This window comes from Cupriavidus basilensis (assembly GCF_029335485.1).
Classification (GTDB): Bacteria; Pseudomonadota; Gammaproteobacteria; order Burkholderiales; family Burkholderiaceae; genus Cupriavidus; species Cupriavidus basilensis_E.
In genome coordinates this window covers 1-41,511 of sequence record NZ_JARJLM010000699.1, presented here as the reverse complement: position 1 = coordinate 41,511, position 41,511 = coordinate 1, and the positions used below count along the sequence as shown (strand labels likewise).

Below are 41,511 nucleotides of genomic sequence, written 5' to 3'. Positions count from 1 at the left end.
CATTGCGCAGCACGTCCTGGATATCCTTCTCGTGGACCGCCAGCGACATGCCGGGGCACAGGCCCTGCATCATCAGCCCGTACTGGGCCATGGCCAGCACCGTCATATTGTGCGCCACCACGTCGCTGAACGCCCACTGCGCCTGATGCTCCCGCACCTGCGCGGCGAAGCCGCCGCCCGGCACCACGACGATGCGGCCGCCGCCGAGTTCGCTCAACTCCCGCAGCCACTCGCCCAACAGCGGATCGCGGCCAAGGCTGCCGCCGAGTTTCACTACCCACATACCGGCTCCAGGGCTGATGAATCCGCCTTGGCACATTCACGTTCCGTGCCAGCACGGCGTGGCCGACGGCGCGGCGCGTGGCAACCCGGCCACGGTGACAGTCTGTGCCGGGCGTGGCACACCAGCCGTCTCGCGCGGCGGATCGATCGGCGCAAAAGGACGCGACGCCAGCCCCGCACCCGCGCGTCATCACGCGGAACACGGGGCTGGCGCATGGCCTGGCACGCCGGACGGATCCCCTTCGCCTGGTCTCTAGCGGTAGCGCGGCACCAGCCTTTCCAGCGGCACCGGCTTGATCTTCGAAGCCTGTCCGGCACAGCCGAACGCCTCGAAGCGCAGGCGCACCACGCTCTTCGCGCCTTTCTTGGCCGCCAGCAATGCCTTGCGCGGGTCGAACTCGCTGCGGTCTTCGGCGAGGGACCTGCGGATGGCGCCGGTCATGGCCAGGCGGATATCGGTGTCGATGTTCACCTTGCGCACGCCGGTCTTGATGCCGCGCAGGATCTCCTCGACCGGCACGCCGTAGGTTTCCTTGATCTCGCCGCCGTACTGGCGGATTATCTCCAGCCACTCCTGCGGCACGGAGCTGGAACCGTGCATCACCAGGTGGGTATCGGGAATTTTCCGGTGGATGTCGCGGATACGGTCCATCGCCAGGATGTCGCCCGTCGGCTTGCGCGAGAACTTGTAGGCCCCGTGGCTGGTGCCGATGGCGATGGCCAGGGCATCCACGCCGGTGCGGGCGACGAAGTCGCGCGCCTGGTCGGGGTCGGTCAGCATCATGTCGTGCGACAAGGTGCCGGCGGCGCCCACGCCGTCCTCCTCTCCGGCCTGGCCGGTTTCGAGCGAGCCCAGGCAGCCCAGTTCGCCCTCCACCGACACCCCTACCGCGTGCGCCATCTCGCAGACGCGGCGGGTGACCTCGACGTTGTAGCCGTAGTCCGAGGGCGTCTTCATGTCTTCACGCAGCGAACCGTCCATCATCACGCTGGTGAAGCCCGAGCGGATCGATGCCTGGCATACGGCCGGGCTGGAACCATGGTCCTGGTGCAGCACGATGGGCAGGTCCGGATGGGTCTCCGCCGCAGCCAGCACCATATGGCGCAGGTAGGCTTCGCCGGCATACTTGCGCGCGCCGGCGGAGGCCTGCAGGATGACCGGGCTGTCGGTCTCCTCGGCGGCCTCCATGATGGCCTGGATCTGTTCCAGGTTATTGACATTGAAAGCCGGCACGCCGTAGCCGAATTCTCCGGCGTGGTCCAGCAACTGGCGCAGCGATACGAGGGACATGGCGAAGCTCCTTGGGTTGACGCGGATTCGGTGATGTCGGGAATGGGGGATCGGGCCTCACGCGGCTGCGCGCTGCGCCAGCACGTCGACGGCCGGCAATTTGCCGCCTTCCAGGAATTCGAGGAAGGCACCGCCGCCGGTCGAGATATAGCCAAGCTGCCCGGCAATGCCGTACCTGGCGATGGCGGCCAGCGTATCGCCGCCACCGGCGATCGAGAACGCCGGCGAGGCGGCGATGGCCTCGGCCAGCACCCGGGTGCCATTGCCGAACTGGTCGAACTCGAACACGCCGACCGGCCCGTTCCATACGATGGTGCCGGCGGTCTTGATCTGCCCGGCCAGTTGCGCCGCCGTGCGCGGCCCGAGGTCCAGGATCATGTCGTCGTCCGCCACGTCTTCCGCCCGCTTTACCGCGGCGCCGGCGGTGGCGCTGCATTCCCTGGCGCACACCACGTCCACCGGAATGGCCACCGAGGCGCCGCGCGCGGCCATCATGTCGATGATGGCGCGGGCTTCCTCCACCAGCGCCGCCTCGGCCAGGGACTTGCCGATCTTCAGGCCGGACGCCAGCATGAAGGTATTGGCGATGCCGCCGCCCACGATGAGCTGATCGACCTTGCCGGCCAGCGACTTCAGGATGGTGAGCTTGGTCGAGACCTTGGCGCCCCCCACGATCGCCGCCAGCGGACGCGCCGGCTGGCCCAGCGCGCGGCCCAGCGCCTCGATCTCGGCGGCCAGCAGCGGGCCGGCGCATGCTATCGGGGCATACCTGGCGATGCCGTGGGTGGTCGCCTCGGCACGGTGGGCCGTGCCGAAGGCGTCGTTGACGTAGATGTCGCACAGCCTCGCCATCTTCTGCGCCAGTTCATCGCAATTGCCCTTCTCGCCCTTGTTGACGCGGCAGTTCTCCAGCAGCACCACCTGGCCGGGCGGCACCTGGAAGCCGCCATCGACCCAACTGCTCAGCAAAGGGACTTCGCGCCGCAACAGCGCCGAGAGGCGGCGGCGCACCGGCGCCAGGCTATGGCGCGGGTCCGGCTCGCCCTCCACCGGCCGTCCCAGGTGCGAGGTCACCATGACCGCCGCGCCCGCCTGCAGGCAGGCTTCGATGGCCGGCAGGGAAGCGCGGATACGCGTATCGTCGGTGATTTCGCCGGCGGCATCCCGCGGCACGTTGAGGTCGGCGCGGATAAAGACGCGCTGGCCGGCGACATCGCCCCCGGCCAGCAGGGCCGATAGCGTGTGGACTGTGCCTGTGGTTGGCATGATTCTCTCCTGGCGGGGACGGCCGTCTTGATGGTCATCCCCGCCTGTCTCCGTATGGTTGTTCTGAGGTGGCTCGCGTGTGGTCCGATTGGCTTTCCGCTTCCGCATGACACCATCGGGCGCATCAGACGGCGTTGGCGCATCCTGTCAGCTTCGCGCGTCGCGTTGATCGCCTCGCTCCGGCCCGCGGCGCGCCAGCGCCAGCAGTCCGGGCAAGTCCTCCAGCGAGTCGATCACGCCGTCGCTGTCCAGCGCTGCGGCACCGCCGGCGCCCGCATAGCCGTAGCGCACCAGGTAGACCGGCATGCGGGCGGCCCGCGCCGCTGCCACATCGACCGCCGAATCCCCGATCAGCACGCTCCGCCCTGCCTCGGCCCCCAGCAGGCGGCAGGCATGCCGCAAGGGTTCCGGGTCCGGCTTCATCCGCGCGATCGTGTCGCCGCCGACCAGGGCCTCCAGGTACCTGGCCAGGCCTGTCTTGGCCAGCAGCGGCGCCGCCAGCGCCCTGGGCTTGTTGGTCACGCAGGCGAGCCGGTAGCCCTGGCGCTGCAAGGCCGCCAGCCCGGCCTGCACGCCGGGGAAGACCTGGCCCAGATGCCCATTGACGTCGGCATAGTGGTGGTGGAACACCGCCTCCGCGAATTCCGCCCCGCTCTGGCCGATGCCCGCGGTCTCGAGCACGCGCCGCACCAGGTTGGGCACGCCCTTGCCGATAAAGCCGCTGACCGTGTCGAAGGGCAACGGCGCGCTCCCAAGCTCGTCCAGCATGCGGTTGGCCGCCTCCACGATGTCATGCGCCGTATCGACCAGGGTGCCGTCGAGGTCGATCAATACCGCGGCCCTGTTCCTGTCCGCCGCGATGCCCATCACGGCTTGCCCAGCAGCGCGCGCACCGCATCCGCGACATGGGCCGGGGTCAGGCCAAAGTGCTGGTAAAGCGCGTCGGCCGGCGCCGATTCGCCGAAGGTGTCGATGCCGATGGTGGCACCGCCCTCGCCCACCACCGCGCGCCAGAACCAGGTGACGCCCGCCTCGACGCTGACGCGCGGCACACCGGCCGGCAGCACGGCTTCGCGATAGGCCGCGTCCTGCGCGTGGAACAGCTCCACGCAGGGCATCGACACCACGCGCGCGCCGATCCCCTCCTCGGCCAGGAAGGCTGCGGCACGCATGGCGATCTCCACCTCGGAACCCGTGGCGATCAACACCGCCTGGGGCGTCCGCGCATCCTGCAGCACGTAGCCGCCGCGCCGGATGCCGGCGAGCTGCCCGCTATCGCGTGCAAACGGGGTCAGCGCCTGGCGCGACAGCAACAGGCAGCTCGGCCCGTTGTCGCGCCGCACCGCCGCCAGCCAGGCCAGCGCGGTCTCCACGCCATCGCAGGGGCGCCAGACCTGGTTGTTCGGGATCAGCCGCAGGCTGGCCGCATGCTCGACCGGCTGGTGGGTGGGCCCGTCCTCGCCAAGCCCGATCGAATCGTGGGTCAGCACATGGATCACGCGTTGCCGCATCAGGGCAGCCATGCGGATGGCGTTCCGGGAGTAATCGGAGAATGTCATGAAGGTGCCGCCGTAGGGGATGAGCCCCCCATGCAGGGCCATGCCGTTCATCGCGGCCGCCATGCCGAACTCGCGCACGCCGTAGCTCACGTAGTTGCCCTGCCCCGCATGGTTGACCCACACCGACGCCTTCACGTCGGTCAGGTTGGAGCCGGTCAGGTCGGCCGAGCCGCCCAGCAGTTCCGGCAAGGCCGCCGTCAGCGCTTCCAGCGTGAGCTGCGACGCCTTGCGCGTGGCGATCTTGCCGTGCAAGGCCGAGGGTGCCTCCAGCAGCGCGGTCAGCCCGGCCTCGAATGCCGTCGGCAACCTGCCTTCGACGCGGCGCAGGAACTCCGCGGCCAGCTCGGGGTAGGCCGCGCTGTAGCAGGCGAAGCGCGCGTTCCAGCCGGCCTCGCGTTCGGCGCCCTGCGCGCGGGCATCCCAGGCGGCGGCCACGTCGGGCGGCACCGCGAACGGTTCCGCCTCCCAGCCGAGCGCTGCGCGCATGGCGGCGATCTCCTGCGGGCCCAGCGGCGCACCGTGTACATCGTGCCCGCCGGCCTTGGCCGGCGCGCCCTTGCCGATCACCGTCTTGCAGCAGATCAGCGTGGGCCGCTCCCCTTGCGCCCTGGCCTGGACGATGGCGGCGTCGATGGCCTGCGCGTCGTGGCCGTCCACGTCCGGGATGACATGCCAGCCATAGGCGGCAAAGCGCCGCGGCGTATCGTCGGCGAACCAGCCGGACACCTCGCCGTCGATGGAGATGCCGTTGTCGTCGTACAGGCAGATCAGCTTGCCGAGCCCGAGCGTGCCCGCCAGCGAACCGGCTTCGTGGCTGATCCCCTCCATCAGGCAGCCGTCGCCGAGGAACACATAGGTGTGGTGATCCACGATGGCATGGCCGGGGCGGTTGAAGGTGGCGGCCAGCAGTTTTTCCGCCAGCGCCATGCCGACCGCGTTGGCCAGGCCCTGCCCGAGCGGGCCGGTGGTGGTCTCGATGCCCGGGGTCACGCCCACCTCGGGATGGCCCGGGGTCATCGCATGCAGCTGGCGGAACTGGCGCAGCTGCGCCACCGGCAACGCGTAGCCGCTCAGGTGCAGGACCGCGTAGAGCAGCATGGAAGCGTGGCCGTTGGACAGCACGAAGCGGTCGCGGTCGGGCCACGCCGGGTTGGCCGGATTGTGGCGCAGGTGGCGCCGCCACACCACCTCGGCCATCTCCGCCATGCCCATCGGCGCGCCGGGATGGCCGGACCTGGCCTGCTCCACCGCGTCGGCGGCGAGAAAGCGCAGCGCGTTGGCGCAGCGCGCCGCCGGATCGATACGTTCGGGTGCATTCATCTCTCGGGTCCTCACAGGGCCGCGCGCTTGCGGCGCTCCATCATGCGTTGCACGAAGGGGGTGAAAATCAGCTGCATGGCCAGCTCCATCTTGCCGCCGGGCACCACGATGGTATTGGCGCGCGACATGAAGGAGTCATGCACCATGCTCAGCAGGTACTGGAAGTCGATGCCCTTGGGGTTGGCGAAGCGGATCACCACCATGCTTTCGTCCGGCGCCGGGATCTCGCGGGCGATAAACGGGTTGGAGGTATCCACGCAGGGCACGCGCTGGAAATTGACATGGGTGCGCGAGAACTGCGGGCAGATGTAGTTGACGTAGTCCGGCATGCGCCGCAGGATGGTGTCGGTCACCGCCTCGCTGGAGTAGCCGCGCTGCTTCTGGTCGCGCCACAGCTTCTGGATCCACTCCAGGTTGATCACCGGCACCACGCCGATCAGCAGGTCGGGATACCGCGCCACATTGACCTCATCGGTCACCACGCCGCCGTGCAGCCCCTCGTAGAACAGCAGTTCGGCGTCCTCGGGCAGTGGCTCCCACCCGGTGAAGGTACCCGGCTCCTGCTGGAAGGCCGCGGCCTCCTCGACGCTGTGCAGATAGCGCCGGCGCATGCCCGTGCCCGACTCGGCATAGGTACGGAACAGGTTCTCCAGCTCGCCAAAGAGATTGGTGCCGGGACCGAAGTGGCTGAAGTTCATATTGCCGCTCTGCTCGGCCTCGGTCATCCTGACCTTCATCTCGGCGCGGTTGTAGCGGTGGAAGCTGTCGCCCTCGATCACGACCGATTTCACGCCGTCGCGGCGAAAGATGCTCTCGAAGGTGCGGGTGACGGAGGTGGTGCCGGCGCCGGAGGAGCCGGTGATGGCGATGATGGGATAGCGTTCGGACATGCGCATGCACCTCAGGCGGGAACGCGGAACAGGCTGCGTTCGTTGAACAGGGGATTGGGAAGTTCGGCACCGGGCGGATCGGCGTGATAGCGCTCGATCCGCTCCACCTCGTTGCGCGAGCCGAAGATGACACCGATGCGCTGGTGCAGCGCGCCCGGCTGCACCGACATCAGGGGCTGCCGGCCGGTGCTGGCGCGGCCGCCGGCCTGCTCCATCAGGAAGGCGATCGGATTGGCCTCGTACAGCAGGCGCAGGCGCCCGGCCCTGGCCGGGTCCTTGCTGTCGCGCGGGTACATGAAGACGCCGCCGCGCATCAGGATGCGGTGCGCTTCGGCCACCATCGAGGCAATCCAGCGCATGTTGAAATCCTTGCCGCGCGGCCCGCTCCGGCCGGCCACGCATTCGGAGACGTACTGCCGCACCGGCGCCTCCCAGAAGCGGCTGTTGGAAGTGTTGATGGCGAACTCATGCGTGTCCGCCGGCACCTCGAGGCTGGCGTGCGTGAGAAAGAACTCGCCCAGGTTGGGGTCCAGCGTAAAGCCGTTGACGCCATTGCCAACCGTGAGCACCAGCATGGTGGTGGGCCCGTAGATGGCGTAGCCCGCCGCCACCTGTGCGGTGCCGGGCTGCAGGAAATCCTGCTCGGCCACCGCATCGGCACCCTCCGGCGCGCGCAGCACGGAGAAGATGCTGCCCACCGAGACGTTGACGTCGATATTGGAAGATCCGTCGAGCGGGTCGAACACCAGCAGGTATTTGCCGCGCGGATACTGCGGCGGAATCTGGTAGGGGACCTCCATTTCCTCCGACGCCATGCCGGCCAGGTAGCCGCCCCATTCGTTGACGCGCAGGAAGGCCGCGTTGCTGAGCACATCGAGCTTCTGCTGCGTCTCGCCCTGTACGTTGACGGCGCCGTCCGCGCTGCCGTGCAGGCCGCCCAGCGCGCCGAGCGCGACCGCGCGCGCGATCTCCTTGCACGCCATGGCGACGTTGAGTATCAGGCCGTTGAAGCCGCCGCTGGCCTGCGGGTAGCGGCGGCGCTCCTCGATCAGGAACTGGGTCAGGGTCTTTCTGTGCGGCTGATGCGGCTGATGCGGCTGGGGTCGTTGTGGCATGGCTGGTCTCCTCTTTTTGAATTCGCGGGATAGCTGTGTCGATGCACTTTGCGTGTCTCATTCCAAAAGCAGTTCATCTCAGGCCGCCTCGGACCGGGTGCCGCGATGCCAGCGGCGCAGCGCGGCCAGATCGGCCCAGCGGTGGTCCGCGCCCGGCAGGTGCTGCGGCATGGGCTGGTCCGGATCGCCCAGGTGCGGCAGCACCAGCAGCGCGCCATCGAAGCGCTCCGCGGCGGTGTAGGCAGTCGGCGTGATCACGGTGGGAACGCCGGCCGCCTGCGCGGCGCGCAGGCCGTTGCCGGAGTCCTCGAACGCCAGGCAGTCAGCGCCATCCACGCCAAGCCGCGCCAGCACCTCGAGATAGACATCGGGCGCGGGCTTTTTCACCGCGGTAGTGCCGGCGTCGCAGATGGCGGCGAAGCGAGCGCGCCAGTCCGGCCCCAGCGGCGAGCGCAGCAGCGCATCAAGGTTGGCCGGGGTGGTGGTGGTGGCGATCGCGATCGGCGTGCCCGCCTGGCCGGCCTCGCCGATCAGCCGGGCGATGCCGGGGCGCAGCGGCAACCCGCCACCGCTGACGCGCTCGGTGTAGTGGCGGGTCTTGACGGCGTGCACCGCCTCGATGGCTTCGGCCACGCTGGCGCCGCGGGCCTCATCCGGATCGACCATGCGCCAGTAGTGCAGCAGGCGCTCCTTGCCGCCGGCCACCTTCAGCAGGCGCGTGTACAGCGCCACATCCCAGCACCAGTCGAGGCCGACCTCGGCAAAGGCCGCATTGAAGGCCTGCAGATGGGCTGACTCCGTATCGGCAAGCGTGCCGTCCACGTCGAAGATCAGGGCTTGCATGGCGCACACTCCTGGCCCTGAGGCTGCGCGAACACGCGGCTGGCGAGCAGGTCGGGGGCGGTGATGGTGGTCAGGGCCAAGTCGTCGGCAATGGCGCCCGGGTCATTGAGCAGGCGCGACGCGTGGCGCAGCCGCGCGCGGTCGAGCGCATTGCGCACGCTGCGGGCATTGGCGAAATGCGGCTGCGTCATGCGCCGCGCCAGGTAGTCGGCAAAGACCGTTCGGCTCTCGTCGTCGAAGCGGTATTGCATCGCGTCGAGCATCAGGTCGGCGATCCGGCCCAGTTCCTCGGCCTTGTAATCGGGAAAATCGATATGGTGGGCAATGCGCGAGGACATGCCCGGGTTGGATTCGAAGAATCGGTCCATGCGATCCTTGTAGCCGGCCAGGATCACCACCAGGTCGTCGCGGTTGTTCTCCATCACCTGCAGCAGGATCTCGATGGCTTCCTGGCCGTAGTCGCGCTCGTTCTCGGGCCGGTAGAGATAGTAGGCCTCGTCGATGAACAGCACGCCGCCCATCGCCTTCTTCAGGATCTCCCTGGTCTTGGGCGCGGTGTGGCCGATGTACTGGCCGACCAGGTCATCGCGCGTGACCGCCACCAGGTGCCCGCGGCGCACGTAGCCGAGCTGGTGGAGTATCTGCGCCATGCGCAGGGCCACGGTGGTCTTGCCGGTGCCGGGATTGCCGCTGAAACACATGTGCAGGCTGGGCGCGCCGGCGGAAAAGCCGCGCGCCGCGCGCAGCTTGTCCACCAGCAGCAGCGCCGCGATATCGCGGATGCGCGACTTGACCGGCGCCAGCCCGATCAGCTCGCGATCCAGCTGGGCCAGCAATTCCTTGATGCCCGAACTGGCGAGCGTAGCCGCCAGGGTGCCGGGCGGCTGCAGATGTGCGGGAGACTCGGGCGCGGACATGGCTTGCTCCGAAGTTGGCGGATGGACTGCGAATGAACAGCCGTTGCCGGCTCAGTAGCGGCTGCCTTCCGGGCGGGCCTGCACCGCGTAGCTCTCGATCGCGTAGCGCACCGTGCGGCCCGGCTCCTCCTGCCGCACCAGGCGAAAGCCCGGTTCGTCGGCGGGACGGTTGACGATGAAGGACATCACCACGGACTCCACGGTATGCGTCGCGTCGAACGCCATCACGCGGATATAGTGGCTGGGGAAGGCCTTGCGCGCCTGGTTGACCTCCTGCAGGATGCCGGCGGCATCGCGCAGGTCGAACATCGGCAGGCCGAACATTTCCCAGTACGTGTTGCGCGGATGCGGGTCGTCGGTGTATTCGATGCCGACCGCCCAGCCCTTGGCGAGGCAGTACTCGACCTGGCTGGTGATCTGCGCGTCGGTGAGGTCGGGCAGGAAGGAAAAAGTGCCTTGCGTAATGCGCATGATGTCCTCTTCTCTTGTACGTTGATGTCGGGTGTCGGACCGGGTACGGCGCGCGCTCAGGCCACCGATGCGGTGGGCACGAAATCCGAGGTGTCCGTCGGCGTGTAGTTGAAGCTGATATCGCCCCAGGTATCGAGCGCGGCCCGCAGCGGCGAACACCATTTGGCCGCATCGCGCAGGATGTCCGGGCCCTCGTTGGCGATATCGCGCCCTTCGTTGCGGGCCAGCACCATCGCCTCCAGGGCCACGCGATTGGCGGTGGCGCCGGCCTGGATGCCTTGCGGGTGGCCGATGGTGCCGCCGCCGAACTGCAGCACCACGTCATCGCCGAAGAGGTCGAGCAGCTGGTGCATCTGGCCGGCATGGATGCCGCCCGAAGCCACCGGCATCACCTTGCGCAGCGAGGCCCAGTCCTGGTCGAAGAACAGCCCGCGCGTCAGGTCGGTCCTGGTATAGGCGTCGCGGCAGACGTTGTAGTAGCCCTGCACGGTGAGCGGATCGCCTTCGAGCTTGCCCACCGCGGTGCCCGTATGCATATGGTCGACCCCGGCCAGGCGCAGCCACTTGGCGATCACCCGGAACGACACGCCGTGGTTCTTCTGCCGTGTATAGGTGCCGTGGCCGGCCCGGTGCAGGTGCAGCACCATGTCGTTCTGGCGGCACCAGTTGCTCATCGACTGGATACAGGTCCAGCCCACGATCAGGTCGATCATGATGATCACCGAGCCAAGCGATCTGGCGAACTCGGCGCGCCGGTACATCTCCTCCATGGTGCCGGCGGTCACGTTGAGATAGCTGCCCTTGACCTCGCCGGTGGCCGCGGACGCCTTGTTGACCGCATCCATCACGAACAGGAAGCGGTCGCGCCAGTGCATGAAGGGCTGCGAGTTGATGTTCTCGTCGTCCTTCATGAAATCCAGCCCGCCCTTGAGGCCCTCGTAGACCACGCGGCCGTAGTTGCGGCCCGACAGGCCCAGCTTGGGCTTGGTGGTGGCCCCCAGCAGCGGGCGGCCGAACTTGTCCAGGCGTTCGCGCTCGACGATGATGCCGGTGGACGGCCCGGCGAAGGTCTTCACATAGGCTACGGGGAAGCGCATGTCTTCCAGGCGGGCCGCCTTGATCGGCTTGAAGCTGAACACATTGCCGATGATGGAAGCGGTCAGGTTGGCGATCGAGCCTTCCTCGAACAAGGACAGGTCGTAGGCCACATAGCAGAAGAACTGCTCGGGATTGTTGGGCACCGGGTCCACGCGGTAGGCCTTGGCCCGGTACATGTCGCACGCGGTCAGCCGGTCGGTCCACACCACCGTCCAGGTCGCGGTGGACGATTCGCCGGCCACCGCGGCCGCGGCCTCGACCGGATCCACGCCGGACTGCGGCGTGATACGGAACAACGCCAGCAAGTCGGTGTCCTTGGGCTCGTAGCCGGCGTCCCAATAGCCCATTTCCTTGTACTTCATGACGCCAGCGTCGTAGCGCTTGCGCGGCTTGGCGGTGGCTTGGATCGTCTCAGGTGCGTTCATGATGTTTCCTTCCCGTGGGTTGGCTGCGTGGCTGCTGCGCTGCTTGGCTTCGTCTTGGGGGAAACGATATCCAGCTATCCCCATAAGGTAAATTCAGATATTCTTAGCCCGTATATAAGGGATCCCTTAAGGTGATGCGTTCCAGCCCATGTCCTTCCTCCGCTCCCTCACCCTTCGCCAACTGCAGATCTTCGTCACCGTCGCCCGGCACGCCAGCTTCGTGCGCGCGGCGGAAGCGCTGCACCTGACCCAGCCGGCGGTCTCGATGCAGATCAAGCAGCTGGAGTCCGTGGTCGGGCTGCCGCTGTTCGAGCGCGTCAGCCGCCAGCTCACCCTGACCGAGGCCGGCGACCGCCTGCTGCATCACGCCTCGCGCATCCTCGGCGAAGTCAAGGACGCGGAAGACGGCCTGCAGGCAGTCAAGGGAATCGACCAGGGCACGATCTCGATCGGGCTGATCAGCACGGCGAAGTATTTCGCGCCCAAGTTGCTGGCCAGCTATTCGGAACGCTATCCCGGCGTGGACGTGCGCATTGCCGAGGGCAATCGCGAAACGCTGCTGCGCCTGCTGCAGGACAACGCGATCGACCTGGCGCTGATGGGCCGTCCGCCGCGCGAGCTGGACGCCGTGTCCGAGCCCATCGCCGCGCATCCGCACGTGATAGTGGCCTCGCCGCGGCACCCGCTGCGCAACGCCGAACGCTTCGATCTGCAAGAACTGCGCCACGAGACCTTCCTGCTGCGCGAGCCCGGCTCCGGCACCCGCACGGTGGCCGAGGCAATGTTCAAGCACCACCTGTTCTCGCCGGCCAGGGTCATCACCCTGGGCAGCAACGAAACGATCAAGCAGGCCGTGATGGCAGGCATGGGCATCAGCCTGTTGTCACTGCACACTCTGTCACTGGAACTGCGCACCCGGGAGATTGCGCTGCTCGATGTCGTCGGCACGCCGATCGAACGCGTCTGGCATATCGCGCACATGGCGAGCAAGCGGCTGATGCCCGCAGGCGAGGTCTGCCGCGCCTTCCTGCTGGAACACGCGGCGGAATACCTGGCGCGGGAATACGCCGGGCTGCTGCCGGGCCGGCGCGTGGCCTAGGCACGACAAGGCGTAGCATTACGCACTCCCCAAGCCCAGGCTCAAGCCCCATGCGTTCCACGCGATCCCTGCCGCCCCTCGTGTCCCTGCGCGCTTTCGAAGCGGCAGCCCGGCGCCTGAGTTTCAGCCAGGCGGCGCAAGAGCTGTTCGTGACGCAAGGCGCCGTCAGCCACCATATCCAGCGGCTCGAAAGCGATCTGGGCGTGGCCTTGTTCGAGAGGCGCACGCGCGCCGTGGCGCTGACCGAAGCCGGGCAAGCCTATTACACGCAGGTGCATGCGGCCTTCGAGCTGCTGCGCCAGGGCACCGAGCAGCTTCGCGCACCCGCCGCCGCGCGCACGACGCTGACGGTCGGCATACTGGCTTCCTTTGCCACCCGCTGGCTGGCGCCGCGCCTGCCGGCCTTCTCCGCCGCCCATCCCGGCATCGACCTGCAGTTGCGGCCCGATATCGCCCTGGCGGACGTCGCCGGCGGCGAGGTGGACGTGGCGATCCGCTACGGCCGCGGCGCCTGGCCGGGCGTGCGCGCGCGACAGCTGATGCCGGAACGCCTTTCCGTGGTGTGCGCCCCGGCCCTGATCGCCGGCCGCAAGCGCCCGCGCCAGCCGCAGGACCTGCTGCGCCATGCGCTCCTGGCCTCGCATGCCAGGCAGCCGTTCGAATGGGACGCCTGGGCCCGCCGCTTCGGGCTGGACCTGGGCCGGGCGCAAACCGTGCACCTGTACGACTACAACATCGTGGTGGAAGCGGCGCTGGCCGGGCAAGGCATGGCCATGGGCCGGCACCGCCTGATCGCCCCGCAACTGGCCAGCGGCGCCCTGGTGCAGGCGTTGCCCGACGCCGTACTCGAAGATCCGCGCATCGGATGGTGGCTCGTCATGCCCCGCGGCGCGCCGGGCGAGGCCGCGCTGGCGTTCCGGAACTGGCTCGCCGAGACGGTCGCCCACGAGTCGCCGGAAGGCACGTATTAGTCTTGCTCATGCATGCAGGGCAAAAACTGGTTTGTCACCCGGCGGGCAGGTCCATAGGATGGGGCTTTCCCGACCCATACCAGACGCAACCGACATGACCCTGGCAACCACCCTCTCCGCCCGCGTGGCCGAACTCGGCCTCGCCCTGGAAGCGCCGGCCGCGCCCGCCGCCAACTACGTGCCCTTCGTGCAGGAAGGCAATCTTCTCTATATTTCCGGCCAGATCTCGCGCAAGGATGGCCAGTCCGCCTACCTCGGCCGCCTGGGCGACAACATCGCGGACGATGACGGCGTGCAGGCCGCGCGCCTGGCGGCGCTGGGCGTCCTGGCGCAGATTGCCGCCGCCACGGGCGACCGGCTGGACCGCGTGGCCCGCGTGGTACGCCTGGGCGTGTTCGTGGCCAGCACGCCGGAATTCCATCGCCAGAGCGCCATCGCCAACGGCGCGTCGGACCTGATGGTGCAGGTGTTCGGCGATGCCGGCCGCCATGCGCGCAGCGCCGTCGGCGTGGCGTCGCTGCCCACCGGCGTTGCCGTGGAAGTCGAAGCGGTGATCGCGCTGAAGGTACCCCTCACCCAGCCCTGAAGCCGGCGCACGCTACTTTACGGGAGACCGCCATGCCTGTTCCGCTAACCCCTGCAGCCGTGGATGCGCTGCGCGCCCGCACGCCGGGCACGCAAACCACCACACATTTCAATCACGCCGGCGCATCACTGCCGTCCATCGACACGCTGGCGGCGATCCACGCGCATCTGCAGCGGGAGGCCACCCAGGGGCCGATGGAAGCAGGCGTGGCGGCGCGCGAACAAACGGAGCGCGCGCGCATCCTTGCCGCGCGCCTGCTGAATGCGCAGCCGGATGAGATCGCGCTGACCACCGGCAATTCGCCAGGATGGGGCGCCGCGTTCGCGGCCTTGGGAGCCTGGCGCGCCGGCGACCGCATCCTGGCCGGACGCCACGAATGGGGCGGCAACCTGGCCGCCATGCGCCTGATCGCACAGCGCGCGGGCGCGTCGATCGAGGCCATCCCCTGCGACAGCAGCGGCGCGGTGGATCCGCAGGCGCTGGAAGCCATGCTCGATGAACGCGTCCGCCTGATTGCGCTGACCTGGCTGCCGGCCAACGGCGGACTCATCAATCCGGCGGCGGCTATCGGACAAGTAGCGCGGCGCCGCGGCATTGCGTACTTCGTCGATGCCGCGCAGGCCGTGGGCCAGTTGCCCGTCGACGTGGCCGAGGTGGGCTGCGATGTGCTGACCGGCGCGGGCCGCAAGGCGCTGCGCGGGCCGAGAGGCACGGGCCTGCTGTATGTGCGGCAGGATTTCCTGGCGCGGCTGGCGCCCGCCTTCGTCGACACCTATTCGGCGCCGCTGGACGTGTACGGCGAGCCGGTGCTGCGCGCCGGCGCGGCACGCTTCGAGTCGGCGGAAGCGGCGATGGCGCTGCGCTGCGGGCTGGCCAATGCCTTGCAGGAAGCGCTGGAGATCGGCCTGGAGAACATCCGTGCGCGCATCGACCAGACCGCGCAGGCGCTGCGTGCGCAACTGTCGGAGATCCCAGGCGTGACGGTACTGGACCAGGGCCGCGAACGCTCCGGGCTGGTGGCGTTCAACCTGGCCGGACAGGACGCGGTATCCGTGCAACGCAGCCTGGCGGCGCAGGGCGTGGCGATCGGCAGCAACGGCGCCGGCTACACGCCGCTCGACATGAACGCCCGGGGGCTGAGCCAGGTCGCCCGCGCCTCGGTCAGCTACCTGACCACCGAGGCGGAGACCGCAAAGCTGCTGGACGGGTTGCGCGCGCTGGCCCGATAGCCGGCTGGCCAAGGCCACTGCCGGGGCCGGCCCGCCTGCGCAAAGTGCCCCGGCAGCGCTGCGGCATGGGCAGGTCCCGGGGCACAAGCGCCGCCCTGCCGCGGCGATGTCGTCAAAGCGGCTGCGCTTGCCGGTAGAGCACCACTTCGCAGCCGGCCGGGACGTCATTGAACCGTATCGACATGCCATGCATGCCGGCAACCGCATGCACGAGGCTCAGGCCGAGTCCGCTGCCGGGCGTGTGCCGGCTCGCCTCCCCCCGGTAGAATCGCCGCAGCACGGCCTGGCGCTCCCCGGGCGCGATGCCGGGACCGTCATCCTTGATCGTGACGCCGAAACCATTCGCGTCGCGGAACAGCGCGACCGAGACATGTCCATGTTCGGGGGCAAACTTGATCGCGTTCTCGACCAGGTTGGCGAGCGCCTCGAAGAGCAGGCTCGGATCGCCCTGCATCTCGTAAGGCCCCGGCGCGGCGTGCCGCTGCTCGAGCGCGATGCCCTTCTCTTCCGCCGGCGGATCGTAGAATTCGACCACATCGGCAACCACCGACGCCAGGTCGACCTTGACGAAGGTATCCCGCCGCATGCCGCTCTCCACCTCGGAGATGCGCAGGAGCGCGTTGAAAGCGCGCAGGATGCCGCCGGCCTCCTGGATCGCGTCCTCGATTGCGCGCCGGTAGTCGGCATCCGACTTCGCGCGGCGTTCCGCACGCTCCAGCCCCGCCATGAGTCGTGTGAGCGGCGTGCGCAGGTCGTGCGCAATGGCGTCGCATACGCCCTTGACTTCGTGCATCAGCCGCTCGATTTCATCGAGCATGCCGTTCACGACGCGCACCAGCCGGTCAATGTCGTCCCCCTTCGCATGCAGGGGCAGGCGCTGGCTCAGGTTGCCACCGACGATCTCCCGGATGGACGCGGTGACCGCGTCCAGCCGCCGCACGGATCCCGCGCCGACCAGCCAGGCCCCGATCAGGCCGAGAACCAGCGTGAGCGCGGCGGCGGTGATCAGGACATGCAGCAACTCCTCGTCGAAGTGATCGAGTTCATGCGTTTCCTGGCATTGCAGGGCAACGCGGCCATCCTGGAGCCTCGCGGCGATACACCGCCCCGGGGGATCGCCGGGCAGCCCCTCGAGGCGCACGGAGAACGGCTTGTCAAAGAATGGAATCGCGGGACGATTGCCGGGATAGCCGCCCGCCACATGCCTGCCGTCTGCGTCGAAGAGGCCAAACGGGCGCTGGTGGCGCGGATCGTATCGATTCTGGTTTTCGAAGCGGGCGGCGAGATCGTCGGGCGCCACGCGCGCAATGGAGGCGCGTTCGCGCATCAGCCAGTCGTCGATACGCTCGGTTTCGAAGCCGGTGATCTCGACATAGAGATAGCTGAACAGTACGGCGGCCACCACGCCGAACATCGCGAGGAACAGCGTCGCGAGGCGAAAGCTGGTCGTGCGGTAGAAATCAGGCAGGCGCACGGAGCAGGTATCCCGAACCGCGTACGGTATGGATCATCGGCATCGAGCCCGCAGGATCGATCTTCTTCCTGAGGCGGCTGATATGCACATCGATGACGTTGGTGCGCTCGTCGAGGCGGTAATCCCATACGGCTTCGAACAGCATCGTGCGGCTCACCACCTGTCCTTCGTGCTGCATCAGGTACTCGAGCAGACTGTACTCGCGCGGCAGCAGGGGCACGGCGCGCCCCGCGCACGTCACTTCCCGCGTGAGCAGGTCGAGCCTGAGCGGCCCGACCTGATACGCCTGCACGCTCTGCGGCGCTTCGCGCCGGCGCATCAGCGCATCGAGGCGCGCGGTCAGCTCGATGAACTCGAAGGGCTTGGTCAGATAGTCGTCGCCGCCGGCGCGAAGGCCACGCACGCGTTCGTCCACCGCCGAGAGCGCACTCAGGATCAGCACGGGCGTCACCACGCCGGCGCTGCGCAGCGCGGCCAGCATGCCTAGCCCCTCCAGTCCGCCTGGCAGCATGCGGTCGAGCACGATCGCGTCGTAGCTTTTTGCGATCGCCAGCATCAGGCCGTCACGGCCGGTCCGTGCCGTCTCGACCGAGCAACCGTGATCAGTCAGCGCCTCGACGATTTCCTCGAGTGTCTGCGAGTCGTCCTCGACGACCAATACGTTCGACATGTAGGTTTCCAGAAATGGACAGCCCGCGCGGGCGCGGCCTGCCCGCTCGCTTTACACTATGCAAAGCGCATGGCGGCATGCCTTGCCACGCCGGGCAGCCGTTGCGCGCAAACATGAAACAATATTAAGGTATCGGATGGAAAACCGCCCTCCATGCGCATTCTGATAGTCGAAGACGACGCACGCGGCCGGCACTTCCTCTCGCGTGGCCTGGGCGAGAGCGGCCATATCGTCGATACGGCCGAGGATGGCGCCACCGGCCTCGCGATGGCCAGCGAGGGCATCTACGACGTCGTCGTCACCGACCGCCTGCTGCCCGCGCTCGACGGCGTGGAACTGGTGCGCCGCCTGCGCGCCGGCGGCAACGCCACGCCGGTACTGATGCTCTCCGCCATCGGCGGGCTTGCCCAGCGTGTCGAGGGGATCCAGGCCGGCTGCGACGACTACCTCGTCAAGCCCTATGCCTTCACGGAACTGCTCGCACGCGTCGAGGCGCTTGCCCGCCGCATCGATCGCACCCGCATGAACAACGTGCTGCAATGCGCCGACCTGTCGCTCGATACCCGCGCACGCACCGCCAGCCGGGCCGGGCAGGACCTGCGCCTGCAACGCCGCGAGTATCTGCTGCTCGAATGCCTGATGCGCCGCGCGGGGCAGGTCGTCACCCGCAGCATGCTGCTCGAGGCGGCGTGGAGCTACGACTTCGAGCCGCGCGGCAACATCATCGACATGCATATGCACCGCCTGCGCGCCAAAGTGGATCGCGACTTCGCCACACCCCTGATCCATACCGTCGTCGGCGCGGGCTACATATTGCGCCCGGGCGACTAGATATCCGTTCTCCTGGAAGCCTGCCGCATCAGGCGCTCGCGCTTTCACCACGCACCTCGCGCCCGTTGTCGTTCGCGGCAGCCAGGCTGGCGGGCCGCCGCCGGCTCGCCTCGATGCGCCTGGCCAGCCGGTCGAAGAAAAGATGCACCACCGGCGTGGTGAACAGCGTCAGCATCTGCGACAGGATCAGGCCACCGACGATCGCGATGCCCAGCGGCACCCGCAGCTCCGCGCCGGCACCATGGCCCAGCGCCAGCGGCAAGGCACCGAAGAGCGCGGCGAGCGTGGTCATCATGATCGGCCGGAAGCGCAGCAGGCAGGCCTGCCGGATCGCCTCGACCGGCGACAGGCCCTGCTCGCGCTCCGCGACCAGGGCAAAGTCGATCATCATGATGGCATTCTTCTTCACGATGCCAATCAGCAGGATGATGCCGATCATCCCCATGATCGAGAGATCCTGTCCGCACAGGATCAACGCGCAGAGCGCGCCGACGCCCGCCGACGGCAAGGTCGAAATGATCGTCAGCGGATGTATCGCGCTTTCATAGAGGATGCCGAGCACCAGATAGACCACGACAAGCGCCGCGAGAATCAGGTACGGCTCGCTGCGCAGCGAGGCCTGGAAGGCCTGCGCCGTCCCCTGGAACGTGCCCGACAGCGACTCGGGCTTGCCCGCCTCGGCTTCCGCCTTGTGGATAGCGGCTACCGCGGTACCGAGCGACTGGCCCTGCGCCAGGTTGAACGAGATCGTGACCGAGGGAAACAGTCCCTGATGGTTGACCGCGATCGGCGACACGGTGTTGTCTATCCTCGCCAGCGTATTGAGCGGGACCAGTTCGCTGGTCAGCGGCGAGCGCACATACAGGTGCGCGAGCGCGTCCGTGGTCAGCTGGAAGCGGGGATCGATCTCCTCGACCACGTGGTACTGGTTCAACTGCGTGAACAGCGTCGCGATCTGCCGCTGGCCGAACGCATCGTAGAGCGTGTCGTCGATCGCCTGCGCCGTAATGCCGAAGCGCGACGCCGTGGTGCGGTCGATCACGAGCGTGGCGCTGCTTGCCGACGCCTGCTGGTCCGAGCTGACGTCGGCCAGTTCCGGCAGGCCGGAAAAGCGCTTGGTGAGGACCTGCGCCCAATGATCCAGTTCCTGGATATCGGGATCCTGCAAGGTGTATTGATACTGCGCGGCACTGATGCGGCCTCCCACCTGGATATCCTGGCGGACCTGCATCGAAAGCGAGATGCCCATGACCTTCGCGACCTGCGGCTTGAGACGGTTCAGTACCTGCGCGGCGCTGTCGGCGCGCTGGCCAAACGGCTTCAGGTTGATCATCATCCGCCCCTGGCTCACGGTCGGGTTGGGGCCGATCCAGAAGTACACGTTGTCCACGGCGGGATCGGCTTCGACGATGCGCCCGAGCTGCTGCATCCGCGCCGCCATCGCTTGCGGCGAAATATCCGGCGCGGCCTGGGCCATGCCCATGATGAGCCCCGAATCTTCCTGCGGGAAAAAGCCCTTGGGAATCCATACGAAGAGCGCCCCGGTCGCAAGAACGGTCGCGACCGTGACGGCGAGCATCGTCTTCCGGTGCCGCAGTACCCAGTCAAGCCCGCGCTCATAGTGCCTCTCCATGGCGACGAAGGCCCGCTCCAGCCATTTCTCGAACCTGCGGGGGCCCGCACCGCCCTCGCCGGGCGCGCGGATCAGCCAGCCGCACAGCATCGGCGTGACGGTAAGCGAGACCAGCGCCGACATCACGATGGCCGCGCTCACCGTGACCGCGAACTCGCGGAACAGGCGCCCGACGATGCCGCCCATCAGCAGGATGGGAATGAACACCGCGATCAGCGAGATGGTCATCGAGATAATGGTGAAGCGCACTTCGCGAGCCCCGAGCAAGGCTGCGCGCATGCGCGGCACGCCCTCCTCGATGTGCCGCATCACGTTCTCGATCACCACGATCGCGTCGTCCACGACGAAGCCCACGGCGATGGTCAGCCCCATCAGCGACAGATTGTCGAGACTGTAGCCGAGCAGATACATCACGCCGAAGGTGGCGACCAGCGACAGCGGTATGGTCAGGCTGGGAATAAAGGTGGCCCACGCATTGCGCAGGAACGAGAAAATCACCATCACCACGAGGGCGATCGTGAGCAACAGCGTGAACTGCACGTCGTGCACCGATGCGTCGATGGTCTGGGTGCGGTCGCCCACCACATGCAGGTGGGCCGCGGCCGGCAGCGTCGCTTCCAGTGCCGGCAGCCTCGCCTTGATACTGGCGATGGTCTCGACGACGTTATAGCCCGGCTGCTTGTGGATATCGAGGATGATCGCGCGCTCGTGCTGCAACCATGCGGCCTGCTGGGTGTCCTCGGCGGCGTCCACCACCACGCCGAGATCCTGCACGCGCACCGGTGCGCCGTTCTTGTAGGCGATAACGAGATCGCGATAGCCATCCGCCGTCGTGATCTGGTCCGTCGCGTTGAACACGACCGAGCGGTCCGGTCCGTTCAGCGCACCCTTGGGTGCGTTGACGGTCTGCACGCCAACCATCGAACGCACGTCCTCCAGCGTGAGGCCGCGCGCGGCAAGCTTGTCGGGATCGAGGCGAATCCGTACCGCGGGCCGCTGCTGCCCGTGAAAATCGACCAGTCCGACGCCGGGCATCTGGGAGATCTGCTGTGCCAGGTAGTCTTCAGCGTAGCTGTCCAGCTGCGTCAGCGTCAGCGATGGCGACGTCAGCGCCAGCGACAGCAGCGTGAAGTCGGCGGGATTCACCTTCTGGTAGGTCGGCGGATTCGGCAGGTTCTTCGGCAAGGTTCCCCCCGCCGCGTTGATCGCCGTCTGTACGTCCTGCGCCGCGCCGTTGATATCGCGCGAGAGCTCGAACTGGACGGCGATCGACGTGGTGCCCAGTGAACTGGACGAGGTCATCTGCGTGACCCCGGCCATGTTCGAGAGCTGGCGCTCGAGTGGCGTTGCGACCGACGTCGCCATCGTCTCGGCGCTTGCGCCGGGCAGCTTGGCCACCACCTGGATGGTCGGGAAATCGACCTGGGGCAGCGGCGCCACCGGCAGGAGGAAATACGCCATCGCACCGGCAAGCAGGACCGCGATCGCGAGAAAGCTGGTCGCGATCCGTCTCTGGATGAAAAACGCTTGCAGGCTCATGACGGGATACCAGGGCTGGTCCCGGCGGGCGACGCGCTGGCTTCGGCGGCCGCCGGGACGATGCTGACGGCAACGCGCGTACCGGGATTCAGGCGGCTCTGGCCATCGAACACAACGAGGTCGCCGGCGGCGATGCCGCTACGGATCTCGGTCATGCCGTCCACGCTCGCGCCGGTCTGTACCGCGCGCATCTGCGCCTTGCCGTCCGCCGCGACCGTATACAGTTGCGGCCCGCTTTGCGTATTGACGATCGCGCGGCTCGGCACGGCTAGGCGCTGGCTGTCCGTGCGTACCAGGACATGGGTGTTCACCAATTCGCCTGGCCACAGCTTGCGATCCTGGTTTGTGAACGATGCCTTCAGCTTGATCTGGCCGGTGGCCGCATCGACATGGCTGTCGATGAAAACCAGCGCGCCGTTTGCGAGCGCTTCCCCGCCGGCACGGGCGGTGACGCTCACCGGGAGCGGTGCCTTCGCCTGGTTCGCCAGCAGATCCGGCAGCTGCTCTTGCGGTACGGAAAACAGCACGGTGATCGGCTCCATCTGCGTAACGGTCACGATGCCGGTCGCATCGGCCGGGTGGACGATGGCCCCGATGTCCGCCTCGCGCGCGCCGACCCGTCCCCGGAACGGCGCAGCCAGGGTCGTGTATCCCAGTTGCAGGCGGTCGCTCTGCACCGTCGCGGCATCGGCTGCAACGGTGGCGGCCAACGCTTGCACCTGCGCCTTCGCCGTATCCACGCTCTGCGAAGTGGCGGCGCCGATGCCGACCAGCTTCGCATAGCGCGCGAGATCGAGACGCGCATTGTCCAGGCTCGCCTGGTCCTTGCGCTGCGCGGCTTCGGCCTGATGCAATTGCGCCGTGAGCGGCCCCTGGTCGAGCTGTGCCAGCACCTGCCCCTGGCTGACGTCCTGCCCTTCGGTGAAGGCCACGCGCTGCAACTGGCCATCGACGCGGACTTTCACATCGACCGAGTTGAGTGGCTGCACCGTCCCGACCGCGTCCACGCGGATCGGAAAGTCGATCCGCTTTGCCTGGCCAGCGTTGACGGGCACAGCGGCAGCGGCCGTGCGCGCGGGATGCGCGGGCCAGAACCACCACACCGGCAAGGCGAGCGCGATGAGCAGCGCAACGCCCGCGACGCGCCTGGATCCGTGCCCACGTCGAGCCTCCGGCTCACGCGGAATATGTTCTACCTGCTTCATGAGAGAGTGGGATTGCTTGGGTTGTCGCGGGATGCGGGCGCGGCTGGCATATCGGTCACGCCCTCGCCTCCGCCAAACGCGCGGAACAGCCCGACTGATGCCTGAAGGCGTTGCAGACGGACCTGCGCGAGCGTGTCTTCGGCCTGGTAGAGCGTGCGTTCGGTGTCGAGCACGGTCAGGAAATCGACCGTGCCGAGCTTGTACTGCGCTTCGGCCAGCGTGACGGCCTTGCGCGCGGCGTCGGCCGCGGCCTGATCCGCCGTTTCGGCGAGTTGGAGCTGCCTGGCGGCCGAGAGCGCATCCTCGACGTCCTGCAACGCCGTGACGACCGTCTGACGATAGTCGGCGACGCCCTTTGCCACTGCCGCCTGATTCGCATGCAACTGGCCGCGCAACGCGCCGCCATCGAGGATGGGAGCGGCCAGCGTGGACGCAATGGTCCCGAACGGACTCGACAGGAGGCGGGACAGCGAGGTACTGCTGAAACCGCCGTCGGCCGTCAGCACGATGCTGGGAAAGAACGCCGCGCGCGCCGCGCCGACGCTGAAGTTTGCCGATTGCAGCGCCGCCTCCTTCGAGCGGATGTCGGGCCTTGTCTCGAGCAGGCTGGCGGGAATATCAGGGCGCGCCTGCGGAATCGGAATGCTGTTCAATGGCGCCTCGCCCGCCGCGAACTGCTCGGGCGCCGTGCCTGTCAGCGTCGCAAGGAGGTGAGTGCTTTGTTCGAGCTGCTGTTGCAGCACGGGCACTGCCGCCTGGAACGTGGCGAGTGCGTTGCGCTGCTGCTGCACCTGCAGTTCGGTGGCGACGCCTGCGTCGCGTTGGGCCAGGAGCAGTTGCAGGATGTGCGCGGCGGCGTCGGAGATGGCTTGCGCCAGCACAAGGCGGCGGCGCAGCCCCTGGATCTGGAAGTAGGTATCCGTGACCGATGCGGTCAGGGTCAGCGCGACCGTGTCCCGATCGAATTCCGAGGCGCGCGCGAGCAGGCTCGCCGCATTCGCATTGGCCGAATTGCGGCCCCAGAAATCGATCTCGTAGCTCGCCTCGGCAAAGAGGCTCTGGCCGTGGCTGCTCGAACCGCCGCTCTTCTTGCCGCCGCGCTCGACGCTGCCGCCGAGCGACAGGCTCGGATACAGGGCCGCGCCACTCCTTTCGGCATTGGCGCGCGCCTGGTCCACGCTCGCCACCGCCGACGCCAGCGAGAAATTGTGCTTCAGGCTGCGCTCGACCAGCGTATCCAGATTCGGATCGCCGTAGGCACGCCACCAACCGCTCCTGACGGGAACGGTATCGGCCAGCGGCGCTTGCGCGGCGCCAGCCCAGGACTGGGCCATCGGCACATCGGGCCGCTGGTAGGTGGGCACGAACGAGCACCCCGGCAGCAAGAACAGCGCGAGCACGGGCACCAGGAGCGGAGCCAGGCGCGCAATCGGCGCAGGAAGCCGACGCCGCGGGCGCGAAGGTGACCTGGCCGCTCCCTGGATTCCCGGTCCCGGGAGGCGAAGCGTGCAGCGCGATAGCGCCGGGCGGTACGGCCCTGACATGAATGGAGTCCTCGCAACATGAATGAAGCGAGCTTAGCGAACACCTCCTGTCGGCCCTGTCGCGCAATGATTAAATGGATTTAATGAAGCACGCCCGAGCGGCCGGCCCGCCGGTCGCACGCGGCGGCCGGAACTGCCTTGGGGTGGCGCCGGCGAGCTTGCGCATCGCCCACACGCTTCGCAGACTGGATCACGGGTAGCGAGGATCGCGGCGCACCTGGCAGGTCGCGTCAATGCGAGGCGGTGTCATTGGCACTGTCTTGAGACTTCTCGACCGAGAGCGCGCGCTTGAGCTCTTCAAGAGTGACCGGTTTGAACACAATTTCGTCCATCCCTGCCGCCAGACATTGTTCCACGGTTTCCGCCTCGGCGCTGGCCGTCAGGCCAATGATCCGGCATCGCCGGCGCTTGCTCCGAGTCTCCTCCCAACGTATTCGCTGGGCCAGTTCGAAACCACTCAGACGCGGCATCTGCCTGTCGGTTATCACGACATCGAAGTGGGTGCCAAGCCATGTTTCAAAGGCCTGCTGACCGTCTTCGGTCATGGCAACCTTGTGACCCATCGTCTCGATCTGTGTGCCGAGTGTTTGGCGATTGAAAGGATTGTCCTCCGCCACCAGTACAGAGAGCTGACGTGCTTCAGCGGATGCGCCCTGCCGGTGTGGCAGCGCCTCAACCTTGACAGCGGCCGGGGGCTCGCAGACAGGCAAATTCAGCTCGACGCTAAAGCACGACCCTTTGCCAAGCTCACTACGGAGGTCGATGGTCCCACCCATTTTGTGGACCAAACGCCGGCTGATATTCAGGCCGAGCCCGCTTCCCGTCGTCTGCGCGGAGGCCTGCTGGCCAACTTGCGAGAAAGGTCTGAACAACTTCGCCTTGTCGTCATCGGAGATGCCGATCCCCGTATCGATGACATCGAGCTTCAGGTGCAGTCGTTCCTGCACCCGGTCGGCCATGGCACGTATCGTGACACCGCCCGCCGCAGTGAACTTGATTGCGTTGCTCAGCAGGTTGAACAGTACCTGCTTGAAATGCAGCGGATCCATCATTACCCATTCAGCCAGATCGTCTTCAATGTCGAGATCCAGCGATAGGCCCTTTTGCTGAGCCATGCCCGCAACGACTTGAATGATCCTTTCAATCTGAGCTTTGACCAGCACTGGCTCGGGGGACGAATCGATCTTGCCGGATTCGATGCGGGAAAGGTCGAGCACGTTGCCCAGCAGTAGGAGAAGTCCTTGCGCAGCTTCCTGGGCAATGGACAACGACTGGACATCGACCTCTCCCTGCTTGGCCTTCATTAGTGCGAGCTCCTGCAGACCGATGATCGCGTTCAGCGGCGTGCGGATCTCATGGCTCATCGTTGACAGGAAGACGCTCTTGGCTTGATTGGCGGACTCGGCCCGTTCTTCCGCTTCCCGGGTCCTGCGGACTTGGCGCCTCAGGTAGAAGGCCCAGATAAGCGAAATCGAGATAAGGGCAGCGAAGGCGCCGCTTAGCTGGAGGATCCTGGCCCGGTGGTCGCGCCAGAAGTCGCTCCCGCCCCTGGCGAAGCGCGGCTCCCAGGCGTGGACGATGTCCGCGACCTCTTGCGGCGTGATCGCCAGCTGCGTTTTCTCCAGGATGCTTTGCAACTCCGGCTGGTTTTTCGCGACGCCGACGCCAATAGGCGTGGAGATGTCCTGCAAGATCCCGGCGACCTGGATACGATTGCCGAAGTACTGCGCTGACAAGTACCGGCCGGTGTAGTCGCTGCTCAGGTACGCCTCGTTCTGTCCTGAATCAACCGAACGCATCGCATCAAGGAATGTGGGGTATACCTTTAAATGGATCTCCGGATAGTCGCGTTTTATCGTATCGATAAAAAAGTAGCCTTCACCCGTCGCGAGGGTCCTCCCATTCAGATCGGAAAGTCCGTCGAAACGCCTTCCGTCGTCACGGCCACCACGGGTTGCCGTCATCAATACAGTCGAACTGCGCAGATACGGCGGCAATATGTCCAGTTGCGTCTCCAACTGGTCAGACTGAGACATGACCGGAGTCAAAAGTGCGTGCCCCTCGGCAATCAGCCTTTTCGATTCGACGGTATTCTTCGTTCCCACGTACGAGAACTTCAGGCCACTACGCTGGCTGATCAATTCCAGGTAGTCGTGGCCAATGCCGGTCACGCCGCGATCCGGGCCCAACTCGCCCAGCGCGCCAAGCGAGTAGTTGACCGCCACAGGCACCTGCGGGTGGGCATCCAGCCAGCGCTGCTCCGCAGGCGTCAGTTTCACGCGTTCGTCTTCGATCCTCAAACGGCGCCCGGCGCTCCAGCTGCGCAGGATGTCTTCCCCATAGCGCATGGAGATCCTGGGTATCGCGCGGTCAATGATATCCCGCAGCGGCTCATCTCCTGGGCGCAGAAGGAACCGAAAGCCCTGGCTCTCGATCGGCGCGAAATTCTCGATGCGTAGACTCAGCAGGTAGTTCGTCTGTATCAGGTAGTGCGACGACACCGCGTCACCTAGCACCGCGTCAATCTCCCCCAGTGTCAGCGCCTCCAGCGCCCGTTGAGGGCTGTCGAACAATCGGACCTTGCTTAAGGGATAGGCCTCGTGTACTGCAGATTCAGGCAGATAGCCCACGGTCATACCCAGCACGGTCCCCGGGCGTTCGCGCTCGAAGGGCTTGGTGCCGGACGTCACTAGAACAGGGCGGTCCGGGAGGTAGGATTCACTGCGGAGCAGGCCGTTTTCCTTGCTCTCTATTTCGCTGCCTGCACCCAGCAAGTCGATTGCCCCGGAGCGCAAGGCGGCCAGCGCCGCCGCCCGGGATGGGAAAGCCCGTACTTCAGGCGATTGCTCGAAGATCAGGGTCAGATAGTCCGCGGTGACGCCTTGGTAGCGGTCGGCATACAGGATGGACAAGGGCGGATAGTCTGGGAACACGACCCCAACCTTGAGCGGCCTGCGCTCTGCCAACCACTGGCGCTCCGGTTCGCCGAGCCAAGGACGAGCACTTGCGGCCATCCGGCCGGATAACGTGATGTCGTGCGCTTGAGAGGTAACCACCGGGGCGATGAGCAGGAACAGAGCAATGGTGGCGGAGGCGAAAGGTCCAGCGAGGGGATTGAATCGTCCCTTGAGGCGCATATTGAATGCCCGAGATAGAGAAAGCCGGTATGACCATTCTCCTCGCTGCTCAGTCTGGAAACGGCCGGAATGCGCATTTTAAGCTCTTGCGGACGAGAAGCCACCGGTGATTTTCGGACGCGGCAGACGTACGTCCACCCATACCGTGCCCTGCTGATTCGGCGAAGTGGAGCCGCGATGCCGGACGTGCGGAGGGATCGGTATGACCACGCAGGTCTTGCCCTGCATGGCGATGGTCCATGTACCGGCCGGGGCGCTGGACGCGGCTGCGCGCGCCCGCTATGTTCGCCTCGCTCACGATGCTTTCCGGCTGGTGTTGCCGGACGCCGACAACCGCATGCCGATTACGTCAGTAATCGTGCACGACGTCGCGGATGGCACCTGGGGTGCCAATGGCACGGTCTGGCGCTTGCCGGAATTTGCACAGGCAGCCGGCTCCGGGCACTTGCAATCGCTTGTTCGTGCAGGCTGGCGGAATAATCGGAAATTGCCGCGGACGCGGCTGAAGAAGGTGGTGCCCATGGGCAGGATCGAACTGCCGACCTCTCCCTTACCAAGGGAGTGCTCTACCACTGAGCCACATGGGCGTTGACTGACATGCTGTACCGCACTGGAACGCAGGCTTGGGATACGGCACCCCAATGCACTCCAAGTGATTGATTTTATTGAGGTTTTTGCTTCCACCCTCGAATCGATGGACTGCATTATGGACTAGTCCAGAGACCTTGGCAACATCCTTTACCGCGAAAATTGCAAATCACCTTGAAGTTGCTCATTTTGTAGTCTAAGGGGCGAACCTGCCGTGCTGCGGACACGCCGGGACGTCCAGGTACCAGCGGTCACAGCGCGGGAGAGTGACAACGGCGCACCGGCCTGGCATGCACAGGCATGCCAGGCCGGTTGCCGGTTTGCCCGGCGCGGCGCGGCGCGGGTTAGATGCCGAATTCAAGGCCCATCATCGGTACCTTGGCGGCTTCGCCTTCGACCTTGTTGAACGACTGCCTGCCGAAGTTCACGCCGATCAGGCCACCGTGGATGGTATAGCCGGAGCCCAAGGGGTTGATCTTGCCGCTGGCCGACGACTGGCTAACGGAGCCGCTGTTCCAGCCAACCAGGCCACCGAGGGTCCGGCCAGCCTTGCTGGTGACCTGGCCGGAGGCGGAGGCGTTGCTGATCTGGCCAACGTTCATGCCAACCAGGCCACCGACATGGCTACCGGCCCCTCCTGCGACATCGCCGCTGGCCGAGGAAGCCGTCACGCTGCCTCCGTCGAGGTAGCCAATCAGCCCGCCGGCATTGGCGCCCATGCCGCCGGTGACCGCGCCGTCAGCCCTGGCGCCATGGATCGAGCCGTCGCGGCTGAAGCCGATCAGCCCGCCGACGCTGGCACCGGTGCCGCCGGTAACCTTGCCGTATGCCTCGGCCCTGTTGATCGTAGCGAAGCCACTGTAGCCGATCAGCCCCCCCACGTTACCGCTGCTTTCATCGCGCACATCGCCCTTGGCGGTGAGATTGGTCAGGGTGCCCTCCAGGTTCTTGCCGATCAGACCGCCGATCGCCTCCGCGCCGGCGCCGGTGACCTTGCCGCTGGCCGAGGCGTTGTTCAGCGAGCCGCTTTCGTTGAAGCCGACCAGGCCGCCGATATGGGCGCCCGCTCCGCCGCTCACGTTGCCGGAGGCGGAGACATTGGTGTGACGCCCGCCCAGGTTATGGCCGATCAGGCCGCCCACGTAACGGCTCTTGCTATCGAGCACATCGCCGCTGGCGGAGCCGTTGGCGATAGACCCCTGCTGGTTCTTGCCGATCAGGCCGCCGATCGCCTCCGCGCCGGCGCCGGTGACCTTGCCGCTGGCCAAGGCGTTAGTGAACGAGCCATTGGCGTTGAGGCCGACCAGGCCGCCAATATAGGCACCCTTGCCACCGCTCACGCTGCCGGAGGCGGAGACATTGGCATGGGTCCCACCCTGGTTGTGACCGATCAGACCGCCCAGATAACGGCCACTGCCATCGCTCACATCGCCGCTGGCGGAGCCGTTGGTGACAGACCCCTGCTGGTTCTTGCCGATCAGGCCGCCGAGCGCCTCCGCGCCGGCGCCGGCGACCTTGCCGCTGGCCGAGGCGTTGGTCAGCGAGCCGCCGTTGTTAAGGCCGACCAGGCCACCCAGGACGCCATCCCGACCCTTTCCCGAAACGCTGGCGGAGGATTCGACATTGGTCAGCGAGCCGCCGTCGTTGATGCCCACCAGGCCACCCAGGTTCAGCCCGTTGCCGGCCAGATCGACCGAGCCCTTGCTGCTGCTGTTGAGGATCTGTGCACTACGGTTCACGCCGACCAGGCCACCCGCGCCATAGAAGTTGGAGCCGTTCTGCATCTGCCCGGCCAGGGCGACATCGGCCTGGCTATTGGAGATCTTCGCCACGCCATTGCCGTTGCCCATGTTAAGGGCCACCAGCCCGCCCATGGCATAGGTATTGCTGTCGCCGATCACCTTGCCGCTGGCAGAGGATTTGTCGATGCTGCCCCCTTGCAGATTCATCGCCACCAGCCCGCCAAGGCTGTTCAACATGGAGCCGCCGGTAACGTGGACATTGGTGGCCTTGACGTTGAAGATGCTGCCGAGGTTGACCCCCGCCAGCGTGCCGACCTGGGCGTTGTAGTGGGTGGCGCGAGCCGCGCTGGCCGAGATACGATCGAGATTCAGGTTGCGGATGTCACCGGCGTTCACACTGAACAGGCCGATGAAGCCGTCGCCATGGATGGACAGGTTATCGATGGTATTGCCCAGGCCGTCGAACACCCCGCTGAAGGTGCCGGCGTCGCCCAGCGACCGGAAACGGGCACCGTTGCCGGCAATCCTGTTGCCCAGTACGTAGCGGCCGCTCAGGCCGTTGTCGATGCCGCGCAGTTGGGCCAGGTTCTGGATCACGGCGTAAGACTCGCCGTTGGACTGGAAGGTGGCGCCGGTGCCGGAGAGGGTCACCGCTTTGCCGTCCTTGAGCGAGTAGCCGTTTTTGCCGTAGTTCAGCGCCAGACCGGCGCCCGCGCCGGTAAGGGCGAGGTTGTCGTTCAGGCGGACGCTACCGTTCTGCGCGGTCAGCGCGAGGCTGGCCCTGTCGCCGCTGGCGCGCAGTTCGCCATCGACGCGGACATCGCCGTGCTCGGCCGTCAGGCTCAGTTTGTTGCCGCTGCGCCAGGACACCGGAGCCTTGACGGACAGGTCGCCACTGCTGCTGGTCAACTCGATATTGGTGCTGTCCAGGTTTCGCGACAGGGTATCGGCCCGCAGGGTCGGGGTCTTGCCGCCGTTGTTGCCGTCAAGGCTGGCGATGCTCACATCCTTGGAGCGGATTGTCCAGGTGCCGGTGTTGCCCTTGTCGGCGCGGGTATCTACCACCGTCGCCAGTTGCACTTCTACCTGGGCGCCCCGGGTTTCCACCACGCCACCGTTGCCCTGGCCATCGAGGGCGCTGGCGTCCAGACGGCCGGCGACCCGCACGATGCCGCTGCCGCCGCCATCCAGCACGATCCTGCCGGACTTGTTCTGCAGGGTCTTGGCCTCGATCACGCCCTGGTTGCTGACCACGGTCTTGAGCAGGCTGTCGGCGCTCCTGGCGGTCATCAGCACCTGGCCCCCGTCGGCCTTGAGCAGGCCACCGTTCCGTGCCAGGGCATCCACCGCGCCGCTGTTGACCTGCAGGTTGAGCAGGCCATTGCCGTCGAAGTTGACGCTGAAGTCCTTGCCCGCGCCCAGCGCGACGCTGCCCATGCGTGCCTGGACCACGCCGCTGTTGCTGACCTGGGCGCCGAGCAGGGCGACGCTGCCGCCTTCGCTGGCGGTCAGGGTGCCGGCGTTGCTGATGGCGGCGCCGGAGTTGCCGGCGAAGCGGTAGTTGCCGCCGAGGAAATCCTTGTCGGTGATGTTCTGGGTGGAAGCCACCAGGCCGCCGACGTTGACCTGGGCGGACTTGCCGAACACCACGCCGTTGGGGTTGACCAGGAACACCTTGCCGTTGGCGTCGATGCGGCCCTGGATGTCACTGCCGTTGGTGCCGATGACGCGGTTGAGGGCGATGGATGCGCTGCCGGGCTGGCGGAAGCTGACGCGTTCGTTGCCGCCCACGCTGAATTCGTTCCAGTTGGTGATCAGCTTGTTGCTCTGCTGGTCGATGGTCATGTGCTTGCCATCGGGGGAGGTCTGCAAGGTGGCGTCGCCGGCGACTATCGCCGCGCCATTTGGCAGGGCAAAGGCCGGAGCCTGCCCGAGCAGGCCGAGCAGCGATACGCCCGCGGCGATCACTACCTTGCCGCGGCCGGCCTTGCCGCGCCGCCGGGTCAGTTCGCTGGCGACGTTCCAGCAGCCCAGTGCCTGGTTCCAGACTAGTGCATAGCTCTTGTTCATGATGAATCCTCTTGTGTGAAAGACTCTGCTGACTCCCCAGCAGAACGGGCAATGCTCAGAAGGACCGGGTCGCCTGGAGCCAGAGGCGTGGCGTGCGCTCCGGTTTGATGTTGTCTTCGCCCTTGCCGAGCGGCCAGGCGGCGGTCAGGCTGACCTGGTGGTCGCTGCCGTACCAGGTGGCGCCGACGCCCGTGCCCGCCATGTGGTTGTGGTTGCGTTCCCGGGTCCAGGGGCGCTTGTTGAACTTCACCGCCCCCCGGTCGATGAAGGAACTCAACTGCCAGCCTGGTGCCAGGCTGTAGCGCAGTTCCACGCTGGCCTGCCAGCCTTCGTCCCCGCTGCCTCTGGCAGTGCCCATGGGATAGGCCCGCACGCCATAGGGGCCGCCCAGGCCGATCTTCTCGGCGCTATCCAGGTTGCCGGAGGCCCACTGGGCGCTCAGCCGGGCGAAAAACTGGACGCGTTGGCTCACCTGTTGCAGGCGCATCGCACTGAGATTGAGCTTGTCGAAGCTGCCGGCCTTGCCGGCAGTGCGACTGTCCACGTATCGGTCTATCGGGTCGCCGATGCGCAGGCGGCCATGCCCGTAGGTCAGCGAGAAGCCGTTCTGGCCGCCGCCGAACAGGCGGTCCTGGCTGTTGCCGCTGATGCCGACCGTCCACAGGCCGATATCCTTGCGCCCGCGAAAGTCGAAGAGGCCGATGTTGTCGCGCAGCGTCTTGTTCTCGTATTGCACGAGCGCAGAGATATTGACGCTGCGGCCACGCAGCAGGGGTTGCGCAAGGAACAGGCTGTCGATGGTGGCCCGGCCGTGGGCATCCAGTTCCGAGAAGTCCCTGCCGAGGCGGTAGCGCATTTCGGAGCGGGCCAGGCCAATGCGGGTGGACCAGGGGCCGACCGGCAATTGGTAGGCCGCACGGTAGTAGCGCTGGTGCCGGTCGCTGCCCAGCAGCCGCAGGTTCAACTGGTCGCCCAGGCGCAGCGGGCTGTTGAGGCCGAGACTGCCGCTCAGGCGGTATTCGCCGGTGGTGTAGTCGCCGTAGTTGTCGGCCTCCACGCTGCCGCTGACAAGCGGGCCGGCGCTCGTCTCGACCAGCAGATCGGTGGTGCCGGCCTGCTGGCCGGGGCGCAAGGTGCCCTTGGCCTCGACGCCTGGGATGTCGCTGAGCAGCAGCAGGCTGCGTTCCAGTTCCGCGCCTTGCACCGCGGCGCCGCTTTCCAGCCGTGCCAGCGGCTGGCGCAGTACGCCATCGAGCGTGCGTGAACCGTTCTGCAGCCGGATCTGCCCGTAGCGCCCTTCGAGCACCTCGATGCGCACCTGGCCGTCTTCGACTTCCTGCCGCGGCAGGTAGGCGCGCGCCAGCGCGTAGCCTTGCGCCTGGTAGAAGGCGCCGATGCGTCCGGCGGCGTCATTCAGCTCGGCGAGGCTCAGCTCGCGTCCCCTCAGGTCGTCAAGCAGTGCCAGCAAGCGGGGCGAGTCGAACAGCAGGTTGCCGCCGATGTGGAAGCCATTGACCCGAACTCGCGGCCCCTGCTCCGCCTCCTCGGCGGTGGCGCGGTCTCGTGTCCCGGGTAGTTCCAGCTCCAGCTCCACTGGTTCGGGCAGGCTGGGGCGGGTGCTTTCGACGTCGCGCATCACCTGGCCGGCATTGGGCGGCACCGACGCCGGCGCCGCCGATACGGCAAGGGAAAACAACAGCGACATCGCTCCCGCTGCGCGGATATGGCGTCTGTTGTCCGGGCAGGAGCGCTGACGGAACCGAGGCGCAAGGACGAAAGACGCCGGAAGGTGGCTGGAGTGAGGGGCAGTGTCTTGCGCGGAACGCTTGCGAGATTCCGGCCCCGCGCGGGAAAAATACTTCTCTGTGTTCAAGGAAATCTTCAATTTCTAGCAGCTGGACAGGCTCTCTAATCGAAACAATTTGCGGAGGGGGCACCCGATCAGTACATGCGGATAACGGGGTGCAATTGGTGTGGCGCGCCCATCGTTTGCTCCGGAACCAGGGCAGCGAACAGCGTTGACCCGTTCGCCGGCATACCCATCGCCAGCCGTAGCGGTGTCTTTTGCATCCGCCCGGCGAGGCTTTAAATCGTCTTTCCTCGGGTGGAGGTCGATCACCAGCGATGATGGGTATGTCCTTCCCGACTTCGGAGCAGTGGATTTCCCAGAAGCCTGCCGCCGATATCTGGTAGAGGAGATGCACGGAAATCTGAAGGCCCGCTCTACCGCCATGCTGGTCCGTCAGGCGTGCTGCAGGCCTTTGATCATCGCCGCCAGCGCGCGGCGGCAAAGGGGGCGCGCGTCATCGTGGTCACCGCATGGGTCCGATGCCCCGCAGATGAATCGATCGACTCCCGCCGGTACGCCGGACCGTGCGCTCCATCCATTTGCTACGGGTACCGATTTGCGACATGTACCGATTGGCAAAGGAACCGTGTCTTTCGTGTTGAAGCTCGACGGGGTAAGGATAGCGGCGTTTCCGAAGAAAAAACCCAAGAATTATCTGGTGTCATCCAGCAATCCGGTACATGGGATTCGATCTCGCCGACGCATGGCTTTCATTGAGATAGAAAGAGCGAGAGGATATTGTGCAGACATCTCGTCAAAGATATCACTTGCCGATTGCGGCAGGATTGCGAAATTTCCCAAACCTTGCGGCGCCCCTTCCTAATGTCAACGCATTCGCCTGTATGCGAAATGGATCGTCCCATTACGTCAATGCGATGCAAGCTGGGAAGGAAACGAGGAACACCGGGCGCGGTGGATTCAGCCGCGCGTTGTCCACTGAGGATGGCGGATGCATCCGCACCCGGATAGGGACAACGCATTGTGATGGCGAAGGCCAGCTGACGTATCCGGGTGGATCGGAAAAAATGGCGCTGTGCGGTATGATCTATCGCGCGTGGGAGCCCAGCAGCGAAGCGCAGCAAGGCCGAAGCCTTGCGAGCATGCGTGAAGGCGGTTCGCGCGTCTTGTCGGCCGGCTTACGCAACGAAGTCGTGATTCAGTGCACCAACGGCACAGGCTGGCGATCGCGGTTGCCAGCTTGCCTGCCGTGGCCTCGATGCCGCTAACGATGCCTGAACACCGGCTCCCGCCGCTCAAGGAAAGCGTTCATCCCCTCCTTCAGATCCGCCGTGGCAAACAGCGCATGCAGCTGCCGGCGCTCGAACAGGATCCCCTCGGACAGGGAAGACTCCCAGGCACGGTTGACCGCCTCCTTGACCGCCATCATCGAGGGCAGCGAAAAACCGGCGATGGTCTGCGCCACCGCCATGGCCTCGTCCATCAGCCGCTCCGCGGCCACCACGCGCGAGACCAGCCCGCTGCGCTCCGCCTCGGCGGCGCCCATATTGCGCGCCGTCATGCACATGTCCATGGCCTTGGCCTTGGAGATGGCGCGCGGCAGGCGCTGCGTGCCTCCTGCCCCGGGCATCACGGCGAGCTTCAGCTCCGGCAGGCCGAACACGGCATTGTCCGCCGCGATCAGGATGTCGCAAGCCATGGCCAGCTCGCAGCCGCCGCCCAGCGCATAGCCGGCCACCGCGGCGATGACCGGCTTGCGCACGCTGCGCAGCGTCTCCCAGTTGCGCGTGATGTAGTTGGACTTGAAGACGTCCATATAGTCCCAGCCGCGCATCGCCGCGATATCGGCCCCGGCCGCGAACGCTTTGTCGTTGCCCGTGACCACGATCGCCCCGATGCCGTCGTCTTCGTCAAAGGCTTGCAGCGCCAGGCCGAGCGCATCCATCAGCGCATCGTTGAGCGCGTTCATCTGCCGGGGCCGGTTGAGCCGGATCAGCCCGACGCGGCCGGCGGTCTCGACAAGGATCGGATTTTGATTTTCTTCTCCTTTCTTATTTTCTTTCTCTTTCTCTTTCTCTTTATCTTCCATCGCGGGACCTCCCTTATGCAGGTGCGCCGGGCTCGCCATCCGGCGGCCGGCTTGCAGGCAGTGCTTCGCGGAGTTGCTCCCGCAGCCTGAATTTCTGGATCTTGCCCGCCGGCGTGGAAGGCAGCGCTTCCTGCACGACCAGCCGCTCCGGCATGTATTGCGCGGTCAGCTTCTGCGCCTTCAGGAAGGCCACCATCGCCGCCATGTCGAACGCCTGGCCAGGCCGCGTGACGACGAAAGCGCAGGCCCGCTCCCCAAGGCGTTCGTCGGGATAGGCCACGATGGCCACCTGCGCGATGGACGGGTGGCGATACAGCAGGGTTTCGACCTCCACCACGGGAATGTTCTCGCCGCCGCGGATGATGACGTCCTTGCTGCGCCCGTCGATGCGGATATAGCCACGGGCATCGATGCGGGCGAGATCGCCGGTGTCGAACCAGCCCTGCGCATCGGTGTCGTTCAGGTGCGGCCGCCGCAGGTAGCCGCCGAAGTTCGAGCAGGAGCGCACCAGCAGCCTGCCGGTGCGCCCTTCGGGCAGCGCCGTGCCGGCCGCGTCGGCCACCCGGACTTCGACCCCGGGCAGAGGACAGCCATCGGTATTGACGGCACGCTCGTCGTCGTCTTCGAGCCGCGTCGTGGCGACCGCGCCCATTTCCGTCATGCCCCAGGCCGACACCACCTTGGCGCCCAGCGCGCTGCGCGCCTGCTCCACCAGGGCGCCGGGTATCGGCGCGCCGGCGCACAGGAAGGCGCGCAGGGTGGGGACCGCCTCGCCGGTCCCTGCCACCGTCCTGGCCAGGTCGGTCAGGAACGGCGTGGAAGCCATGGTGAAGCTGACGCCGTGCGCCCGGATCAGGTGCAGCGCCTGGCGTGGCTCCCAAATGTCCTGCAGCACCACGCTCGCGCCAAGCATGACCGGCATCATCAGCCCGTACATGAAGCCGGTCTGGTGCGCCATCGGCGATGCCATCAGGATCACGTCGCGCTCATCCAGCCGCAGGCGTTCGGCGTAGGCCACGATGTTGGCCATCAGGGTATTGGCCGAATGCAGCACGCCCTTGGGCTCGCCGGTGGTGCCGGAGGTGTAGATCAGCTGGGTGATGTCGTCCGGGCCGGGCCGATGCCGTAGCAGCCGGTCCTGCGCGCCGGCCTCGGCTTCCCACGCGGGACCGCTCAGCAGGGACGCGAAGGCATTGGCCCCATCTCCGCCGACCACCACCACGTGTTGCAGGTCCGGCAGCCCTCCCCGCAGGCCATCGAACATCGCCTCATGGTCAAACCCGCGAAACCGCCCTGGAATCACCGCCACCTTGCTGCCCGCATGGCTGAGCATGAACGATAGCTCGCGTTCGCGCAGGATCGGCATCAGCGGGTTGAGCACCGCGCCAAGGCGCGAGCAGGCCAGGTAAAGCGCGGTGAACTCCCACCAGTTCGGCAACTGGCAGGACACCACGTCGCCAGCCCCTATGCCAAGCCTGGCCAGCCCGAGGGCGATGCGGTCGGCCCGGCCGGCCAGCTCCCGATACGTCAGGCGCGTGGTGGCGCCACTTTCGACCTGCACGGCGGTCAGCGCGATCCGGTCCGGGCATCGGGCCACGCAATCGTCGAGCGCGTCGTTGATGGTGCGCTCGGGCCAGAGGCCCCGCGCGATACTGGCGGCGCGCCGCGGGGGCAGCAGTACGGCGTCGAATTCCATGGGCGTGTCTCCTCGTTCTTGTCGTCGTTCGATGGGTTGTTCGATGGGTTGTTCGATGCGTTGTTCGACAGCACGGCATGCCGTGCCATCGCCGCGTCGTCAGGCCGGCACCGCTTCCCGGCCCGCCTGCGTACGGGCGATGATGGTCTTCATGATCTGGGCGGTGCCATCGCCGATCTGGAAACCCAGCACGTCGCGCAGGCGTTGCTCCATCGGGCCACGGTCATAGCCGCCATGCCCGAACGACAACAGGCACTGGTGCACCGCGTCGTAGGCCAGCTTCGGCGCCCACCACTTGCACATCGCCGCTTCGGCCGTGTGCGGCAGGTTGCGGTCTTTCATCCAGAGCGTCTGCAGGCACAGCAGGCGGGCGGCGTTCACCTGGGTCTCGTAGTCGGCCAGCGGATGCGACACCCCCTGGAAGGCCGACAACGGCTTGCCGAAGGCCTGGCGCTGCGCCACGTATTCCCAGGTTTCCTCCAGGCTGGCCTTGGCCACCGCCAGCACCTGCAGGCCGATCAGCGCGCGGGAGAAATCGAAGCCCTGCATCACCTGCACAAAGCCTTCGCCCTCCTTGCCGAGCAGATGGCTGACGGGTACGCGTACGTTCTCGAAGAAGATCGAGCCCCGGCCGATCGCGCGCTGCCCATGGCAATCGAAGCGATTGGTGGAGATGCCGGGCAGGTCCATCGGCACCAGCAGCGCCGACACGCCGCGCGCGCCCGCCTCGACGGAGCCGGAGCGCGCGAATACCACCGCGGCGTCGGCCTGGTCGGCGGCGGAAATGGATGTCTTCTCGCCATTGAGCACGTAATGGCCGCCGTCCCGCTCCATGCGCAGCCGCAGGCTGGCCGCGTCGGAGCCGCCGCGCGGCTCGGTCAGCGCAATGGCGAACAGCGCTTCACCCTGCGTCAGCCGCTGCAGCCAGGGCCGGGCGATGTCCGGCGCGGCGTGATGGGCCAGGATCTGCCCGTTCAGCGAAGCCAGCAGGTTGATATAGGAAATACTCAGGTCGGCGCGCGCCACCTCTTCGTGGATCACGCCGGCCGCCAGGCAGCCCATGCCCTGGCCACCGTATTGCTCGGGCAGTTCGGGGGCGATGAAGCCCATCTGGCCCATTTCACGCATCAGCGCGCGATCCAGCACGCGGGTCCGGTCGCGCTCCAGGAAGCCGGGCGCGATACGGTCGGCGGCGAAGCGCCGGGCATGGCCGGCCAGCGCGACCAGGTCTTCGTCGAGATAGGGGTTCATGGTGTCTCCGGGATGTCTTGCCGCATGGCGCGACGCTGCGATGCGCCATGCGGGCGCGTTGCCTGTTCCGGCAACGGCGGATTACTTCGCGTACTTGCGGAACTCGGGCTTGCGCTTTTCCTGGAAGGCCTTGACGCCCTCGCGCGACTCTTCCGTGTCGTAGTAGAGCTTCAGCGCGTACATGCCCATGCCGGCGATGCCGCTCTGGTGCGCGGTGTCCATGTTGAAGGAGCGCTTGGCGATGGCCAGCGCCGTGGGGCTCTTCTCCATGATCTCGTCGCACCACTTCTGCACTTCGGCGTCGAGTTGCCCGTGCGGAACGACCGCGTTGACCAGGCCCATGGCGAGCGCTTCCGCGGCCGGATAGCGCCGGCACAGATACCAGATCTCGCGCGCCTTTTTTTCGCCGACCACGCGCGCCAGGAACGCCGTGCCGTAGCCAGGATCGACCGAGCCGACCTTGGGGCCGACCTGCCCGAACACCGCCTTGTCGGAGGCAATGGTGAAATCGCAGATCGTGCACAGCACGTTGCCCCCGCCGATGGCGTATCCCTGCACGCGTGCGATCACGGGCTTGGGCACGTCGCGGATGGCGTTGTGCAGTTCTTCCATCGGCAGGCCGATGGTGCCGCGGCCGTCGTACTGGCCTTCATGGGCGGACTGGTCGCCACCGGTGCAGAAGGCCTTCTCGCCCGCGCCGGCGAGCACGATGGCGCCGATCTCCCGGTCGTAGCCGGCGCGATTGATCGCGTGGATCAGTTCGTCGCAGGTGCGCCCGCGGAAGGCGTTCATCTTCTCCGGGCGATTGATGGTGATCCATGCGGCGCCGTTGCGCACGTCGTAGAGGATGTCTTCGTAGTTCATGGCGGTGGTCTCCGTTGTCGTGATCTGCGTGTTGCGTGTTGCGTGTTGCGTGTCGCGTACCGTCAGCCGTTCATGGTCAGGCCACCCGACACGCTCAGCACCTGGCCGGTGATGAAGGCAGCGTCATCGCTGGCGAAAAACGCGATCGCCCCGGGCAGGTCGTCCGGCTGGCCGATGCGGCCCAGGGGGATCGAGCGGGTGAAGGCTTCCATCAGCTTTTCCGGGTTGCCGGCGCCTTGCTTGTAGTCCGCGAACAGCGCCGTGTCGGTCGGCCCCGGGCACACCACGTTGACGGTGATGCCATGGCGGGCGTGCTCGCGGGCAATGGTCTTGGAGAACGACACCAGGCCGCCCTTGCACGCGGCGTAGACCGCCTCTCCGGACGAGCCCACCCGCGCCGCGTCGGACGCGATATTGACGATGCGCCCTTGCCGGCGCTCGACCATGCCGGGCAGCACGGCATGATGCATATGCAGCGCGCCGGTCAGGTTGATGGCGATCAGGCGCTCCCATTGCACGGGTTCGGTCTTGGTGAACGGCTTGAACACGTCCCAGCCGGCGTTGTTGACCAGCACGTCGACGGCACCGATCCTGCTCGCGGTGGCGGCGACAGCCGCATCCACGCTGGCACGGTCCGTGATATCGCACTGGAACGCCTCGGCCCGGCCGCCTTGCTCACGGATCAGGGCGGCCACCTGCTCCGCCGCTGCGGGGTTCAGATCCAGCACGGCCACGGCCGCGCCTTCGCGCGCAAAGCGCCGGCAGGTCGCCCCGCCGATGCCGCCACCGCCACCGGTCACGATGACCGTCTTGCCTTCGAGTCTTTGCATGGTGTTCTCCTTGATGGTCAGGGGTGCTATCGTGCGGCTGAAGCGTCTCGCGCCAGCAGCTATATATGTAAATATATTGACGTATACTAGGTCGACAGCTAACGCAATGCAAGCGCTACCAATCAGGAATTCGCTATGGTTAACCCCGAATTAGATGACGATCTCGCCCCGACAGCGCGCATGGAGATGGCAAACAGGTTGTTCTTCCGCCTATACCAATGCGCAAACATGTTGCATAAAACGGGATCAAGAGCCGTGGAGGCCGAAGGACTGACGACGCAGCAGTGGGCGGTCCTGGGCGCGTTGTCGCGGCCACAGGCGGAGGGCGGCATGAGCGTGGGCGACCTGGCTCGCTACCTGATGGTGAGCCGGCAGAATCTGTCGGGACTGGTGAGCCGCATGGAGCGCGATGGCCACCTGCGCATGACGCCCGACGGGCGCGACCGGCGCTCGCGGCTGGTCACCATGACCGAATCCGGCCGCGATGTCTGGCTGCGCCTGGCCCAGCCCAAGATCCGGGATTACTACGAGCGGGCGCTGACCGACTTCTCGACGGGCGACATCACCCACACGCTGCACTACCTGCTCAAGCTGCTGGAAAACATGAAGGCGCTGGACACCGAAGCGCCCATGACGGAGGACGCGGCGCCGTGACGGCGGAAAGCCGGCGGCCAAGGCCGGCGCGTTATTCCGCCTTGATGCCGCGGGAACGGATCAGTTCGGCCCAGCCGGCGCTTTCCTCGCGGATGCGCGCGGCGAGCGCCTCCGGCGTGCCGGCAACCGGCTCCATGCCCTGCCGCGCCAGTTCCTGGCGGACCGCCTTGCCGCCAAAGACCTCGCGCACATCGGCATGCAGCGCGTCGACCAGGGCCGGCGGCGTGGCGCGCGGCGCCAGCAGGGCATACCAGGAACTGACCTCGATGCCCTGCACGCCCTGCTCCGCCAGCGACGGAATCGCGGGCGCCGCGGGCGAGCGCCTGGCCTGGGTAACGGCAAGTGCGCGCAATGCGCCGGAGCGGATGAACGGCGCCAGCGTCGGCAGCGTGCCGAACAGGATCGGGACCTGCCCCCCGACCACATCGTTGAGCGCCTGGGTAGTGCCCTTGTAAGGAACATGGAGCAGCGCAATGCCCGCCTGCCGGCGGAACAGCTCGCCGGCCAGGTGCAGGCCGCTGCCCA

General features: G+C 66.6%; 30 protein-coding genes, 1 tRNA gene and 1 pseudogene. 6 read left to right on the top strand and 26 right to left on the bottom strand.

Annotated elements, in window-relative coordinates; translation table 11 throughout:
* The 11 genes and pseudogenes from P3W85_RS43265 to P3W85_RS43215 form a co-directional block, all read right to left on the bottom strand.
* A pseudogene (locus P3W85_RS43265) lies at positions 1-283 on the bottom strand (aspartate kinase); the annotation flags it as partial.
* Between the two features lie 252 nt (positions 284-535).
* Positions 536-1,573, bottom strand: coding sequence for a class II fructose-bisphosphate aldolase (gene fba, locus P3W85_RS43260; protein WP_276269332.1), 1,038 nt, complete (start codon positions 1,571-1,573; stop codon positions 536-538).
* 57 nt (positions 1,574-1,630) lie between these two features.
* Positions 1,631-2,839, bottom strand: a complete 1,209-nt coding sequence (locus P3W85_RS43255) for a phosphoglycerate kinase (RefSeq protein WP_276269331.1) — start codon at positions 2,837-2,839, stop codon at positions 1,631-1,633.
* A 147-nt stretch (positions 2,840-2,986) separates the two neighbouring features.
* On the bottom strand, positions 2,987-3,706 hold the full coding sequence (gph, locus tag P3W85_RS43250) for a phosphoglycolate phosphatase (protein ID WP_276269334.1): 720 nt from the start codon (positions 3,704-3,706) through the stop codon (positions 2,987-2,989).
* On the bottom strand, positions 3,706-5,718 hold the full coding sequence (gene tkt / locus P3W85_RS43245) for a transketolase (protein ID WP_276269330.1): 2,013 nt from the start codon (positions 5,716-5,718) through the stop codon (positions 3,706-3,708). The genes gph and tkt overlap by 1 nt, the downstream gene beginning before the upstream one ends.
* Before the next feature lie 11 nt (positions 5,719-5,729).
* Entirely contained in the window at positions 5,730-6,608 is an 879-nt protein-coding gene (locus tag P3W85_RS43240) for a phosphoribulokinase (RefSeq protein ID WP_035813408.1), read from the bottom strand.
* Between the two features lie 11 nt (positions 6,609-6,619).
* Positions 6,620-7,723, bottom strand: coding sequence for a class 1 fructose-bisphosphatase (locus P3W85_RS43235; protein WP_276269329.1), 1,104 nt, complete (start codon positions 7,721-7,723; stop codon positions 6,620-6,622).
* A gap of 78 nt (positions 7,724-7,801) precedes the next feature.
* Positions 7,802-8,566 (bottom strand): HAD family hydrolase, encoded by a 765-nt coding sequence (locus P3W85_RS43230; RefSeq protein WP_276269328.1) that lies wholly within the window; start codon positions 8,564-8,566, stop codon positions 7,802-7,804.
* Positions 8,554-9,483: a CbbX protein gene (gene cbbX, locus P3W85_RS43225; protein WP_017225361.1), complete on the bottom strand. Its 930-nt coding sequence runs from the start codon at positions 9,481-9,483 to the stop codon at positions 8,554-8,556. The genes P3W85_RS43230 and cbbX overlap by 13 nt, the downstream gene beginning before the upstream one ends.
* Before the next feature lie 51 nt (positions 9,484-9,534).
* Positions 9,535-9,954 (bottom strand): ribulose bisphosphate carboxylase small subunit, encoded by a 420-nt coding sequence (locus tag P3W85_RS43220; protein WP_017225360.1) that lies wholly within the window; start codon positions 9,952-9,954, stop codon positions 9,535-9,537.
* Positions 9,955-10,010: 56 nt separating this feature from the next.
* Entirely contained in the window at positions 10,011-11,477 is a 1,467-nt protein-coding gene (locus P3W85_RS43215) for a form I ribulose bisphosphate carboxylase large subunit (protein WP_017225359.1), read from the bottom strand.
* A gap of 148 nt (positions 11,478-11,625) precedes the next feature.
* Here P3W85_RS43215 and P3W85_RS43210 point away from each other — a divergent pair, with 148 nt between their 5' ends.
* The 4 genes from P3W85_RS43210 (at position 11,626) to P3W85_RS43195 (ending at position 15,362) form a co-directional block, all read left to right on the top strand.
* Positions 11,626-12,576, top strand: coding sequence for a LysR substrate-binding domain-containing protein (locus tag P3W85_RS43210; RefSeq protein ID WP_276269327.1), 951 nt, complete (start codon positions 11,626-11,628; stop codon positions 12,574-12,576).
* Positions 12,577-12,626: 50 nt separating this feature from the next.
* Positions 12,627-13,547: a transcriptional regulator GcvA gene (gcvA, locus tag P3W85_RS43205; RefSeq protein WP_276269326.1), complete on the top strand. Its 921-nt coding sequence runs from the start codon at positions 12,627-12,629 to the stop codon at positions 13,545-13,547.
* Positions 13,548-13,641: 94 nt separating this feature from the next.
* A complete protein-coding gene (locus P3W85_RS43200) occupies positions 13,642-14,133 on the top strand; it encodes a RidA family protein (RefSeq protein WP_430869721.1) in 492 nt (163 codons plus the stop codon).
* A gap of 32 nt (positions 14,134-14,165) precedes the next feature.
* Positions 14,166-15,362, top strand: a complete 1,197-nt coding sequence (locus P3W85_RS43195) for an aminotransferase class V-fold PLP-dependent enzyme (RefSeq protein WP_276269324.1) — start codon at positions 14,166-14,168, stop codon at positions 15,360-15,362.
* Between the two features lie 112 nt (positions 15,363-15,474).
* Here P3W85_RS43195 and P3W85_RS43190 read toward each other — a convergent pair whose 3' ends face one another.
* Together P3W85_RS43190 and P3W85_RS43185 are read right to left on the bottom strand one after the other, a co-directional pair.
* Positions 15,475-16,836, bottom strand: a complete 1,362-nt coding sequence (locus P3W85_RS43190; protein ID WP_017226627.1) for a sensor histidine kinase — start codon at positions 16,834-16,836, stop codon at positions 15,475-15,477.
* Positions 16,823-17,506, bottom strand: a complete 684-nt coding sequence (locus P3W85_RS43185; RefSeq protein ID WP_017226628.1) for a response regulator transcription factor — start codon at positions 17,504-17,506, stop codon at positions 16,823-16,825. The genes P3W85_RS43190 and P3W85_RS43185 overlap by 14 nt, the downstream gene beginning before the upstream one ends.
* A gap of 153 nt (positions 17,507-17,659) precedes the next feature.
* Between P3W85_RS43185 and P3W85_RS43180 the strand changes: the two genes are divergently transcribed.
* On the top strand, positions 17,660-18,337 hold the full coding sequence (locus P3W85_RS43180; protein ID WP_017226629.1) for a response regulator transcription factor: 678 nt from the start codon (positions 17,660-17,662) through the stop codon (positions 18,335-18,337).
* Positions 18,338-18,365: 28 nt separating this feature from the next.
* On the opposite strand, the gene P3W85_RS43175 is transcribed toward P3W85_RS43180, so the two are convergent.
* From P3W85_RS43175 to badH, 12 genes are all read right to left on the bottom strand, one after another.
* Positions 18,366-21,509: an efflux RND transporter permease subunit gene (locus P3W85_RS43175; RefSeq protein ID WP_276269323.1), complete on the bottom strand. Its 3,144-nt coding sequence runs from the start codon at positions 21,507-21,509 to the stop codon at positions 18,366-18,368.
* Complete coding sequence (locus tag P3W85_RS43170) at positions 21,506-22,714, bottom strand: efflux RND transporter periplasmic adaptor subunit (RefSeq protein WP_276269322.1); 1,209 nt, start codon at positions 22,712-22,714, stop codon at positions 21,506-21,508. Before P3W85_RS43170 ends, P3W85_RS43175 begins: the two co-directional genes overlap by 4 nt.
* On the bottom strand, positions 22,711-24,114 hold the full coding sequence (locus tag P3W85_RS43165) for an efflux transporter outer membrane subunit (protein WP_276269321.1): 1,404 nt from the start codon (positions 24,112-24,114) through the stop codon (positions 22,711-22,713). The genes P3W85_RS43170 and P3W85_RS43165 overlap by 4 nt, the downstream gene beginning before the upstream one ends.
* Before the next feature lie 374 nt (positions 24,115-24,488).
* Positions 24,489-27,395 (bottom strand): ATP-binding protein, encoded by a 2,907-nt coding sequence (locus tag P3W85_RS43160; RefSeq protein WP_276269320.1) that lies wholly within the window; start codon positions 27,393-27,395, stop codon positions 24,489-24,491.
* Positions 27,396-27,907: 512 nt separating this feature from the next.
* Positions 27,908-27,982: transfer RNA gene (locus P3W85_RS43155), tRNA-Thr, on the bottom strand.
* Between the two features lie 345 nt (positions 27,983-28,327).
* On the bottom strand, positions 28,328-31,795 hold the full coding sequence (locus P3W85_RS43150; protein ID WP_276269319.1) for a GLUG motif-containing protein: 3,468 nt from the start codon (positions 31,793-31,795) through the stop codon (positions 28,328-28,330).
* Between the two features lie 55 nt (positions 31,796-31,850).
* Positions 31,851-33,500, bottom strand: a complete 1,650-nt coding sequence (locus tag P3W85_RS43145; protein ID WP_276269318.1) for a ShlB/FhaC/HecB family hemolysin secretion/activation protein — start codon at positions 33,498-33,500, stop codon at positions 31,851-31,853.
* Positions 33,501-34,866: 1,366 nt separating this feature from the next.
* The gene (locus tag P3W85_RS43140; RefSeq protein WP_276269317.1) at positions 34,867-35,691 is read right to left on the bottom strand and encodes an enoyl-CoA hydratase; all 825 of its coding nucleotides are present in this window, start codon (positions 35,689-35,691) and stop codon (positions 34,867-34,869) included.
* A 13-nt stretch (positions 35,692-35,704) separates the two neighbouring features.
* Positions 35,705-37,387 carry a cyclohexanecarboxylate-CoA ligase gene (aliA, locus tag P3W85_RS43135; RefSeq protein ID WP_276269316.1) on the bottom strand — a complete coding sequence of 561 codons (1,683 nt, stop codon included), beginning with the start codon at positions 37,385-37,387 and terminating at the stop codon, positions 35,705-35,707.
* A gap of 99 nt (positions 37,388-37,486) precedes the next feature.
* On the bottom strand, positions 37,487-38,638 hold the full coding sequence (gene aliB / locus P3W85_RS43130) for a cyclohexanecarboxyl-CoA dehydrogenase (RefSeq protein WP_276269315.1): 1,152 nt from the start codon (positions 38,636-38,638) through the stop codon (positions 37,487-37,489).
* Positions 38,639-38,719: 81 nt separating this feature from the next.
* Positions 38,720-39,502 carry a 2-ketocyclohexanecarboxyl-CoA hydrolase gene (badI, locus tag P3W85_RS43125; protein WP_017226639.1) on the bottom strand — a complete coding sequence of 261 codons (783 nt, stop codon included), beginning with the start codon at positions 39,500-39,502 and terminating at the stop codon, positions 38,720-38,722.
* Between the two features lie 62 nt (positions 39,503-39,564).
* Positions 39,565-40,332, bottom strand: a complete 768-nt coding sequence (badH, locus tag P3W85_RS43120) for a 2-hydroxycyclohexanecarboxyl-CoA dehydrogenase (protein ID WP_276269314.1) — start codon at positions 40,330-40,332, stop codon at positions 39,565-39,567.
* A 135-nt stretch (positions 40,333-40,467) separates the two neighbouring features.
* On the opposite strand from badH, the gene P3W85_RS43115 reads away from it, so the two are divergent.
* Positions 40,468-40,986, top strand: coding sequence for a MarR family winged helix-turn-helix transcriptional regulator (locus tag P3W85_RS43115; protein WP_276269313.1), 519 nt, complete (start codon positions 40,468-40,470; stop codon positions 40,984-40,986).
* 31 nt (positions 40,987-41,017) lie between these two features.
* Here P3W85_RS43115 and P3W85_RS43110 read toward each other — a convergent pair.
* On the bottom strand, positions 41,018-41,511 hold a 494-nt coding region (locus P3W85_RS43110), incomplete at its 5' end, for a tripartite tricarboxylate transporter substrate-binding protein (RefSeq protein ID WP_276269312.1).

Coding starts and splice junctions, on each gene's coding strand:
- fba (WP_276269332.1), bottom strand. CDS start 1,573: ATGTCCCTCGTATCGCTGCGCCAGTTGCTGGACCACGCCGGAGAATTC.
- P3W85_RS43255 (WP_276269331.1), bottom strand. CDS start 2,839: ATGCCAACCACAGGCACAGTCCACACGCTATCGGCCCTGCTGGCCGGG.
- gph (WP_276269334.1), bottom strand. CDS start 3,706: ATGGGCATCGCGGCGGACAGGAACAGGGCCGCGGTATTGATCGACCTC.
- tkt (WP_276269330.1), bottom strand. CDS start 5,718: ATGAATGCACCCGAACGTATCGATCCGGCGGCGCGCTGCGCCAACGCG.
- P3W85_RS43240 (WP_035813408.1), bottom strand. CDS start 6,608: ATGTCCGAACGCTATCCCATCATCGCCATCACCGGCTCCTCCGGCGCC.
- P3W85_RS43235 (WP_276269329.1), bottom strand. CDS start 7,723: ATGCCACAACGACCCCAGCCGCATCAGCCGCATCAGCCGCACAGAAAG.
- P3W85_RS43230 (WP_276269328.1), bottom strand. CDS start 8,566: ATGCAAGCCCTGATCTTCGACGTGGACGGCACGCTTGCCGATACGGAG.
- cbbX (WP_017225361.1), bottom strand. CDS start 9,483: ATGTCCGCGCCCGAGTCTCCCGCACATCTGCAGCCGCCCGGCACCCTG.
- P3W85_RS43220 (WP_017225360.1), bottom strand. CDS start 9,954: ATGCGCATTACGCAAGGCACTTTTTCCTTCCTGCCCGACCTCACCGAC.
- P3W85_RS43215 (WP_017225359.1), bottom strand. CDS start 11,477: ATGAACGCACCTGAGACGATCCAAGCCACCGCCAAGCCGCGCAAGCGC.
- P3W85_RS43210 (WP_276269327.1), top strand. CDS start 11,626: ATGTCCTTCCTCCGCTCCCTCACCCTTCGCCAACTGCAGATCTTCGTC.
- gcvA (WP_276269326.1), top strand. CDS start 12,627: ATGCGTTCCACGCGATCCCTGCCGCCCCTCGTGTCCCTGCGCGCTTTC.
- P3W85_RS43200 (WP_430869721.1), top strand. CDS start 13,642: ATGACCCTGGCAACCACCCTCTCCGCCCGCGTGGCCGAACTCGGCCTC.
- P3W85_RS43195 (WP_276269324.1), top strand. CDS start 14,166: ATGCCTGTTCCGCTAACCCCTGCAGCCGTGGATGCGCTGCGCGCCCGC.
- P3W85_RS43185 (WP_017226628.1), bottom strand. CDS start 17,506: ATGTCGAACGTATTGGTCGTCGAGGACGACTCGCAGACACTCGAGGAA.
- P3W85_RS43180 (WP_017226629.1), top strand. CDS start 17,660: ATGCGCATTCTGATAGTCGAAGACGACGCACGCGGCCGGCACTTCCTC.
- P3W85_RS43175 (WP_276269323.1), bottom strand. CDS start 21,509: ATGAGCCTGCAAGCGTTTTTCATCCAGAGACGGATCGCGACCAGCTTT.
- P3W85_RS43170 (WP_276269322.1), bottom strand. CDS start 22,714: ATGAAGCAGGTAGAACATATTCCGCGTGAGCCGGAGGCTCGACGTGGG.
- P3W85_RS43160 (WP_276269320.1), bottom strand. CDS start 27,395: ATGCGCCTCAAGGGACGATTCAATCCCCTCGCTGGACCTTTCGCCTCC.
- P3W85_RS43150 (WP_276269319.1), bottom strand. CDS start 31,795: ATGAACAAGAGCTATGCACTAGTCTGGAACCAGGCACTGGGCTGCTGG.
- P3W85_RS43145 (WP_276269318.1), bottom strand. CDS start 33,500: ATGTCGCTGTTGTTTTCCCTTGCCGTATCGGCGGCGCCGGCGTCGGTG.
- P3W85_RS43140 (WP_276269317.1), bottom strand. CDS start 35,691: ATGGAAGATAAAGAGAAAGAGAAAGAGAAAGAAAATAAGAAAGGAGAA.
- aliA (WP_276269316.1), bottom strand. CDS start 37,387: ATGGAATTCGACGCCGTACTGCTGCCCCCGCGGCGCGCCGCCAGTATC.
- aliB (WP_276269315.1), bottom strand. CDS start 38,638: ATGAACCCCTATCTCGACGAAGACCTGGTCGCGCTGGCCGGCCATGCC.
- badI (WP_017226639.1), bottom strand. CDS start 39,502: ATGAACTACGAAGACATCCTCTACGACGTGCGCAACGGCGCCGCATGG.
- badH (WP_276269314.1), bottom strand. CDS start 40,332: ATGCAAAGACTCGAAGGCAAGACGGTCATCGTGACCGGTGGCGGTGGC.
- P3W85_RS43115 (WP_276269313.1), top strand. CDS start 40,468: ATGGTTAACCCCGAATTAGATGACGATCTCGCCCCGACAGCGCGCATG.